Raw genomic sequence first — 57,671 nt, 5'->3', positions numbered from 1 at the left:
TAAATTGCCGCCGTTAGCCACCAGCACCTGACCGTCGGCATCGAGAAAACGCACACCGAGCGCCTGCGCCATGCCCATACCGCCGTCGACCGTCGCGCTACCACCAATGCCGAGAATAATATGGCGAATATCGTTATCCAGCGCATGGCGAATTAACTCCCCCGTACCAAAACTGGAGGCCAGCAACGGATTACGCTTTTCAGGCTCGACCAGCATCAGGCCACTTGCCGCCGCCATCTCAATCACCGCCGTTTTCCCGTCGCCGGTAAGGCCATAAAAAGCATTCACTGTTTCCCCCATCGGCCCACAGACTTCAAGCGTCACGATTTTGCCGCCCGTCGCGGCGACCATCGCCTCCACCGTCCCTTCGCCGCCATCCGCTATCGGCAGACAGATATAGTGCGCATCGGGAAAGAGGGTCGAAAACCCGGCTTTAATTGCCTGACAACATTTTTCTGCACTTAAGCTCTCTTTAAACGAGTCTGGTGCAATGACAATTTTCATTATCAATCCTTTTTCAACAAATTATTCGATGCGTTCCCACGGAATAAGATTATCCATAAGAACAGCCAGTAAAATTCCGACCAGTAAGCCGTTACTGAGCAGAGGACGAAGCGTTAATGGAAGGTCTTGCAGATACACAGGCGGTAATGCCATTAAAAATATGCCGACAAATAACGGCAATGCGAGTCGATAAATATTGCGAGCGGTAAACGTGATTTGCTGGCTAAACACCAGCGCGGAAAAGAGTAAAGGCAGATAAGAAACCAGCATGACCGCGCTACTGACTGGTAAGGGGATACTGCAAAACAGTCGCGTGAGTGCCGGAACCAGTGCCACCAGCAGGCAAATAACGCTGCCATAAATAAACGAACGCCGCGTGTAATCGCCAGTCTGGGTTAATAAACCAATGGATGAAACAAACGGTGAAAATGGAATTACCGCCAGCGGCACGGTTATCAGCGTCATAAATCCGGTCGCCACAAAGCTGCGACGATAACGCGTATTCCCCGCGCCCTGTTGCGGATAAAAAACATCCGTGCCACGAATCGCACCGTAGGTATTGCTGATATTTACCAGACCTGTAATCACCGCCGTCAGAATAATCCCCGGCGACAAAGCACCGCCACTGCCGAGCGGGAACCACTGCCAGTGCAACTCACCGGAGAGCGAATGCGAAGAAGGAAAGCAAAAGTACCACAACAACCAGCCGGTTATCGTACCAACCAGTAAGCCGTAACGGGCAAAACGTTGCGGCAGGAAGATAATCATCGCCAGTACCAGGCACATCACCGCCACCGAGAGCGCGAACGGCGGTAACTGAATTTTAAAATTCGGGTCGGCTATGCCAAACGGCAGGCCGAGCATACCTTTGAAAAAGATAGTGGTCAGCTGCGCGCCCAGCATCAACATAAACAAGACCATCACAGACGGCGTAAATAACCGCGCCAGGCGATGATCTAATCCGCTAAAACCAATCAACATCGTCAGCACGCCAGAGAGCGCAATTCCCACCGCCAGACTGGTAGCGATATCGTTGATCGGGGTCCCGCGCGATGCTTCGCCAAGGGTGATAGTAAGGATGGTTCCCCACCACAGGCCGCCCGGACCTTCCATAATAGCGCGACGATGGCCGCAGAACGCCTGAGCGAAACAGGCCAGCGCGGTAGCAAGAAAAGCATATTGCGTGAGCGTAAGCAGGCTACTTTGCGGCAACTGAAAAGCCGAAAGTAGCGTAGGAGGAACCACAACCGTGTTACAAAAAATAAAGAAAAACCACTGAAATCCTGATAACAGGCTTTCACGGCTCACTGCAAAATTGAACATAAACACACCTTAACCGGAGAATGCCCGCCGCAAGGACGGGCATTGCAGGGGCCAGATTACTGCTGATGTTTAAGGATAAATTGACCTTTCGGCGCAACAGGGAAACCCTGTTCGATGTCGTAAATCACATCACCACGTAAGAGGGTTTTCGTGATACGCGCGCCAATGGTACGGCCAACATACGGGCTGACTTTGTGGCGATATTCCAGATCGTCATTGGTAAGAACATAGCTGCTATTCGGCTGAATGAAGACGAAGTCGGCATCTTTTCCTGGGGCGATACGGCCTTTTTGCTGCAGACCGAAAATATCTGCTGCGTTAGTCGCCATTAATTTGCCGAACATCGGCAGAGACATACCGCGTTTCTGTACCGCTTCATCGAACATCACGTCCATGCAGCTTTGCAGACCGGCGATACCGCCCCATGCTTTCATGATGTTGCCTGCTTTCATTTCCGGTGGGCATGGAGAGTGGTCGGAAACCAGGCAGTCGATTTCACCGTTAAACAGTTTTTCCCACATGCCTTTCTGGTTTTCCAGATCGCGGATCGGTGGTGAACACTTCGCCAGAGTACCGATTTCTTCGAACTGATCGGTATCCAGTACAAAGTAATGCGGGCAGGATTCACAGGTAACGTCCTGGCCTTCCTGACGCGCACGAGTCACCTCTTCAACACCTTCCGGGCTGCTGATGTGGCAAACGTGCAGACGGCAACCGGCGACTTTCGCCAGGTACAGTACGCGGCGAATCGCTTCCACTTCGGTAAACACCGGACGCGAAGCCACATAGTCATGAGCGGTTACGCGACCTTCGCGCTTCGCTTCTTCGCCCAGTTCGTCACAGATCAGCGCATTTTCGCAGTGCACCAGCACTGGCTGACCCAGTTCGCCCAGCTTCTGTGCGCCTTTGAAAAACTGCCAGTCGTTTACGTCACGGAAGTCGTTGTCGATACCGCGATCGCCACAGGTTGCAACGAAGCATTTGAAGCCGACAACGCCCACTTCATCCAGCTCATGCAGACGGTCGATGTTGTAAGACACCAGGCCACCGAGTTGCGCCGCATCGATAGTCAGCTTGCCTTTAGCGGCATCAAACTTCAGTTCAATCGATGCGCGGTCAACCGTTGCAGGCAGCTGGTTGAGCGGCATTTCGATCATGGTGGTGATACCACCTTTTGCCGCTGCGCGAGTACCCGTTTCATAACCTTCCCAGTGGCTACGACCCGGTTCAGAAATATGGGTGTGCGCATCAACCATGCCTGGCGAAACCACCAGACCAGACGCATCCATAACTTCTATTGCATCGCCCAGATCCTGACCGATAGCAGCAATTTTTCCGCCTTTAACGGCGATATCTACAACGCGAGCTTCGTTTTCTAAAATAACGGTGCCGTTTTTAATGATTAAATCAAAAGACATAACAAACTCCTTGTAAAATACAGATTGGATTTTTAACTCAATGTTCAATATCGGGATTAATTAACCTGTGACTTTTTGTTCTCCTGTTTTTTCTGCTGCAGTACGTTTCTTTAATAAGGCGTAGGCCGCAAAGGCGACAATAACGCCGACAAACCATGAAACGCGTGATAAAGGCTCCATGAACGGAATAAATTTACCACCGAGAGATAAAATAACGGCGACCAAAGTTACTGAGAACGCGGTAAGGTTAAAGCCGTTATCGTAATATTTGAAATCCCCTGCTGCGGTATACAGTTCATCAAGATTAATTTGTCCGCGCATCACCACAAAATAATGCGCCATCATCACACCAATTACTGGACCCAGCATTCCGCCGATAATATCGAGGAACAGATAAATGCTGTCCTGATTTTCCATTAATTTCCACGGACAGATCAGCAAACTGATAATACTGGCAATCAGTACGCCGTTTTTATAGGTCAGTTTCGTCGGTGCAATAGCGGCTATCTGATAACCAGCCGGAATAATATTACCGGTGGCGTTAGTGGAGATAGTCGTCATCAGAATAACCAGTACCGCAAAGAACGAGGCAAACAGGCTATCCCAACGCTGAACAATATCCAGCACGTTCCAGGTGTCAGCGCCGTAGTGAATACTGGCTCCGGCAATAATACATACCCCGGCGACCGCAAACAGAATATAGGCCACAACTAAACCCAGCGTTTGCCCCAGCGCCTGCTCACGAAACGAGTGGGCGTTTTGCGTAAAGTCGGATGCGCTCACCGCCGGTGCCGCCCAGACCGCAACTACCGCGTTAATCACCACCAGGAACAGGAAGCCACCGTTTTCTGCTTTCTGAATACCGCTCGGAATGTAGTCAAAGATTGGACCGATCCCGACCAGCGAAATCGCCCAAATCGCCATACCGCCGAAGACAACATAGATACACGGGTTAAGAATGGCGGTGAATTTATTTAAAACTTTGCCACCACCGAAACCGATTCCGACGTTCACCAGCCAGAAGAGTAAGAAAGTGATTAAGCCCGGTAGAGAAAGCCCTAACAGGGTAAAATCACCACCGAGAGTTAAAAATCCCGGCCAGATTTTGCCAATCAGGATCAAGCAGGCCAGCGATCCTGCGTAACATTGCAGGCCAAACCACATAATGGCAGCAATCCCGCCTCTTAATAATCCGGGAAACAGTGCACCACGTACGCCATAAGAAGCACGCAGGATCATGGCAAATGGTACGCCGTATTTACTGCCCGCAGCACCGTTTAATACCATTACCGCGGCAATGAAAAAGGCGCTGAGGATAATTGCCAGCATAATACTAAAGGTAGACAAGCCGAGAATAAAAAAGCCGCCGACCATCACATAATTGGGAACGTTATGAACCGAACCCATCCATAAGGTAAAATAGTTAAATGTTTTCCAGGTCCGCTGGCTTTGCGTTTTCGGCAATAGATCTTCGCTATAGCCGCGTTGCTGGAATAGTTTTCTCTGATGTTCCATAAATCCCTCTTAATTTCACGTATCGAATAACGTCTTTTTAATCTAGCTATGAGGAACAAATAAAATAAAAATATTATTTTTAATACTGAAGCAACATCTTTGGCTGCTTTCTTTTTTTAATATTGCTGGCCGATTCATTTTCTGATATCGGCCATTTTTATTGCGGGTATCAGGCCAGTTTATGGTTAGCCATTAATTCCAGCGCCTGCACTAACGCAGAGTGATCCAACTGGCTGCCACCGTTTGCCGCACAGGTATTAAATAACTCCTGGCAGGTCGCGGTGTTTGGCAGGTTCAGCGCCAGTGCTTTCGCACTTTGCAGTGCCAGGTTGAGATCTTTCTGGTGCAGCGCAATTTTAAAACCTGGATTAAAGGTGCGTTTAATCATGCGCTCACCGTGAACTTCCAGAATACGTGAGGAAGCAAAGCCGCCCATCAGCGCCTGCCGCACCCGTACCGGATCCGCTCCGGCTTTTGAAGCAAACAGCAGGGCTTCAGAAACCGCTTCAATATTGAGCGCCACGATAATCTGATTTGCCACTTTGCAGGTCTGGCCGTCGCCGTTACCGCCCACGAGGGTGATATTTTTACCGAGCAATTCAAACAGCGGTTTAACACGTTCAAATACCGCTTCGTCGCCGCCAACCATAATCGACAACGTCCCTTCACGCGCGCCGATTTCACCGCCGGAGACGGGCGCATCGAGATAATCGCCGCCCAGTTCATTCACCTGACGAGCGAAACGTTTAGTTTCGATCGGGGAAATGGAGCTCATATCAACAATGGTTTTGCCCTGGAGCGACGTTTTTGCACAACCATTTTCACCAAACAGAACTTCTTCAACCTGTGGCGTATCCGGCACCATAATAAAAATGATGTCCGATGCTTCCGTTACCTGGCGCGCAGTTTCAACACTGACGGCACCCAGCGACAGTAATTCATCAGCAACCGGACCAATGGTTGTGACATGCAGTTGATGACCGGCACGCGCCAGATTAATGGCCATCGGTGTACCCATAATGCCTAAGCCAATAAATCCCAGTTTCATAATTAACCTCTTTTAAATTTCGCTTTTCCTGAATTCAGACAACACGATCCCCTGCCAACTTAGCGGCCTAAAAAAGCATTGCCTGAACAGCGTTACGTTTTAACGGTACGGATCCATCCAGCGTAAACCGGCTTCCGTGGTGGTTTGGGGTTTATATTCACACCCAACCCAACCGTTGTAGTCAGAATTTTCAATTACCGTAAAGAGATACTCATAATTAATTTCTCCGGTTCCCGGTTCGCCGCGATGCGGATTATCGGCAATTTGCAGGTGACCAATTTTATCGGCCCATTGAGTCATAGTGTTGGTTAATTCACCTTCCATCCGCTGCATATGATAAATGTCATACTGAATTTTCAAATTGCAGCAACCAACATCATCAATCAGTTTCAGCGCCTGCCGAGTTCCGGTGAGATGGAAACCAGGAATATCAAAATGGTTGATAGGTTCAATCAGTAATAAAATATCTTCTTTCATCAGCATATTCGCGGCATAACGCAGGTTTTCTACAAGCGTTGCGTGAATCTGTTCACTGCTGAAACCAGCCGGCGTTTTACCGACCAGACAGTTAATTTTTTTATTACCCAGCGCACGAGCATAACGAATCGCTGCTGCTACGCCATCCCGAAACTCTTCTTCACGGCCAGGAATACAAGCAATACCGCGCTCGCCCGCCGCCCAGTCACCCGCCGGTAAATTGTGCAGAGTATGTTCGAGTTTATTACTCGCCAGCACCTGTTTTAATTCTTCAATGTCGTAGTCATAAGGAAACATAAATTCAACGCCGCGAAAACCACACTGCGCTGCTTTCTCAAAACGGGCGAGAAAATCATATTCACCAAATAACATCGATAAATTCGCAGAGAAACGTAACATTATTTATCTCCCTTATTCATAGTGCATGAAGCAGGTTTCAGTCGGTGCGTCCGCTGCGTTATCGGCGATATCTTCAAATTCCATGACGTTATCCAGTTCGCTGCCCATCGAAATATTGGTCACACGCTCGAGAATAACTTCCACGACTACCGGTACCCGATATTGCGCCATTAAGGCTTTCGCCTGTTCAAAGGCCGGTGCAATATCTTCCGGTTTGAAGACCCGAATAGCTTTACAACCTAAACCTTCCGCTACTTTTACGTGGTCGACGCCGTAACCGTTCACTTCGCTGGAGTTAATATTTTCGAACGCGAGCTGTACGCAGTAATCCATATCAAACGCGCGTTGCGACTGACGAATCAGACCCAGATAGGCGTTATTCACCAGCACATGGATGTACGGAATGTTGAACTGCGCGCCAACGGCTAATTCTTCAATCAGGAACTGGAAGTCGAAGTCACCGGAAATCGCCACCACATTGCGCTCTGGATCAGCGGCACACACGCCCAGCGCCGCCGGAATGGTCCAGCCCAACGGGCCTGCCTGCCCACAGTTGATCCAGTGGCGGTCTTTAAAGACATGCAGCATTTGTGCCGCAGCGATTTGTGACAGACCAATGGTGGTGACATAGCAAACATCGCGACCAAAGGCTTTGTTCATCTCTTCATACACGCGCTGCGGTTTCACCGGCACATTGTCGAAGTGGGTTTTGCGCAGCAAAGTGCGTTTGCGCTGCTGGCAGTCGGCGACCCATTCTTTACGACACGGCAGACGACCCGCTTTTTGCATCTCCTGCGCCACTTCAACCAGTAAAGTCAGGGCAGCTTTAGCATCAGAGACAATCCCCAGATCCGGGCACAGCACGCGGCCAATTTGCGTCGGCTCAATATCGATATGGACGATTTTGCGCCCTTCGGTGTATTTCTCTACCGAACCGGTATGACGGTTGGCGAAACGGTTACCGATACCAAACACCATGTCGGACGCCAGCAACGTTGCGTTACCGTAACGATGCGCGGTTTGCAGACCCACCATCCCGGCCATCAGTTCGTGGTCGTCCGGGATACAGCCCCAGCCCATCAGCGTTGGGATCACCGGAACGCTGGTCAGTTCAGCGAACTGTTGTAACAGTGCAGCTGCGTCAGCATTGATGACCCCGCCCCCGGCAACAATCACCGGACGTTCAGCCTGGATTAACATTTCGACCGCTTTTTCAATCTGCATACGGCTGGCAGCAGGTTTATAGACCGGCAGCGGTTCGTACATGTCAGGATCAAACTCGATTTCCGCCACCTGAACGTCGAACGGTAAATCCACCAGTACCGGACCCGGACGACCAGAACGCATCAGGTGAAATGCCTGTTGCAGCACGCGAGGCACCAGCGCCGCTTCACGAACTGTAACCGCCATTTTGCTGACCGGTTTAGCAATTGCTTCAATATCTACGGCCTGAAAATCTTCTTTATGCAGACGGGCGCGCGGTGCCTGGCCGGTAATGCACAGAATAGGAATGGAATCAGCAGAAGCGGAATAGAGCGCGGTGATCATGTCCGTGCCCGCAGGACCGGAAGTCCCCAGACATACGCCGATATTCCCTGCCGTTGCGCGGGTATAACCTTCCGCCATGTGCGAAGCACCTTCCACATGACGCGCCAGAATGTGACGAATACCGCCGTGCTTACGCATCGCTGAGTAAAACGGATTGATTGCAGCTCCCGGAACGCCGAAGGCGGTGGTGATACCTTCTTTCTCCAGCACATACATTGCCGCGTCAACGGCTCTCATTTTTGCCATTTTATTCCTACCTCTATTAATTGGAAAAATTTTCCAACTTTCAAATTTTGTCAAAAAAACCCGCTCCGCAGAGCGGGATGCGACAGACACTATGGATGTGCTTTCAGTCCCAACGCCGTGCTGATATCGCGGGCGGTGTCTCTGACCAGCTCACCCTGACTGACAAAACGATCTTCTGTCAGTCTTGATGAAGGCCCGGAGATGGAGATAGCGGCAACAACGCTACCTACATCATCGTAAATTGCTGAAGCTATGCAATTCAGACCTACAACATGCTCTTCTTTATCTACGGTATAGCCCAGTTCACGCGCTTGTTCCAGGTCCTTCAGCAAGGTGGGCATATCCACAAGCGTAGTTGGCGTAAACTGCTGCAAACCGGTTTGCAGAATGATGCTCATCAACTCCTCTTCCGCCAGCGGATAAAGCAGCGCTTTGCCCGCACCGGAAGCATGCAGCGGCAGACGACTGCCCAGCGGCGCACACATCCTGACCATCGATTTACATTCTAACTGACCAATTAATACTGCTTCATTGCCGTTACGAATCGCGACATTGACCGTTTCGCCGGAAAGTAACATCAGGCGGCGCATAAATGGCCCAGCGACGGAGAGGACATCGCGGTTATGGATGTACGCCGCACCGACGTTAAAGACACCTAATCCTATATGCCACCAGCCTAACTGACTGTCCTGATAGACAAAATCCGCTGCCTGTAAAACCTTCAGCAAGCGAAAGGTCGTGGAGAGCGGCAAATCCAGATTGAGAGAAATATCGCTAACCGACGAACTTCCCCCACTTTTTTCCAGATATTGCAGAATCGCAATTCCCCGCTCTAACGCCTGTGCGCCCTTTTGTGCCACAGGCTCCGCCTGTCCTGGCCTGCCGCGCCGTCTAACTTCCGTCATACCTACGTTAACTCCGACCTACAAGTGAGCATAAACAATGAACAATTAGTTTATCTTATGCAAGTCGGTTGCAGGCGTCACGCAAAACAGAGTTCCTGTTCAGGAATACTTTCAACATCACAGTTGTCACTGCCGCCGCGATCGATGGTCAGAAAATCGGTGACGCGCTGCCAGGCGAAAAGTGGGTGATGCCAGACGTTACGATGATAATTCACTCCCTGTTCACCGTTGGTGATAAACGCCCGCAGCGTTGACAGGTCTGGTTTGTCGTCACCTAACGCCACGACCACCACAAACACTTCACCTTTCATCGGGATAAAGGCCTGAGTGCCCAGCGGATGACGTTCGAGTTCGTGAATGGTCAGCGGCAGATTCGCCGGTTGCGCGCGGTTAATGCTGATAAGCGTACGGTCTTGCTCAAGAATCTCAACCAGCGCCAAATCGTGGTAACGCTCCACCAGGCCATTGTTAATATGGAAAAAATCCCGTTGCTGCGTTTCGATTACGTCGCCATAAGCACTAAAGGCTTCCTGACTTAACGGTAATACCTGAAGTTTCATCTTTTTGTCCTTGTAACATAATTCCGTTCAACCACCGCCGACCGGACAATGTGGTTCAATAACAGGCAATCTAAAACCTTAAGAGAACAACATCAATACAAAAGTAGGAATATTTTTCCAAAACTAAATTTAGTCCACAAATCACACAGGGTTATCATGTAAAAATACTGATATATCAGAGGATAAGAAAATCACGCAACTTGCGGATTTAAAAGGGGATACCTGAAGATGTTCGATCCAGAAACCTTGCGGACTTTCATTGCGGTTGCTGAAACAGGAAGTTTTTCAAAAGCGGCAGAACGATTATGTAAAACCACGGCGACGATCAGTTATCGCATTAAACTTCTGGAAGAGAATACCGGAGTGGCGCTGTTTTTCCGCACGACTCGCAGCGTGACGTTGACAGCGGCTGGCGAGCATCTACTTTCTCAGGCCAGAGACTGGCTGAGCTGGCTGGAAAGTATGCCCAGCGAGCTGCAACAGGTGAATGATGGCGTGGAACGCCAGGTGAATATTGTCATCAACAACCTGCTCTACAACCCCCAGGCCGTCGCCCAGCTGCTGGCGTGGCTGAATGAACGTTACCCCTTTACCCAGTTTCACATCTCCCGACAAATCTATATGGGCGTCTGGGACTCGCTATTGTACGAAGGTTTTTCACTGGCTATCGGCGTCACGGGGACAGAAGCTCTGGCAAATACTTTTAGCCTTGATCCCTTAGGTTCGGTGCAATGGCGCTTTGTCATGGCGGCGGATCACCCGCTGGCGAACGTTGAAGAGCCACTCACAGAAGCGCAGTTACGGCGCTTTCCGGCGGTTAATATTGAAGACAGCGCCCGCACCTTAACCAAGCGCGTCGCCTGGCGTTTGCCGGGGCAAAAAGAGATTATTGTTCCCGATATGGAAACGAAAATCGCCGCCCATCTGGCGGGCGTTGGCATTGGTTTTTTGCCAAAATCACTTTGCCAGTCAATGATCGATAATCAACAACTGGTCAGCCGGGTAATCCCAACGATGCGCCCTCCTTCGCCATTGAGTCTGGCATGGCGCAAATTTGGCAGTGGCAAAGCGGTAGAAGATATTGTGACCTTGTTTACTCAGCGCAGGCCGGAAATCAGCGGATTTTTAGAAATTTTCGGCAACCCACGCAGTTAAAAATCAAGTTTCCTTGCGCGTTGGCGCGTAAAATAGCGCGCAAGCTGATTTGAGGTTCACTTTTAACTATGCAAGAGAGACACACGGAACAGGACTATCGTGCCCTGCTGATTGCTGATACGCCCATTATTGATGTTCGCGCCCCCATCGAGTTTGAGCAAGGCGCAATGCCCGCCGCTATCAACCTGCCGTTAATGAATAACGATGAACGCGCCGCCGTTGGCACCTGCTATAAACAACAAGGGTCTGACGCGGCGCTGGCGCTGGGGCATAAACTGGTGGCGGGTGAAATTCGTCAGCTGCGCATGGACGCCTGGCGGGCAGCGTGTCTGCAAAATCCGCAAGGTATTCTCTGCTGCGCCCGTGGCGGTCAACGTTCGCACATTGTGCAACGCTGGCTGCATGAAGCGGGGATTGATTATCCGCTAGTGGAAGGCGGTTATAAGGCACTGCGCCAGGCCGCGATTCAGGCAACTATTGAACTGTCACACAAACCGATAGTGCTGATTGGCGGTTGTACCGGCAGCGGCAAAACGCTGTTAGTGCAACAACAGCCGAACGGTGTTGATCTGGAAGGGCTGGCGCGTCACCGCGGTTCGGCGTTTGGTCGCACGTTACAACCACAACTTAGCCAGGCGAGTTTTGAAAACCTGCTGGCTGCCGAAATGCTAAAAACCGACGCCCGTCAGGCGCTGCGCCTGTGGGTTCTGGAAGACGAAAGCCGGATGATCGGTTCGAATCACCTGCCGGAATGCCTGCGCGAACGCATGACGCAGGCGGCGATTGCGGTGGTAGAAGATCCGTTTGAGATCCGTCTTGAACGCCTGAACGAAGAGTATTTCTTGCGTATGCATCATGATTTTACCCATGCGTACGGCGACGAACAGGGCTGGCAGGAGTATTGCGAATACCTGCATCACGGACTTTCGGCGATTAAGCGTCGGCTGGGGCTACAACGCTATAACGAACTGGCTGCAGGGCTGGATGCGGCGCTGACAACGCAACTCGCAACCGGTAGCACCGACGGTCATCTGGCCTGGCTGGTGCCGTTACTTGAAGAATATTACGACCCGATGTATCGCTATCAGCTTGAGAAAAAAGCGGAAAAAGTTGTCTTTCGCGGTGAGTGGGCGGAAGTGGCGGAGTGGGTGAAGTCGCGGTAATGGGCGATATTCTGAAACGGCGATTGTCGTGAGAACAGAATGGTTGCACCAGAATACAGATATAAAAAAACCGACATGACAGTCGGTTTTTTTATTTTTTCCGCCCAAGACTTGGTGGTTCCGGGCAGAAATGAAACAGTCCTCATCTAGCAAGTGAATTATAAGTCAGGATGCCTACATATTCAAACAGCTATGTTGGCGATACAATCCCGACGCTAGTAGTGATACTGCCTCAAGGGATTACCGCAGTGCGGAAAAGTACTTTTAAGTCCTGGTCAGGATACAGGTGGTGCTGATTCTGGTGCTCTAATTTGGAGAGAGGCAGTCCTCATCTAGCACATGAAGAAAATCATAGTTACAGGCAACGTAAGGGTAAGCTGTGATTGTCTTTCTCCCTTAAGGGAGCAACGGATGAAAACTTTTCTCGATAAAGTTCTCATCGTTCTTAAGGCGCTAATCGCGCTGCTGGAACTGATCCGTCAGTTTATTGAATAACTGAGGAAACGTAGCTAAGGCCGAAGGTTTACCACCTTCGGCCTTTAAAAAAACCGACATGACAGTTGGTTTCAGATTTATTGCCAAAATGCACACTGTTCATGCCGGATGCGGCGTGAACGCCTTATCCGGCCTACGGTTAAGTGCAGTTTTGTAGGCCTGATAAGACGCGCCAGCGTCGCATCAGGCAATCTAACACCTGTCATCACCCCGCAAACTGCCTGAACAGCGCCTTCCCTTTTACCAGTCGCGCGCCCAGCCAGCCGCCGCAAAGCGACAGCAGCAGCGCACCGCTGCACGGTAGCACAATCCACAATCGCCAGTCTGGCTCCCACGGGAAATCAAACACTTTCGCCTGCAACACTGCCAGTGCCGTTTCCGCACCAATTGCGGCCACCAGGCCGGATACAAACCCGAGCATGGCGAACTCACACCACAATGTCGTGCGCAGCAGTTTTTTGCCCGCACCGAGAGTGCGCCACACCACCAGCTCCTGATGACGCTGACGCATTCCCACCTGCACCTGTGCCAGCAACAGCAACATACCGCAGGCGGTGACCAGCACCACCATCACTTCCAGCGCCCGACTTACCTGCTCCAGCACCTGACCGACCTGTTTTAAAATCGCGCCAATGTCTAACAGGCTAATGGTCGGGAACTGGCGGTTGAGTTGCGTCAACATGCCGTTGCCATTCTCCCAGCGGAAACTGGTAAGCCAGCTCTGCGGTTGCCCGTCTAATGCCCCTTCCGGGAAAATAAAATAGAAATTAGGCCGCAGACTTTCCCAGTCCACTTTGCGCAGGCTGGTCACTTTAGCGCGGAACTCCTGGGTATCGCCCATAAAAGTCACGGTATCGCCGAGGGCAACGTTTAAGCGTTTCGCCAGCCCCTCTTCCATCGATACTTCATCGGCTTTTGGCGGCCAGTTACCGGCGACAATTGGATTATGATCGGGCCGCGTATTTTGCCAGGTGAGATTGAGTTCGCGATTGAGCGCCTCATCTTCATTGTCTTCTGTCGGCTTATCGTTAATCGCCGTCAACCGCGCCCGCACTACCGGATAAAACGATTCCGGGACTATTTGATGTTCCGCGAGGAACGCTTTTAGCGGCGTAACCTGTTCTGTGGCGATGTTGATTAAAAAGTAGTTCGGGCTTTCTGGCGGTAGCTGCTGTTGCCAGCGGTCGAGCAGATCGCCACGCAACACCAGCAACAGTGCCAGCAGCATAAAGGAGAGCGAAAATGCCGAAAGCTGGCTTAACGTTGACCACGGCTGACGTAACAGGCGGCTGACCGCCAGGCGCAGAGGTAGCGATTTCAGCGTCATGCGGCGAAGTACATTCAGCAGCATCCAGCCCAGGACACCGCACAGCAAAGCCAGTACTACCGCGCCCGCCAGCACCGCCCAGAGCAGCATACTGCCGCCCATTAATCCGGCGAGCAGCAGCACAACCACCACACTGACAATCGGCAGATAAAACTTCAGCGGCCAGACGTTCGCGACCACATCATTACGCAATACGCGTAAAGGCTGTGTTGCCAGCAACAAGCGGTACGGTCGTAGCCCCACCAGCAGCGAGATGACCGTCATGGTGCCAAGCGCCCACAGCCATGGCCAGAGGCTGGCAGGCGGTAGTGCGGCAGGCAGCACGGGTTTGAGCAGTACCATCAACACGTTTTCGAACAACAGGCCTATCGCCCCGCCGGTAACGGCTGAAAGTACCAGCACCATCAACCACTGACCGACAATTAACTTACGCAATTGCGCTCGCCCTGCTCCCAGCGTTTTGAGGATCGCCACCAGATCATAGCGACTGCGACAGTAATGATTCATCGCCACCGCCACCGCTGCCACTGCCAGCAGCAAGGTCAGAAGCGCCGAAAGCAGCAGGAACTGTTGCGAGCGTTCCATTGAGCGCCCCAGCGCGCCTTCGTCCTGTTCCAGACCGTACCAGCGTTGTTCGGGTTTAAGCTGGGGTAACAACCATTTCTCATAGCCGTCGAGCTGGTTCTCGCTGCCGCCGAATTTATAGCGCCAGGTGACCCGACTCCCCGGCTGCACGGCTCCGGTTTTATCAACATCCGCCAGATTCATCATCAGGCGTGGGGCTATCTGGAAAGGATTAAAACCGGAATCCGGTTCCTGAATCACTTCTCCGGCAATCCGCAAGGTGGCATCGCCCACGTCAATGGTGTCGCCCGTTTTCAGGTTAAGCAGTGCCATCAGGCGTGGGGCCAGCAATACGCTGCCCGCCTGCGGTTTCAGGCCCGGGGGATTGGTTTGCAGATCGCCATACATCGGGTAGATATCATCCACCGCTTTGACGTTCGCCAGCTGCGGTGTGTCGCCTGCAAATGTCATGGTGGCGAAAGTCAGCTGCTTGCCGACTTTCAGGCCGCGCTTTTGCGCTTCCTCCAGCCACGCTTGCGGCACTTCGCGCGAACTGCGCAACGCCCGATCGCCCGCCATAAACTCACGGCTTTGCTGGCTTAAGCCCTTCTCCATGCGATCGCTGATATTGCCCAGCGCCAGCACGCAGGCCACCGCCAGGCTTAGCGCCAGCCAGACAATTAACAGCGACGGCGAGCGCCATTCGCGCCAGAACCAACGTGCAATCATGCTTCCTCCTGCAACTGCCCGTTAACCAGTCGTAAGCAGCGATCGCAGCGTGCCGCCAGTTGCAGGTCGTGAGTCACCATAATCAACGTGGTGCCATGCTCACGGTTGAGGGAAAACAGCAGGTCGGCAATTTTATCGCCCGTCTGGCGGTCAAGGTTACCGGTGGGTTCGTCGGCAAACAGCACATCAGGCCGACCATTAAAAGCTCGCGCCAGCGCCACACGTTGCTGTTCACCGCCGGAAAGCTGTGCCGGAAGATGATCAAGACGTTTACCCAGCCCTAACTGTTCGAGCAACGCTTTCGCTCCGTTACGACTTTCTGCGCTACTCTCACCACGCAGCAGCGCCGGAAGCTCGACGTTTTCCAGCGCGTTAAGGGTAGGAATTAACATAAATGACTGAAAAACAAAACCTACATGCTTCGCGCGTAACTTTGCCCGCGCTTCTTCGTCCATATTATGTAGCGGTTGTCCCACCAGATTTACTTCGCCACTGCTGCCGTCATCCAGTCCGGCGAGGATCGCCAGCAACGTTGACTTACCCGATCCCGACTCGCCCACCAGCGCGATGGTTTCTCCGCGTTTGACAACCAGCTCAACTCCGGTGAGGATGGAGAGTTCATGCTCCCCCTGACCGACGGACTTCTTAAGATGATGAACTTCAACAATGTTTTCCGCTGGCATTTGCCCTTCCTGTTCCTGGTCCTGTTAACCTTCCGTGCCGCCGCAGCGGACACGTTATTGATTCTGGGTGATAGCCTGAGCGCCGGGTATCGAATGTCTGCCAGCGCGGCCTGGCCTGCCTTGTTGAATGATAAGTGGCAGAGTAAAACGTCGGTAGTTAATGCCAGCATCAGCGGCGACACCTCGCAACAAGGACTGGCGCGCCTTCCGGCTCTGCTGAAACAGCATCAGCCGCGCTGGGTGCTGGTTGAACTGGGCGGCAATGACGGTTTGCGTGGTTTTCAGCCACAACAAACCGAGCAAACGCTGCGCCAGATTTTGCAGGATGTCAAAGCCGCCAACGCTGAACCATTGTTAATGCAAATACGTCTGCCTGCAAACTATGGTCGCCGTTATAATGAAGCCTTTAGCGCCATTTACCCCAAACTCGCCAAAGAGTTTGATGTTCCGCTGCTGCCCTTTTTTATGGAAGAGGTCTACCTCAAGCCACAATGGATGCAGGATGACGGTATTCATCCCAACCGCGACGCCCAGCCGTTTATTGCCGACTGGATGGCGAAGCAGTTGCAGCCTTTAGTAAATCATGACTCATAAAGCAACGGAGATCCTGACAGGTAAAGTTATGCAAAAATCGGTCTTAATTACCGGATGTTCCAGTGGAATTGGCCTGGAAAGCGCGCTCGAATTAAAACTCCAGGGTTTTCATGTGCTGGCAGGTTGCCGGAAACCGGATGATGTTGAGCGCATGAACAGCATGGGATTTACCGGCGTGTTGATCGATCTGGATTCGCCAGAAAATGTTGATCGCGCAGCCGACGAAGTGATCGCTCTGACCGATAATTGTCTGTATGGGATCTTTAACAATGCCGGATTCGGCATGTATGGCCCCCTTTCCACCATCAGCCGTGCGCAGATGGAACAGCAGTTTTCCGCCAACTTTTTCGGCGCACACCAGCTCACCATGCGCCTGTTACCCGCGATGTTGCCGCACGGTGAAGGGCGTATTGTGATGACCTCATCGGTGATGGGATTAATCTCCACACCGGGTCGCGGCGCTTACGCGGCCAGTAAATATGCGCTGGAGGCGTGGTCAGACGCGCTGCGCATGGAGCTGCGCCACAGCGGAATTAAAGTCAGCCTGATTGAACCCGGTCCCATTCGTACTCGCTTCACCGACAACGTCAACCAGACGCAAAGTGATAAACCGGTCGAAAACCCCGGCATCGCCGCTCGCTTTACGTTGGGGCCGGAAGCAGTGGTCGACAAAGTACGCCATGCTTTTATTAGCGAGAAGCCGAAGATGCGCTATCCGGTAACGCTGGTGACCTGGGCAGTAATGGTGCTTAAGCGCCTGCTGCCGGGGCGCGTGATGGACAAAATATTGCAGGGGTGAGTTGAAGCCCGCGCTTAAGCCCCCATGTCAAAGAAAATATCGACAACAGAGAGCGACTCCATGTCCGTAGAAAATATTGTCAACATTAACGAATCTAACCTGCAACAGGTTCTTGAACAGTCGATGACCACACCGGTGCTGTTCTATTTTTGGTCTGAACGTAGCCAGCACTGTTTGCAGTTAACCCCAATTCTGGAAAGCCTCGCGGCTCAGTACAACGGGCAATTTATTCTGGCGAAGCTGGACTGCGACGCGGAGCAGATGATTGCCGCCCAGTTTGGTCTGCGCGCGATTCCGACCGTATATCTGTTCCAGAACGGGCAACCAGTAGACGGCTTCCAGGGGCCGCAACCGGAAGAGGCGATCCGCGCCCTGCTGGATAAAGTGCTGCCGCGCGAAGAAGAACTGAAAGCGCAGCAGGCGATGCAACTGATGCAGGAAGGTAATTACACCGATGCCCTGCCATTGCTGAAAGACGCCTGGCAACTGTCGAACCAGAACGGGGAGATCGGCCTGCTGCTGGCAGAAACGCTGATTGCGCTGAACCGTTCTGAAGATGCAGAAGCCGTGCTGAAAACCATTCCTTTGCAGGATCAGGACACCCGCTACCAGGGGCTGGTGGCGCAAATTGAACTGCTGAAGCAGGCGGCAGATACACCGGAAATTCAACAGTTGCAACAGCAGGTGGCGGAGAATCCAGAAGATGCCGCACTGGCGACGCAACTGGCACTGCAACTGCATCAGGTTGGGCGCAATGAAGAGGCACTGGAGTTGCTGTTTGGGCATCTGCGTAAAGATCTCACCGCAGCAGACGGTCAGACACGTAAAACGTTCCAGGAGATCCTTGCTGCGCTGGGGACCGGTGATGCACTGGCGTCGAAGTATCGCCGCCAGCTGTATGCGTTGTTGTATTGATATTTCGTTGAACAGCAGATGAACCACAACGCCGGATGCGAGGCTGCACATCCGGCATCGCATTATTTCTTCGTCAATTGCGTCACCACCAACTGGTGGCGCGAATTATAAAACTTACGATAGGTTAAATAGCAGGCAATAATGGTCGACAAGCTGGCGGTTGAGAGCAGCATAAAGGTCACCATAATCTGATATTTAATCGCCTTCACCGGATCAATCCCGGCAAATATCAGCCCGGACATCATTCCCGGTAAACTCACTAAGCCAACCGTTTTTGCTGAATCGACCGTCGGAATTAAAGCCGCGCGAATACTGTCGCGAATCAATATCGCTGAAGCCTGTTTCGGCGTCGCGCCAAGACTCAGTTTCTCCTGAATCTGTTGTTGTTCGCTAATCACCCGTTGCCCTAAATTGTTGTAACACAACCCCACCGCTACCATGGCGTTACCGGCTATCATCCCGGCGATAGGGATCACCTGCATCGGGATAAATTCAATCGACCCAGAGAGGATCAGTACCGCCAGGGTAATTCCCGCTCCGACCGTAATGGCAATAAACGATGAGATAAAAGCTTTAGCAATATATTTACTGCGTTTTTGCGCATTCCACGCCGCATTAAAGCAGATAAATAACACCATCAATAATGTCAGGCTGGCATCATCCACGCTGAAAATATACTTCAGCACATAGCCGACAATAATCAGCTGAATTATCGCGCGCCCAACGCTCCAGAGAATATCTTTCTCCAGCGCCAGTTTTTCTTTATGGCTAATTAAGATTGCCACCACCACCAGCATTAATGCCAGTGCCAATGATTCGTTAGTAATATTATGCGAGTTCATAGCGTGCTTCCTGCATTTCTCGGGCATGCGGTTGCAGTGTAATCACTTTATCCGCATGATTAATTTCGTCTTTATCGTGTGTCACCCACAGCACGGCAATATTTTGCTCGCGCACATAACGGTGGATCATCTCATTAACGTTATGTTTATTACTTTCATCCAGTGCACTGGTGATTTCATCCAGCAATAATACCTTTGGCATAAATTGCAGGTTACGAATCAATGAGATGCGTTGTTTTTCACCACCAGATAGCTCGGCGATATTCTTTGTCAAAATGCTGTCCGGCAAAGCGAAGCGTTCGAGAAAATCGAGAAAAATGGCTGGGTCAGGCTGCTGGTTACGGATCTGCCAGGGAAAGATCAGATTATCGTATACCGTATCGCCAAACAGCGTCGGCGTCTGGGCGCAGTAAGATACTTGCTGGCGGTAGATTTCTGGCTTGAGTGTACTGACATCCTCACCTTCAAACAGCAACGTTCCGCTGGTTGGGCTGATTAATGAAGCAACAATTTTCAGCAGCGTACTTTTGCCACAACCGGAAGGGCCGGTAATTAACTTAAATTCGCCAGCACGTAGCGAAAAATTGATGTTATTAAGAATCTTCGTATCACCCGCCAGATATCCTACGTTTTGTAGCTGAAGCAAAGGACTATTTTCCTGCATCGCTGTTCCCTTTTTCTGATTTTTACTAAAAACAGTTTATCCTTCGCAGGAATAAGGGGGAACTCTCTTTCAGTAATCAGGTATAATTTGTTTAATCAAGCAGCAATTTTGCTGATTATGGACGGTACAACAGGAGGTTTTTCCGATGCTTATCTTTATCCCGATTCTCATTTTTGTCGCGCTGGTCATTGTTGGCGCGGGCGTCAAAATCGTGCCGCAGGGCTATCAGTGGACAGTAGAACGTTTTGGTCGCTATACCAAAACGTTACAGCCAGGGCTAAGTCTGGTGGTGCCGTTTATGGATCGCATTGGTCGCAAGATCAATATGATGGAGCAAGTGCTCGATATCCCTTCCCAGGAAGTTATCTCGAAAGATAACGCCAACGTTACCATCGACGCCGTGTGCTTTATTCAGGTGATTGATGCCCCGCGCGCGGCTTATGAAGTCAGCAATCTGGAGCTGGCGATCATCAACCTGACCATGACTAACATCCGTACCGTACTGGGTTCAATGGAACTTGACGAAATGCTCTCCCAGCGCGATAGCATCAACTCACGTTTGCTACGTATTGTCGATGAGGCTACCAACCCGTGGGGGATTAAAGTCACCCGTATTGAAATTCGCGACGTGCGCCCACCGGCAGAGCTTATCTCTTCAATGAACGCGCAGATGAAAGCTGAACGTACCAAACGCGCTTACATCCTTGAAGCGGAAGGGATCCGTCAGGCGGAAATCCTCAAAGCCGAAGGTGAAAAACAGTCGCAAATCCTGAAAGCGGAAGGTGAGCGTCAGTCGGCATTTTTACAGGCTGAAGCGCGTGAACGTTCCGCCGAAGCAGAAGCCCGTGCCACTAAAATGGTGTCGGAAGCCATCGCCTCTGGTGATATTCAGGCAGTGAACTACTTCGTCGCACAGAAATACACCGAAGCGTTACAGCAGATCGGTTCATCCAGTAACAGCAAAGTAGTGATGATGCCATTAGAGGCCAGCAGCCTGATGGGGTCGATTGCCGGGATTGCCGAGCTGGTGAAAGACAGCGCCAACAAACGGACTCAGCCATGATGGAGTTAATGGTCGTTCATCCACATATTTTCTGGCTCAGTCTCGGCGGGTTGCTGCTGGCTGCCGAAATGCTGGGCGGTAATGGTTATCTGTTGTGGAGCGGCGTGGCAGCGGTGATTACCGGCCTGGTGGTCTGGTTGCTGCCGCTGGGCTGGGAGTGGCAAGGGGTGATGTTTGCCGTCCTGACGCTGCTCGCCGCCTGGCTGTGGTGGAAATGGTTGTCGCGGCGGGTGCGCGAACAAAAGCACAGCGACAGTCATTTAAACCAGCGCGGGCAGCAGCTTATTGGCCGACGTTTTGTGCTGGAATCTCCGCTGGTCAACGGGCGCGGTCATATGCGCGTCGGTGACAGTTCATGGCCTGTCAGCGCCAGCGAGGATCTCGGCGCAGGTACGCATGTTGAGGTGATTGCGATAGAAGGGATAACGCTGATTATCCGTGCGGTCATCGCCTGATGCGACGCTGGCGCGTCTTATCATGCCTACAAAATATGCCCGAATCGTAGGCCAGATAAGGCGCTTGCGCCGCATCCGGCATATAGCCGAGTAGAGGCAAAATTACTCTTCCCGGCCTTTACCCATACTTTTTTGGTCTTCATCCGGATAATGTTTTTTTAGATATTCCAGGACGTTTTTATTGACCTTGTGTTGCGTATACACCCACCCTTTCCAGTAATCAGGCTGGTCCAGGTAAACTTCTGGCGGAATGGTGAAATCAGAAAGCGTTAACCATTCGGCTAATAGATCGGGGTTTCGTTTCTGGATTAACTGCAACAGCATAATCAGTGACATAGCTGAGGCAGGAGCCGTACTATCGCCACTTAAATATTTCCACACTGTTGACCGGTTCGAACGAAAAAGGATCGGTAGCAATGCCCGGTCCAGATTCATTTCATTAAAAATCTTCTCAAATTCATTCATTTAAATTTTCCTGCCTGGCGTAAACCTCTTAAAAATTGAGATTTATCAAAGAAACGCATTTTAGCACACATCAGGAACTGCTTCACGTTTAGTCCAGAAACAGAATTTATTTCGCTTATCAAAACAAGTCTTTACTCTTTTTTACATTAAAAGAGCACGAAATGTTTTCCTTTTTAATTTATAAAAGAAACATTTTTTGTTTCTTATTTGTGGTGTTTACGCTTACACCAGACAAAAATGTGCTTTACATCACACAAATGGCGGCGTAGATTTCGATTAAATTGCAACGTAGTTTATTTCTTAAAACAATATTATTTGTTTCTTATAGAAACATTAATGCGACTTATTTTGAACAAGAGAAAATGAATGAAAACTGTAAACGTAGCTTTACTGGCACTCATAATTTCAGCAACATCCAGCCCTGTTGTTTTAGCTGGTGATACCATTGAAGCGGCGGCAACAGAGCTTTCAGCCATTAACTCTGGCATGTCGCAATCGGAGATTGAGCAGAAGATTACCCGCTTTTTAGAACGCACCGACAACAGCCCCGCTGCATATACCTATTTGACTGAACATCACTACATCCCTTCTGAAACACCTGATACCACTCAGACTCCCCCTGTCCAGACAGATCCTGACGCAGGACAAAAAACCGTTGCCGCTACAGGTGATGTACAGACAACCGCCCGTTATCAGAGCATGATCAACGCCCGACAGTCTGCGGTAACTGATGCCCAGCAAACGCAAATTACAGAGCAACAGGCGCAGATCGTAGCCACACAAAAAACGCTCGCCGCGACTGGAGATACGCAAAATACTGCGCATTATCAGGAGATGATTAATGCCAGACTGGCGGCTCAAAATGAGGCTAATCAGCGCACTACCACGGAACAAGGGCAGAAAATGAATGCACTGACAACCGATGTGGCAGCACAACAGCAAAAAGAAAGGGCTCAATACGATAAACAAATGCAAAGTCTGGCGCAGAAGTCTGTCCAGGCACATGAGCAAATTGAAAGTCTGAGACAAGATTCCGCACAAACGCAGCAACAGTTAACCAACACCCAAAAACGGGTCGCAGATAACAGCCAACAAATTAACACGCTCAATAACCATTTCGATTCTCTGAAAAACGAAGTTGAGGACAATCGTAAAGAAGCCAATGCGGGAACTGCATCTGCCATCGCTATCGCTTCACAACCACAGGTGAAAACCGGTGACTTTATGATGGTGTCTGCAGGAGCGGGAACGTTCAACGGTGAATCTGCGGTGTCTGTCGGAACATCATTTAATGCTGGAATTCATACAGTAATTAAAGCGGGAGTCTCTGCGGATACACAATCTGATTTCGGCGCGGGTGTCGGCGTGGGGTATTCGTTCTAATTTTAATAGCAATTTCTTATTCGCAATTTTCCGTACATTATTTAAGGTTAACAATGATGAATAGCTCCATTAAATCGTTTTCCCTGCTGGCGGTTATATTACTGGCTGGCTGTAGTTCACCCACTTCCCGCATCGCAGATTGCCAAGCGCAGGGAGTCAGTCATGACACCTGTTATCTCGCAGAACAACAGCGTCAGGCGGCTATTTTAAGTGCATCAGAAGCACAGGCATTTAAAAATGCAGAAGCCGCACAACATGCCCAGGCCGCTAAAAAATCTATTTATAAAGGATTTGGCGTCACCTTCAGAATGAGCAGTAAGAACTTTGCTTATCTCAATGATTCATTATGTGCCATAGATGAAGATAATGCCGATGCCACGGTTTATCAGTCGGGTCTGTATAACGTCATTGTTTATCATCACACAGGAAAAGTAGCCTTAATGAAAGAAGGCCAGTTTGTGGGTTATTTAAAATGAAACTCACGCTTATACATATTATGATTATTGGCGCTTTTATCTTTGCATTCTTGCAAGTGGTATTATTAGCCTCCCTGGTTCACGCTGTGAATGTTAACAACGAAATCCAGGAAGGCTTATTTCAGTCGGGGCGCATTATGGTAGAAAGTTTGCAGCATATTCTGTCTGTGCAACCGGGGATTAACGGGTAAGAGCACCGCTTCCATTTATAGAGCAATAGTCACCCGCGTAATTTTCTGGCACAGTTCAGGGAACTGAAATTTTGGCTAAGGAGTAGCCATGCTTTTTCCCTGTCGAAAACCTGAAGTACGTCTGCTGAAAAATACCGCTGCGGGCGTCATTTTTTCGGTGAAGTCAGGTAAAGGATTTCTGCGTCAATGTGTGATTTACGATCCGCACCCTTATGGGCTTATCCGTTCGCTCTGCTGGCAGGATGTCCCGTTAATACGTTTCTGGTCCGAGGCTGGCTGCCCCACCTGTGCGGAATTTGTCTACAGCGGTTTTGCGGATGATGAACAGGGAGCCGCCCGGTTTTTGTCTGCTCTCGAAAACTGGAATCGCCCGTGGTCTGGCATGACGGACGCTTTTGCCGCGCTGACACCGCTGTTCTCATGCATGGCTGATGGCTATTATCTGCTCGAAGATCGTGAAATTTACCCGACGGATGGCAACGGGCATTTCTTTTGGGCGGCAACGGACCATAGCGCCAGTAATCCGGCGACCGTTGCCGTCTGGGATCCTGAATATTGCTATTTCAGTGACACCGCCCCCTGTTTTCTTCTACCCGGCCAGCCGCCATCACATTTTAATCCTGAGCGTGCGACGTTTTATCGCGATAAACCGGACGCCCGCGCTCTGGCCTGGTATCTCCCTGATTCCTATCTCTGCGTTCTGCTCGACGGGCACCATAAGGCCACTGCTGCCGCACTGGAAGGGCGACCGCTCAAAACACTGGTACTCAGCACGGCAACCCGTTTTAATGATGAGCAACAAACACTGGTATTTCCGGGCGGAGAATGTCTGCACAAAACAGAGCTACTGTGCCACGTTCCCAAACTCACTGAGTGGAAAACATTACCGCCCGGCGCATGGGAGAGTTTCAGCCCTGATAAGCACATCAGCCCATCCGAAACCTGGTCTGAAGAGTTGCAGCAGAGCGTCAGTCGGTACCCTTCACTGGATCAAGCCTGGCAAATTGTTGAGGCCGGGAATTTGAGCGAAACTCGTATTAAGAGCATGATCCAACAAGGTTTGGGGGAGGATGAAAAGGCTGATGTAATTTTGCAGGCACTGTTTTCCACACACTCGCCGCTTTTTATTGACTTTGCCCGATTCGTTATCAGCTATCCGGCATACGCCAGTTATCGCCCCCTCACCTTCCGGTTGATGGCGCAAAACCGAACGCCGCAAGCAGATGCTTTTTTTCTGGATTTTGCCATCAATGATGACGGCGAACGTCCGGAGTTGACGAAAATAATGGACGACTATTTTCGCAAGCGTTAATCACCCCGCCCGATGATGACAGCAGCCGGAGAGATTTTCGATAATCGGGCAGTCGGCGCTGTCATCACCGGGGCAGGCATTCGCCAGCGCCAGTAACTGGTTGCGCATGGATTGCAGCTCCTCAATGTGTCGTTCGATCTCCGCCACCTTCTCCAACGTGCGCCGTTTGACGTCGGCGCTATGCCGCTGCGGGTCGTTAAACAGATTCACCAGTTCGCCGCTCTCTTCCAGGTTAAAGCCCACCTGACGCGCCTGGCGCAGTAAGGTCAGTTCGTTGAGATGCTGCTGCGTGTAGGTTCGATAACCGTTTTCGCTGCGCATCGGCGGCGTCACCAGCCCCTTTTCTTCATAGAAGCGAATGGCTTTGCTGGTCAGGCCGGTAATTTTTGCTACATCGCTAATGTTCATCGTTCGCGCAACGCCTCCTGTGCTTTGTTAAAGGGTTTCAACAGATAATCCAGCACGCTTTTTTTGCCGGTGCGGATATCGACCGTCGCCACCATGCCGGGAAATATCGGAAACTGCTGTTTATGTTTATTTTCCAGATGGTTGCTGAAAGTGCGAATGTACACCCGATAGTAATAAACATCGCGCCGCACTTCATCCTGCACGGTGTCCGGTGAAATCACCGCCACTTCCCCTGGCAGGCCGCCGTAGATGGAATAATCGTAAGCGGTTATTTTCACCAGCGATTTTTGCCCCGGATGGATAAACGCCACATCGCGGGGGGAGATTTTTGCCTCGATCAGCAGTTGCTCATCCAGCGGCACGATGGTCATCAGTTTACCACCGGGGGCGATGACGCCGCCAACCGTGGTGACGTCAATGTCCTGAACAATGCCTCGCACCGGCGCAGTAAAGTTGAGCCGCGTGAGAGAATCTTCCCGCCCGCGGATCACCGAACGCTGGGTTTCCACTTCCGCATTGGCTTTCGCTAACTCTTCGCGCGCCTGAACGTAGTATTGCGTGCGCACGTCGCTAAGTTTGTTTTCCAGTTCATTGGCCTGACGTTGCAGGCGCAGCACTTCGACGCTGCTCGCCGCCCCCTGTTTTACCAGCGGCTGGGTCATCGCCAGTTCGCGGTTGACCAGGCTAATCCCCTGCGTCAGCCCGGTGGTGGCTTTGTTCAGCCCATCGCGGCGAGTGTTATATAACGCCGTTTCCGACTCGATAAGTTCGGGGAATTTATTCAGTTCGTCAGGGAAGACCAGCGGTTTATTGCTCACTTCCGCCCGCAGCCGCGCCGAGGTTGCCAGCGCCGCGTACAGCCGCGACATCGCTTCCTGGACGTCGGATTCCGTTTTGGTGCGGTTAAGCTGTGCCAGCGGCTGCCCCTGTTCGACAATATCGCCAACCTTCACGTCGAGATGATACAAAATCCCGCCTTCCAGAGACTGCACCACCTGTTCGCGTCCAGAAGGTTCTACCGTGCCGCTGCCGGTGGTGACTTCATCAAGCTGGAAGTACCACGCCCAGCCGAGAAAACAGAGCAGCATCACAGCGGTAACGCGCACCGCCAGCGCCGAACGTGGCAGGCGGGGTTCAGTCAGGCCACGGTTGTATTGCAGTTGTCCGTTCATGCGGCAGACCCCTTATTCTTCTCCTGCAACACCACGCGTCGCGTCGTGGGTTCGCCCTGTTCACGCAAAATGGTCTCTTTCGCGCCGTCCATCACAATGCGCCCCTGATCCATCACAATTATCCTGTCCACCAGTTGCAGCATTGCCGTGCGGTGAGTAGCGATGACCAGCGTGCGATGGCCAATCCACTGTTTTAGTTGTTCAATTAAATACGCTTCCGCCATTTCATCCAGCGAGGCACTGGGTTCATCGAGCAGCACGATATTGGGTTGAGAGATGAGGAGCCGCGCCAGCAGCAGCGTTTGTCGCTGACCACCAGAGAGGCCAAATCCCCCTTCCTGAATCATGTAGTTGAGGCCGTTTTTCTGCTTCTGCACAAAGGGCAGCGCCCCGCTGAGGGTTAATGCGCGTTCGATATCTTCATCGCTGGCTTCTGGCATCCCCATGGTGAGGTTTTCCCGCAGCGAACCGAAGAACAGTCGCCCGGTCTGGCTGAGCAGCCCCATGTCGCGGCGCAGATCCGCCGGATCAAGCTGCCCGATGCTGATGTTATCCAGCAACACCTGCCCTTGCTGGGCGATACGCATTCCGGCGAGCATTTGCAGTAGCGTGGATTTACCCGCTCCGTTGCGCCCGAGAATGGCGATTTTCTCTCCGGCCTGAATGTTGAGTTTGCCGATCGCCACATCGGCAATCTTCTCTTCTTCGTCGTAATAAAACACCGCGTTGCTAAACTGATAATTACCGTGCAGTACCGCTTTATGCACCAGTTTGCCGTGCTCCGGCTGATCCACCGGGCGCTTCATCAGTTCATCAAGGCCATTACGCGCCACTTTCGCCTGCTGCCAGCGCGAAAGCACGCCGGATATCTGCGACAGCGGCGCGATGGTGCGCGAAGCCAGAATCGTCGTCCCCACCAGCGCGCCGGTGGTCATGTCGCCGTTCATCACCATGAAGCAGCCCACCAACAGCACCACCACATAGACGATGGATTGCACTTCCTGCGTCCAGGTGAGCAGCAGCCCGGTGAGAAAACGTTGCTTCATACTGATGGACGAGGCCACGTCGTTGGTGTGATTCCACTGATTCTGGAAACGCTGTTCAGCACGCAGCAGTTTAATGTCTTCAATCGACTGCACGGCCTCGACAAGCGTAGCGTTGCGCACTGCCGATTCGCGCACCCCTTCGTTCGCCAGCCGCGCCAGCGGGCGTTGCACCAGCAGGCCGGGGATCACCAGCAACGGCAGCGCCAGCAAAACAACCAGCACCAGCCAGCCGCCGATCATCCACAGAATAAAAACAAACAGCAGGAAGAATGGCAGATCCGCTACCGCGCCAATGGTGGTGGAGGTGATCAGCTCCCGCACCGATTCCAGTTCGCGGATCTGTGAGATAAACGATCCGGTGGATTTCGATCGCACGTTATTTTTCAGCCGCAATGCGTGACCAAAAACGCGATCCGAAATCCGTAGATCCGCCCGCTTGCCGATCACATCCGAAAGATGTGTGCGCACCATACGCATACAGAACTCAAACAGGATCGCCATCATCACCCCGGCAAACAGCACCCATAGCGTCGGGTACGATTGCGCCGGAACCACCCGGTCGTAAACCTGCATCGAGAAAATCATCGCCGCCAGCGCCAGCACGTTCGCCACCAGTGAGGCCAGCATAATATCGCCGTAACGCCGCCAGTCTTTTAGCGAAAGATTCCAGAACCAGTTCGCCTGATACGGGCGAATGTAGTCATCCACCCGCGCATCGGGAATGGCGCTGAGCGGGCGCAGCAGCGCCAGTTCGACGATTTTATCTTCAATATCCGCAACATTTAGCGTGGTTTCCAGCCCTTCGTCACCGCTGAACTGAACGCTGATATTGTCGTGGTTATCGCGGCGAGTGATCACGCCAATCTGTTGATTATCAAACACCGCAATCAGCGGCAGCCGCCACGGGTTAAGCGAGTCGGCGGAAAATTCCACCAGCCGTAGCCCCATCCCCAACTGCCGCGCCATATCAGTGAGTAACTCCTCCCGTTTGCTGTCGCGCTCCCAGTTGACGGTCGCGCGCACATTCTCCTGGGAAAAATCGAGGCGGTAATAGCGCGCCACGGCGATCATCGCCTCCAGCCAGGCTTCCACGGACTGGGCATTTTTTTTCATTCTCTACACCACCATCAACTGATGATTCGCCAGTAAGGTGGCGAGGTCGGTATGCACGCCCGTCAGCGTGACCACGTTAGTTGTCGCAAAGCCGCCGCCCGTGCCGTCACGGTCGATCTGCACGATGGTGTCGCTGCCGCTCTGGGTGACTTTGACAAAATCACCGATGTTTCCGGCCTGGGCATCCAGCGTTGCCACACCGTTGACATAGCTGGCTTTGCCGTTTCCGGTGTAGCCGCTGCCCTGTAACAGTTCACGAATATCAATGCGATCGGTGTCGGCGGTGCCTTCCCAGGTGCCTACCGTAAAGCCATTCGCCACGTCCGAACCGTTGCCGCCGGTGGCGTCACTGGCGCTGAGCAGTTTATAGAGCAAGGTGTCATGGCCGCCGTTGCCGATGTTGAGCGTGTCGTTGCCGCCGCGCCCTTCCAGTTGGTTATCGCCGCTGCTGCCGGTCAGAGTGTCATTAAAATTCGAGCCGGAAATCCCTTCGATATTGGTAAATGTCGAGGTATTAAAACCGGTGGCCTGTGCGGTGGTAACGCTTAAGTTAGCGGTGACGCCCACCGTTGAGAGACGGAAATCGACCACGTCCATGCCGCCGTTCGCCAGCCAGGTTCCTGTGCCGGAACTGTACACCCAGCCGCCGGAACCGTCGTAGGTGTCGGTGCCTGCGGTGGCGAAGAAGGTGTCGTTATAGCCAGTGCCGACAAACTTGCCGTTGTTGCTCGCCGTACCCGCTTCAGCACTGAGGTCGTAAGCGTGAGTAGCATCGGTGGCCTGTAAGCCGCCCCAGCTGGTATTCACCGTCTGGTCGATATTGCTGGCGGTAGTGCCGGTGGATTTGATCAGCACCGCGTTGTAGGTTTCTCCCGCGTTAAGTCCGTAGAAGTTGACCAGCGCCGAGGTGTCGTTAACGCCCATTCCCGACTGCGGGTTGATGATTTGTGTCGCCACCAGCACACCCGCCGAGTTGTACAGCTTCACGGTATTGCCGTAATAGATGTTAATACCGTTGGGATCGGTGATACGCAGGTGCAGCGAGGTGCCGTAGCTCACCGTGTTAGTGTTACGGATCAGGAACACGCTGCCCGACTGTTTGGTTACCAGCACATCCACCGCGCCGTCCCAGTCGTAGTCCATTGCCGCCACGCCGCTGGTGGTGCCGCTCTGGCTGCCACCGAGTGCCGATTGTGTCCAGTTACTGGCGCTGCTGACGTTAGTATAAAGATACGACTGTCCGGTCTGGGCGATACGGGCGATGTCCATTAACCCGTCATGATCCCAGTCGACGGCCAGGCTGAATTGACTGGCGTAGGTGGTTGCCGTCGCGCCGACCGCCACCGGGCTACCCAGCACGCCGTTGGTGTTGAATAACAGCGAGCCGTAGTTAGCTCTTCCCTGGCTGGCGGGCAGGAAGAGATCCATATCGCCGTCACCATCGAAATCGGCCCATGTCATGGAAACGGATGTCGAGTTCCCCCCCGAGCCGGGACTACTGAGGAAAGTATTGACGGTGTTTTGTCCCCAGACGAAGGTGCCATTGCCCTGACTTATCAACGATGAGAGGGTGAAGTTGTTGTTCAGGTTGAAAGTGTGCTGAACCAGATCAATTCTGCCGTCATTATTGAGATCGACACCGGAACCTTCGTTGAGTGACAGATAACCGGTTACCGCCCCACCGACCGTAGCACTCCCCCCGTTATTAGCGGTGGTGGAGTTGCCTGTCAGGGTGCCGGCGTTGTTCCACAGGAAGGTATTAGAGTCCGGTCCACCGGCGTCGCCAATCCAGAAATCAAGATAACCGTCGCCCTCTTTATCGAACGCCACAATCGAGCCATACCACGTCAGGGTGCCAACGTTCACCTGGATGGCGCTGGAAAACGTACCATCGCCGTTATTGGTAAAGCCGTTGATATACCCCGTGCCGTAGTCATCGCGAGTAATAAACAGATCGCCCGTACCGTTACGGTTGTAATCGGCGATGGAGCTGGTGGCATAGTTGTTGCCACTTTGCACCAGCGTCAGGGCGGTTTTCGACCAGGTGAGCGGATCGGTGGATTGCATAATTTGCTGGTTGGCCAGCACTGTCCACATCCCGTGTGTGTCGAGGCCGTAGGTCAGCCCCCATGCGGTGGATTTGCTGGCGGTGGTCCAGGTCGGTGTGTAATCAATCGCTGCGTTAACCGTTACCGTGCCAGTGCTGACGTTGGCAGTGTTGCCGTTACCCGCCGAGCTTTTCACCTGCGCGGTGACGTTATAGGCGGTCGCAGACGCCGCCAGCGCGTCGGTATCCGGCAGTTGCACATACCAGGTGTTGTGCGCCGGATCGACCACCACCGCACCGCCCGGCTGCGAGGTGTAGGTTTTGCCGTTGATCACCACTTCAACATACTGCCCGCTGGCGAGTGCCGCGGTGAGTACGCCGCTGATAATCGGCGTGGTATCGCGCGTAGTTTGATTGGTGATTTGCGCAAGCGTCGTCGGAATTGAGGTATCGACCGTCAGAACAAAATCGCTGGAGGAGGTGATATTCCCCGCCAGATCCACCACACGCGCACTGTAGGTATAGGCACCGCTGACCAGACCACTGTCGCTGTAAGTCCAGTTCAGCGCGCCGACCATCGTTACCGCACCTAACAGCAGACCGTTACGGTAGAGGTAAACTACTTCACCGCTGGCAAGCGGCGCAGAGAGCACGCCAATGAGCAACGGCGTGGTGTCGTCGGTGGCCTGCGAATTGCTAAACGTCCCCTGCCGCTGCCCGACATCATCGGTATACGACACAATGGTCGGCGTGGCGGTGGGGTTAATCGTATCGACCACCACCGTTTTCGATACCACCGGGCCTGTATTTCCCGCCAGATCCAGCACCCGTACCTGATAAACGTAGCTGCCGTCGGTCAGCGTGCGGCTGTCAGTGTAAGTCCACTGCGTACCGTTGGTGGTGAGCGTGGTCCAGGTCGCGCCGCCATCGAGGCTAATCTGCGCCACTTCGCCGCTGGCAAGCCCCGCCCCCAGCGAACCGGTCAGCGTGAGCGTGGTATCGCTGGTGATAAAGTCGGTGGCCGAACTCCCCGTATCGGTGCTGATGCTGGCGATGGTGAGCACCTGCGCCGGGTTAACGGTGTCAATCTGCGCCGACTGGCTGCCGGTTGCGCCAACGTTGCCCGCTAAATCAACCACCCGCACCTGCCAGGTGGTGGTGCCGTTGGTCAGCGTACGCCCGTCCACATATGTCCAGTTCAGACCGTCTGCGGCAACGGTCACGTTCACCCAGGTTGCGCCGTTGTCGGTACTGATTTGCGCGAACTCATTAGCGCCGAGCGCCGCGCCCAGCACGCCGCGCACGGTAAGCGTGGTGTCGCTGGTAATAAAATCGCTGCTGCTGGCTCCGGTGTCATCGCTGATACCGGTAATAGTGATGCTTTTCGCCGCTTCCGGGCTGATGGTGTCAACCACCACGTTTTGCGTCGCGGTCTGCCCGACATTCCCCGCCAGATCCACCACCCGCACCGTGTAGTTCCAGGTGCCGTCGGTGAGCGTGCGACTATCGGCATAGCTCCAGCTGGTGCCAATAACGGTTAACGTAGTCCAGGTGACACCGCCGTCGAGGCTGATTTGCGCCCGTTCATCTGCCGCCAGCGCCGCGCCGAGCGTCCCGCGCACGGTCAGCGTAGTGTCACGGGTCACAAAATCGCTGCTGCTTAACCCGGTGTCATCGCTGATGCCCGCAATGACGATGGTTTTGCTCGCCAGCGGCGCGGTGGTGTCCACGGTGACTATCTGGCTGGCGGTCGCGCCGATATTTCCGGCGGTGTCGATCACCCGTACCTGATAGTTGTAGTTACCGTCGGTCAGCGTGCGCCCGTCAAGATAAGTCCAGGTTAATCCATTTACCGCCAGATTCTGCCAGGTGGTGCCGCCATCGATACTGATTTGCGCAAACTCACCAGCAGAGAGCGCCGCGCCGAGCGTACCACTCACCGCAAGCGTCGTGTCGCTGGTGACAAAATCATTAGTAATCAGACCTGTATCGGTGGTGATCGTGCTAATGGCGATGGTTTTCACCGCGGGATCTGGCGCAGTAGTGTCGATCACCACATTCTGGCTATCAGTCGCCCCGACGTTGCCCGCCGCATCAATCACCCGCACCTGATAGAGATAGTTACCATCGGTCAGCGTGCGGCTATCGTTATAGCGCCAGGTCGTGCCAGTAACGGTAAGCGTGCTCCAGGTTACACCGCCGTCGATACTGATTTGCACCGTCTCGTTACTGGCAAGCGCGGCGGTGAGTGAGCCGTTGACCACCACCGGGCTGACGCTGGTGATAAAGTCGCTGGCGCTAAGGCCAGTGTCGGCTTGCAGGGAATCAATATTAATGCCCATCGCCGGGGCGCTGAGATCGACGGTAATGGTGTGATTGCTGCTACCGATGTTGCCAATGGCATTGCTCACCGAAGCGTTAATCACATAGGCATTGCCGTCCGCCAGCGCGGTGACATCGGCGCTGCCGAGGGTGTAGCTCCAGCTACCACCGGTCTGCACCGTAGTGGTGTAGGTTTTACCGTTTAAGGTCAGAGTCAGCGTCTGCCCGACTGGGGCGGTGGTGGTGCCGCTGATCACCAAAGACGCGCCGTGTTCCGCCGCGTTCACTACATCATCGCCCGCAAAGGTGTTGATGGTGACGGTTGGCACGTCGCCATTGAGGGTCACGCCACGGCTGGCGCTGCCGGGGTTTCCGGCCTGATCGCTGACCGTCGCGCTGATGGTGTAGCTGCCGTCGCTTAATCCGGAAAACTGCTGCGCCGGAATAAATACCGACCAGCTTCCGCCGCTGCCAACCGTTGCGGTCCAGGTTTGCCCGTTAAAGGTAACAGTGACCGTCTGACCCACTTCGGCGGTGGTGGTGCCGCTGATGGTCTGCCCGGCAAGCTGCTCGGCGTTGTTGATAATATCGTCACCCGCAACGGTGGCGATGGTGACCGTCGGCGCAACGGTGTCAACAGTCAGGGCGTGCGTGGTTTGACCGGGGTTACCGGCGCGATCGTTCACGCTGGCGGTAATGGTCTGCGCGCCTTGCCCGAGTGCTGCCAGATCCGCCGCAGGCACGTTCAGCGCCCAGGTGCCATTGGCGGCAACCGTAGCGGTATAGGTTTTGCCGCCAAAGGTGACAGTGACCGTCTGCCCCACTTCCGCGCTGGTCGAGCCGTTAAGGGTTAACGGCTGCTGCTGTTCGGCGGCGTTGAGTCGGTCATCCGTCGAAACGGTATTAATGTTGATAACCGGTGCGGTGAGATCCACCGCCACGCTGCGCGAGGCCGTGGCGCTGTTTCCTGCGCTGTCCTGGGCGGAGGCGCTAACCGTGTAGCTGGTGCCATCCGCCAGTGCTGCAACGTCCGCCGCAGGCACGTTCACACTCCAGCTCCCGTTGTTCTGAATGGTAGCGCTGTAGCCTTTGCCGTTAAGCAACACGGTCACCACCGTGCCTGCGGCAAAGTTCGTTCCGGTGCCGCTCAGGGTCAGCGCACTGCCTGCTTCGGCGGCGTTAATAATATTATCGCCACTGATGGTGCTGACTGAGAGCGACACCACCGCCGTATTGACCTGCACGTTGTGCGTCTGCGTGCTGCTGTTGCCTGCGCTGTCGGTGATGGTGGCGCTGATGGTCACCGTGCCATCTGCAAGGCCGGAAACCACGTTGGCTGGCACGCCAACGCTCCAGTTGCCGCTGGCATCGGTGCTGGTGACATACTGCTGCCCGGCGATGGTCACCACCAGGCGGTCACCCGCCACCGCGCCCGTGGCGGTGCCGCTGATAATCTGCGCCTGAGCGTGTTCGACGTTATTAATCACATCATCACCCGCCACGGTGTTGAAGCTGATGACGGGCGCGGTGGTATCGACGGTGACGCCTTTGCTGGCGCTGCCAGGGTTACCCGCCAGATCGCTGACCGTGGCAGTCAGGGTGTAGCCGTTATTGGCAAGTGCGGTTAAGTCACTGGCAGGCAGCGTTAAGCTCCAGCTGCCGTCTGCCTGCACCGTGGTCTGGTAGTTAGTGCCGTTTAGCGTGACGGTGAGCGTTTGCCCGGTTTCCGCCGTGCTGGTGCCGGAAACCGTCACGCCCGCCGCCGCTTCGCTGGCGTTGATGATGTTATCGCTGGCAATGGTGTTGATGGTCACCGTTGGCGCGGCGCTATCGACGCTGTATTCATGCGTTGCCGTGGCGCTGTTGCCGTTGACGTTAGTCACCCGCACCTGGGCGCTGGCATCGCCGTCACGCAAAGCCGCCAAATCCGCAGTCGGAACGGTGGTGCTCCAGCTACCGTTTGCCGCCACCGTGGTGGTGTAGGTTTTGCCGCCAAAGGTAATAGTAACGGTTTGCCCCGCTTCGACGCCGGACGTGCTGCCGGAAAGCGTTAGCGCCGCGCCTTTTTCGGCGGCGTTAATCACATCATCAGGGGTAATAGCGTTAATGCTGATGGCAACGGTAGTGAGATCAACGGTCAGCGGATGGGTAATGCTGGTTTGCGTTCCGGCACTGTTCGCCCCGCTAACGGTAATATTCAGCGTTCCCGCAGGCCAGTTACTGACATCCGCCGCCGGAACGCCGACGCTCCAGCTGCCGTTCGCCAACACCGTGGCGGCATAAGTTTGGTTATTTATCACCACGGTCAGCGCCGTGCCTGCCGTAAAGCCGGAGCTGCTCCCGGTGATCACCTGTGCCTGACCGTGTTCGATGATATTGACCACATCATCGCCTGCGACGGTATCCACCCGCAGACCAGGCAGACTGGCATCGATGGTGATATCGCGCGTGCCGCTGCCGGTGTTGCCAACGGCGTTGGTTACCGAGGCATTAACGGTTAATTCACCGTTACCCAGCGCCAGCCAGTCAGCGGCAGGCACGCTCACATTCCAGCTTAAATCAGCCTGCACGGTGGCGGTGTAAGTTTTACCGCCCAGTTCAACGGTGACGGTGCTGCCCGCCGCCGCCCCGGTTACCTGGCCGCTGATGGTTTGTGCGCTACCCGCTTCGGCGGCATTGATAATGTCGTCCGTCGCCACCGGATTAATGGTGACGCCTGGCAGCGCGGTATTGACCTGCACATTATGGCTGGCAGTACTGCTGTTGCCCTGGGCGTTGGTGACGCTCGCCGTCACGCTGTAGGTGGCTTCGCCCAGCGCACTGACCGCCGAGGCGGGCACGGTGACGCTCCAGTTGCCGGAGGCATCGGTGGTGGCGCTGTAGTTTTGTCCATTCAGCGTGACGGTGATCGCCGTGCCCGCAGGCTGATCGCTGGTGCCGGAAAGCGCCAGATTCGATCCTTTTTCCGTCGCGTTGATCACGTCATCGCCCGCGATGGTGTTGATGCTAATCGCTGGCGCGGTGAGGTTAACGGTGACGGTTCGGCTGGCCTCGTCGCTGTTGCCCGCCCGATCGCTGACGCTGGCGGTGATGGTCTGTGCGCCGCTACTGAGTGCCGCAACATCCGCTGCTGGAACGCCAACGCTCCAGTTGCCGGAGGCATCCAGCGTCGTGGTATACGTTTTGCCATTGAGCACAACGCTCACCACATCGCCCGCTTCCCCGCCCGTGCTGGTACCGGAGATCACCAGCGCCTGGGCGTGTTCGGCGTCGTTAAGGATGTCATCGCCCGCCACGGTGTTAATGGTGAGAACCGGCGCGGTGGTGTCTATCGCCAGATTATGGCTGGCGCTGCCGGGGTTGCCCGCTTTGTCGTTGACCGTGGCGCTGACGGTGTAATTGCTTGCGGTGAGCGCGACCAGGGCTGAAGTGGGAACGCTGACGCTCCAGCTACCGTCCTCCTGTACATTACCGGTGTAAGTTGCGCCGTTAAGGGTGACGGTGACCGTCTGCCCGGTTTCGGCGGTGCTGGTGCCGCTGATGGTGAGCGGGTTTCCCGCCTCCGTGGCGTTAAGGATGTCATCGCTGGCGATGGTGTTAATGGTGAGCGTCGGCGCGCTGGCGTCAACGCTGTACGCATGGGTCGCCGAGGCACTGTTGCCGCTCGCGCTGCTGACACTGGCCTGCACGTTCGCCGCGCCGTCTGGCAAGGTTGCCAGATCTGCCGCCGGAACCGTTACGCTCCAGCTTCCGTTGGCGGCGACGCTGGCGGTGTAGGTTTTGCCGCCAAAAGTGACGGTAACGGTTTGCCCACTTTCAATTCCGCTGGTGCTGCCAGAAAGGGTCAGATTGGTGCCTTTTTCGGCGGCGTTAATCACGTCGTCGCTGGCAACGGTGTTGATGCTGATTGCCACCGCCGTTAAATCGACGGTGAACGGATGGCTGACGCTGACCGGGTTTCCGGCGCTGCTCTGGCCTGTTACGTCAACGGCTAACGGCCCCGCAGGCCAGGCGCTGACGTTTGCCGCCGGAATGCCGACGCTCCAGCTCCCGTCTGCCTGTACCGTGGCAGAATAAGCCACACTGTTGATGGTAACCGTCAGCACAGCACCTGCATTCAGGCCACTACTGCCACCAGTGATCACCAGTGCCTGACCATGCTCGATGCTGTTGACGATATCATCGCCCGCCACGGTATCCACGCGCAGCCCCGGCAAGTTGGCATCAATGGTGATATCCCGCGTGCCGCTACCGGTGTTGCCATTCGCGTTGGTGACCGAGGCGGTAATGGTCAAATCACCATTTCCCAGCGCCTGGAGATCGGCTGCCGGAACGGTGACGCTCCAGCTTAAGTTGCCCTGTACCGTGGTGGTGTAAGTGTTGCCGCCCAGCGTCACAGTAACCGTATCGCCAGCGGCGGCGCGGGTCACCCCCCCGCTGATGGTTTGATCGGCCCCGGCTTCGGCGGCGTTGATAATATCGTCGTCCGCCACGGTATTGATGGTGACGCCTGGCAGGCCGCTGTCGACCAGCAAATTCGCCTGGCTGCTGGCAGTGTTACCCACCGTACTGGTGGCACTGGCGCTGACGGTATAGTTGGCCTGGCCTAGAGCCGCCAGATCGCTGACCGGAACGGTTAAGGTCCAGTTGCCCGCCGCGTCGGTGGTGGCGCTGTAGTTATGACCGTTGAGCGTGACGGTAACCTGTGCGCCTGTCGCCAGCCCCGTACTGCTACCGCTGATGGTCAACGGCTGGCCTTTTTCATCGGCATTCAGGACGTTATCGCCGCTGATGGCGTTAAAGGTAATTGACGGCAGCCCGGTATTGACCGCCACCTGATGCGTGGCGTTGCCGCTGTTTCCGGCGGCGTCGGTGACGCTGGCGTTAATGGTCACCGTGCCGTTCGCCAGCGCCGAGACGACGCTCGACGGTACGCCGACGCTCCAGTTACCGCTGGCGTCCAGCACGGTGGTAAAGGTGTTTGTGCCGATAGTCACCGTCACGGTGCTACCGGTTGCCGCACCCGTGGCGGAGCCGCTGATGATCTGCGCCTGGGCGTGTTCCGTCGCGTTGATTACATCATCGCCCGCCACCGTGTTGATGGTGACGACCGGAACGGATGTATCCACCGTCAGGTTATGGTTAGCGGAGGCCGGGTTTCCGGCTTTGTCGCTCACCGCCGCGCTGACGGTGTAGTTGCTGGCGGTCAGGGCGCTTAACGCTGAAGGCGGCACGCTGACGCTCCAGCTACCGTCTGTTTGCACCGTGCCGGTATAATTTGCGCCATTGAGCGTGACGGTCACCGTCTGCCCGGCTTCCGCCGTGCTGCTGCCGGTGATGGTCAGCGCCGTACCCGCTTCGGCGGCGTTAAGAATATCGTCACCCGCAATAGCGTTAATGGTCACCGTTGGCGCGCTGGCATCGACGCTGTAAGCGTGGGTAGTGGTGGCACTGTTGCCGTTAACGTTGCTGACGCTGGCCTGTGCGCTGGCATCACCATCACGCAGGGCTGCCATATCCGCCGCCGGAACCGTGGTGCTCCAGGAACCATTCGCCGCGACACTTGCAATATAGGTTTTACCGCCAAAGGTCACGGTGACCGTTTGCCCGGCCTCCACGCCAGAGGTGCTGCCGGAGAGCGTTAATGCCGCGCCTTTTTCAGCGGCGTTAATCACATCATCGGCGGTAATGGCGTTGATGCTGACCGCCACCGCCGAGAGATCGACTGTCACCGGATGCGTAACGCTCACCGGGTTTCCGGCTGTAGTGCTGCCGCTCGCCGTAATCGTCACCGCCCCCGCAGGCCAGGCGCTGACATCCACCGCCGGAACGCCGACGCTCCAGGTGCCATCCGCCAGCACTGCCGCAACATAGGTTTGCCCGTTAATGGTCAGCGTGACATTGCTACCCACCGCCAGCCCAGAGCTGCTGCCGGTAATCACCAGCGCCTGACTGTGCTCGATAATGTTGACCACATCATCGCCCGCCACGGTATCGACCCGCAGACCGGGGAGATTCGCGTCTATGGTGATTTCGCGCGTGCCGTTACCGGTATTGCCTACGCTGTTCGTTACCGAAGCCGAAATGGTCAGCTCTCCGTTGCCCAACGCCTGTAACGCCGAAGCCGGAACATCGACACTCCAGCTTAAGTCTGCCTGTACCGTAGCGGTGTAAGTCGCCCCACCGAGCGTCACGGTCACCGTATCGCCCGCCGCGGCCCTCGTGACCAGCCCGCTGATAGTTTGAGTTGCCCCCGCTTCGGCGGCGTTAATAATATCGTCCGTTGCCACAACGTTAATGGTGACGCCCGGTAGCGCGGTATTAACCTGCACGTTATGGCTGGCGGAACCGCTATTGCCATCAACATCGGTTGCGGCGGCAGTCACCGTATAAGTCGCTTCACCGAGCGTACCAACCGCAGACGCCGGAACAGTCACGCTCCAGTTCCCGGAAGCATCGGCAGTGGTGGTGTAATTTTGCCCGTTGAGCGTAACAGTTACCTGCGTGCCCGCAGGCTGGTTGCTGGTGCCGGAAATCGACAGATCCGCGACTTTCTCCGTGGCGTTGATGATGTCATCGACGGCGATGGTGTTAATGGCGAGTATCGGTGTACCGAGCGCCACGCTGACAGTGTGCGAGGCCGTGCCGCTGTTGCCTGCGGAGTCGGTAACCGTGGCGGTAATGGTCACATCGCCCTGGGCCAGCGCGGAAATCACGCTGGCAGGCACGCCGATGCTCCAGTTGCCGTTGGCGTCCAGCACGGTGGTGTAGGTGGTCGTGCCAATCGTCACGGAAACCGTGTTACCCGTCGTCGCGCCCGTTGCCGAGCCGCTGATAATCTGCGCCTGAGCATGTTCCGTGGCGTTAATGATGTCATCGCCCGCTACCGTGTTAATGGTGACGACCGGAGCGGCAAGATCCACCGTCAGGTTATGCGTTGCCGAGGTTGGGTTGCCCGCTTTGTCGCTGACCGCCGCGCTCACCGTATAGGGGCTGGCGGTAAGGTCGGCTAAATCGCCAGTTGGTACGCTGACGCTCCAGCTCCCGTCTGCCTGCACGTTGCCGCTGTAATTGATGCCGTTTAGCGTCACGGTCACTGTCTGCTCGGCTTCTGCGGTGCTGGTGCCGCTGATGGTCAGCGCCGATCCCGCTTCGGCGGCATTAAGAATATCGTCGCTGGCGATGGTGTTGATAGTAACGGAGGGCGCGGTGGCATCGACGCTATAAACATGCGTAGCCTGGGCGTTGTTACCCGCGACGTTGCTGACGCTGGCCTGGATGTTTGCTGCGCCATCCGGCAAGGTTGCGAGATCGGCTGCTGGGATCGTCAGCCCCCAGGTATTATCCGCGGCAACCGTGGTGGTGTAGCTTTTGCCACCGAAAATAACGGTAATAGTCTGCCCCGCTTCCACGCCGGAGGTGGTGCCGGAAAGCTGCAAATCAGTGCCTTTCTCGGCGGCGTTTATCACATCGTCAGTGGAAAGGGTGTTGATGGTAATCGCCACGGCCGCAAGATCGACGGTGACCGGATGAGTAATGCTGGTTGTGGTTCCTGCGGTATTGGTGCCAGAGACGGCAATATTGACCGTCCCCGCAGGCCAGTTAGCCACGTCCGCTGCCGGAACGCCGACGCTCCAGGTGCCATCGGCGAGTACCGTTGCGCCGTAGGTGACGCTATTGATAACCACCGTCAACGCCGCGCCCGCCGCCAGTCCGGTACTACTGCCGGTGACCACCAGTGCCTGAGTGTGCTCAATGCTGTTAATCACATCATCGCCTGCCACGGTATCGACTCGCAGGCCTGGCAGATTGGCGTCTATCACGATGTCGTGCGTTGCGGTGCCAGTATTATTTGCAGAATTAGTCACCGAGGCGCTGATGGTCAGTTCACCGTTACCCAGCGCCTGCAAATCTGCCGCAGGCACGCTGACGCTCCAGCTTAAATCTGGCTGCACGGTGGCAATGTATTGATTACCGCCGAGCGTGACAGTGACCGAATCTCCTGCTGCTGCCGTCCCCGTAACCTGTCCGCTGAGGGTCTGGTTAACGGCGATTTCAGCGGCGTTGATAATGTCATCGCCCGCCACGGTATTAATAATCACCCCAGGCAGGAGTGATTCGACATTTACCGTATGGGTGGTACTGCCGCTGTTTCCCGCGCTGTCGGTGGCGCTGGCGCTAATCGAATAAACCGCCTCGCCCAGTGCGCCGACCGCCGAAGCCGGCACGGTAACGCTCCAGTTGCCGGAGCCGTCGGTGGTGGCGCTGTACGCCAGGCCGTTCAACATCACGGTGACCGTGGTGCCGGTCGCCAGACCGCTGGAGCCGCCGCTGATGGTCAGATCCTGGGTTTTCTCCGCATTATTAATGATGTCATCGCCGGAGACGGTGTTAATGGTCAGCGTCGGGCCGCTAAGATCAACGGTCACATCGTGAGTCGTGCTGTCGCTGTTGCCCGCGCGATCGCTCAGGCTGGCGGTGATGGTCTGGCTGCCGGTCGCCAGCGCCGTGACATCCGCCGCTGGAATACCCACACTCCAGTTACCGGAGGCGTCCAGCGTGGTGGTGTAGTTTTTACCGTTCAGCGTGACGGTCACCACATCGCCTGCCGCCGCGCCCGTACTGGTTCCGCTCACCACCAGCGCCTGCCCGTGTTCGATGGCGTTGATAATGTCATCGCCCGCGACGGTGTTAATGGTGAGATCCGGCGCAGTAACGTCCACCGCCAGCGCGTGGTCTGTGCTTACCAGGTTACCCGCTTTGTCGCTCACCGTGGCGGTCACGGTATAACTGCTGGCGGTTAATCCGCTTAAATCTGTCGCCGGAACGTTCACACTCCAGGTGCCATCGGCCTGGACGGTAGTCTGGTACGTGTTGTTATTGAGCGTGACAGTCAGCGTCTGCCCGGCCAGCGCCGTGGTGGTGCCGCTGATGGTTATCCCCGCGCCCGCTTCACTCACGTTGAGAATATCGTCGCTGGCGATGGTGTTGATGGTCACAAGCGGCGCGGTGGCATCGACGCTGTACGCGCGATCGACCTGGGCGCTGTTGCCGTTAATGTTGCTGACACTCGCCTGCACGTTGCCCGCGCCGTCCGGCAACGCAGCGAGATCGGCAGGCGGCACATTCACCGTCCAGCTACCGTTGGCTTCCACAGTGGTGGTGTAATTTTTGCCGCCAAAGGTGACGGTCACCGTCTGCCCGGCTTCTACACCGCTGGTACTGCCGCTCACCACCAGCGTTTCGCCTTTTTCGACGGCATTGATCACATCATCGCCGGAGAGAGTGTTAATGGTTATGGCGACCGCCGCCAGATCGACGGTAACCGGATGGGTAATGGTGGAGGTTGTTCCGGCGCTGTTGGTGCCGCTTACCGTGATATCCACCGTACCCGCAGGCCAGTTGCTGACGTCTGCCGCCGGAACGCCGAGGTTCCATGTACCGTCAGCTAACACCGTGGCAGCGTAAGTGACGTTGTTGATAACAACCGTTAATGCGGTTCCCACCGTTAATCCGCTGCTGCTCCCGGTGATCACCAGCGCCTGACTGTGCTCAATGCTGTTAATAACGTCATCGCCCGCCACGGTATCGACACGCAGGCCAGGCAGATTGGCGTCGATCGTGATATCGCGCGAGCCGCTGCCCGTGTTGCCAACGCCATTGGTGACCGAGGCGTTAACTGTCAGAGAACCGTTACCCAGCGCCTGAATATCCGCCGCCGGAACGCTAACGCTCCAGCTTAAATTAGCCTGCACCGTGGCGGTGTAGGTGTTGCCGCCCAGCGTGACGGTGACCGTATCGCCCGCCGCCGCGCCCGTCACCTGCCCGCTGATGGTTTGCGCACTGCCCGCTTCGGCGGCATTAATAATGTCATCGGTTGCCACTGCGTTAATGGTAACGCCAGGTAAGGCGCTGTTGACCAGCACATTATGGCTGGCGGAATTACTGTTGCCCGCGCTATCGGTGACGTTCGCGGTTACTGTGTAGTTAGCTTCACCCAACGCGCTAACCGCTGACGCTGGCACCGTGGCGCTCCAGTTGCCACTGCTATCGGTGGTAGAGGTGTAATTTTGTCCGTTCAGCGTCACTGTAATGGTGGTGCCTGCGGGCTGATTACTGGTGCCAGTAATTTGCAGATCCGCGCCTTTTTCTGTGGCGTTAATCACGTCATCGCTGGCGATAGTGTTGATACCAATGGTTGGCGAGGTGAGATTCACGGTGAGCGTGCGGCTGGCATCATCGCTGTTGCCTGCCGCATCGGTAATAACCGCAGTGATGGTTTGCGGGCCGCTGCCCAGCGCAGTGACGTCTGCTGCCGGAACTCCGACGCTCCAGTTGCCGGAGGCGTCCAGCGTGGTAGTGTAGGTTTTACTGTTTAACGTGATGGTAATGACATCGCCCGCTTCCCCGCCAGTGCTGGAACCGGAGATCACAAGCGCCTGTCCGTGTTCGGCGGCGTTAATGATGTCATCGCCGGAGACGGTGTTAATGGTTAAAACTGGCACGGTGAGATCCACCGCCAGGCCGTGAGTGGCGGTCGCCGGGTTACCCGCTTTGTCGCTTACCGAGGCGCTGACCGTGTACGGGCTGGCGGTCAGTTTGCTGAGATCTGTTGTCGGCACGCTGACGCTCCAGCTACCGCCCGCCTGAACGGTGCCGATGTAAGCCACACCATTAAGCGTGACGGTTACCGTTTGCCCCGCTTCGGCGGTGCTGGTGCCGCTGATGGTTAACGGATTGCCCGCCTCAGCGGCGTTAAGAATATCGTCTGTGGCAATAGTGTTAATGGCAAGCGTCGGTGCCGTGGCATCGACGCTATAGGCGTGGGTTGCCGAAGCCGTGTTCCCGTTAATATTGCTGACACTGGCCTGTACCGTGGCGTCGCCGTCACGTAACGCGCTGAGATCGGCGGCGGGTACGGTGGTTGTCCAGCTGCCATCGCCCGCTACGGTAGCGGTATAGGTTTTGCCGCCAAAGGTGACGGTGACGGTTTGCCCCGCTTCCACGCCGGAAGTGCTGCCGGAAAGGGTTAAATCGGCCCCTTTTTCAGCGGCGTTAATCACATCGTCGCCGGAAACGGTGTTAATGGAGATCGCCACCGCCGCCAGATCGACGGTGACCGGATGGGTGATGGTGACCGGGTTTCCTGCGCTACTGGCGCCTGAAACCGTGATATCCACCGTCCCCGCAGGCCAGTTGCCCACATCTGCTGCCGGAACACCAAGGCTCCATGTGCCATCAGCTAATACTGTCGCAGCGTAAGTGACCGTGTTAATCACCACCGTCAGCGCCGCGCCCACCGCCAGCCCGCTGCTGCTACCGGTTATCACCAGTGCCTGACCGTGCTCGATGCTGTTAACCACATCATCGCCCGCCACGGTATCAACGCGCAGACCTGGCAGATTGGCATCTATCACAATATCGCGCGCACCGCTGCCGGTATTACCCACGCCGTTAGTTACCGAGGCATTAACTGTCAGTTCGCCATTACCGATAGCCTGAATATCCGCCGCCGGAACATCCACGCTCCAGCTTAAATTCCCCTGCACGGTAGCGGTGTAGGTTTTCCCGCCAAGCGTTACGGTAACCGTATCGCCCGCCGCCGCACCCGTCACCTGGCCGCTGATAGTCTGCGCCACGCCCGATTCGGCAGCGTTAATAATATCGTCAGTCGCTACCGGATTAATGGTGACGCCAGGCAGCGCGGTATTCACCTGCACGTTATGGCTGGCGGAATTGCTGTTGCCCGCGCTGTCGGTGACGTTCGCCGTCACCGTGTAACTGGCTTCGCCCAGCGCACCGACGGCAGAGGCTGGCACCGTGGTGCTCCAGTTGCCTGCGGCGTCCGTCGTGGCGGAGTAATTTTGCCCGTTCAGCGTCACCGTAATTGTGGTGCCTGTTGGCTGATTACTGGTGCCGGAAATTTGCAGATCCGCGCCTTTTTCCGTGGCATTAATCACGTCATCGCTGGCAATGGGGTTGATGCCAATGGTCGGCGCGGTAAGGTTAACGGTGACCGTGTGCGTCTCGTTGTCGCTGTTGCCAGCCACATCGGTAACGGTCGCCGTCACGGTTTGCGTGCCGCTGCCCAGCGCAGAGACATCCGCAGCCGGAACGCCGACGCTCCAGTTGCCGGAAGCATCCAGCGTCGTGGTGTAGGTTTTACTGTTTAGCGTGACGGTGACGACATCGCCCGCTTCTCCGCCGGTGCTGGAACCGGAAATCACCAGCGCCTGCCCGTGTTCGGCGGCGTTAATAATATCATCGCCCGCAATGGTGTTAATGGTCAGTACCGGAACGGTGAGATCCACCGCCAGATTATGCGTGGTGCTCGCCGGGTTGCCCGCTTTGTCATTGACCGTGGCGGTCAGGGTGTGGCTGCCATCCGTCAATGCCTCAAGGTCTGCCGCCGGAATATTAATACTCCAGCTGCCGTCGGCCTGTACCGTTGCCTGATAGGTCTGCACAGTTGGGCTGTTAAGCGTTACCGTAACAATCTGCCCCGCTTCAGCGGTGGTGCTGCCGCTCACCGTCACGCCAGTATCAGCTTCGCTGGCGTTAACGATATTGTCGCTGGCGACGGTATTGATAATGATGGTTGGCGCGCTGCTATCGACGCTGTAGTTATGCACCGCCGAGGCGCTATTGCCATTGATATTGCTGACGCTGGCCTGCGCGGAGGCGCTGCCCTGAGGTAATGCTGCCAGATCGGCGGCAGGAACGGTGGCAGTCCAGCTACCATCGCTCGCCACGCTGGCGGTGTAATTTTTCCCGCCAAAGTTGACGGTGACGGTTTGTCCTGGCTCTACATTAGTGGTGGTGCCGGAAAGGGTTAAATCAGCGCCTTTTTCTGCGGCGTTAATCACGTCGTCCGTGGCGATGGTGTTGATTGTGATCGCCGCCGGCGTGAGATCCACCGTTACCGGATGCGTAATGCTTATCGGATTTCCGGCGCTACTTTCCCCGGATACAGCAATAGACACCGTCCCCGCAGGCCAGGCGCTAACCTGCGCCGCCGTGACGCCCACGCTCCAGCTACCATCGGCCTGCACCGCAGTGGTGTATTCCACATTATTAATCGTAACTGTAAGCGGGGTGCCTTCAGCCAGCCCTGAGCTGCTGCCGCTGACCACCAGCGCCTGCCCGTGTTCGATGATATTGACCACATCATCACCCGCCACCGTATCGACCCGCAGACCGGGCAGATTGGCGTCAATGGTGATGTCCCGTGTGCCGCTGCCGGTGTTGCCGTTTTGATTGGTGACCGAGGCGCTCACCGTTAAATCACCATTACCCAGCGCCTGAATATCTGCCGCCGGAACGCTCACGCTCCAGCTTAAACCGGCCTGCACGGTGGTGCTGTAAGTATTACCGCCCAGCGTAACGGTTACCGTGTCGCCAACGGCGGCTCCAGTCACCTGCCCGCTGATGGTTTGCGCAACGCCCGCTTCGGCGGCGTTAATAATATCGTCGGTTGCCACCGGGTTAATGGTCACGCCGGGCAGCGCGCTGTCGACCAGCACGTTATGGCTGGCGGTGGCGCTGTTGCCGATATCGCTGGTCACCGCCGCCGTTACCGTATAGTTGGCCTGGCCCAGTGCGGTTACCGCCGATGCCGGAACGGTGACGCTCCAGTTGCCGGAGGCGTCGGTTGTAGTGGTGTAATTTTGCCCGTTCAGCGTCACGGTGATGGTGGTATTAACAGGCTGATCGCTGGTGCCGGTAATTTGAACATCGGCCCCTTTTTCGCTGGCGTTGATCACATCATCGGCCGCGATAGTGTTAATGCCAATCACCGGCGCGGCGGTATCAACCGTGACGGTCAGTGACTGGCTACCCGTATTTCCGGCGCGATCAGTCACTGAAACGTTGATCGGATAACTGCCGTCCACCAGTCCGCTGACAACGGAGGCCGGAACGCCCAGACTCCAGTTGCCGGAAGCATCCACCACTGTGGTGTAATCCACATCATTCAGCGTAACGGTGACAATATCGCCCGCCTGCGCGCCGGTGACCGTGCCGCTGATGATTTGCGCCTGAGTGTGTTCCGGCGTGTTAATGACGTTATCGGTTGCCACCGGATTAATGGTCACCACCGGCGGCGTGGCATCGACCAGCGCCACCCGTGAGACGCTGGTCGGGTTACCAGCGATATCGTTCACGCTGGCGGTCACCGTGGCGTTGCCGTCAGCCAGTGCGCCAACGTTGGCGGCGGGAACGGTCACGCTCCAGGTGCCATCTGACTGCACGACGCCCTGATAGGTCTGCCCATTCAGCGTAACGGTCACCGTCTGCCCCGGCTGAGCGTCAGTGGTGCCCGTAATTTGCAGATCCTGCCCGCTTTCGGCGGCGTTGATGATGTTATCAGCCGTCAGCGAGTCAATGCTTAAGGCCGGGGCCTGGCTGTCGACGGTAATGGTGCGGGAGGTGTCGCCTGTGTTACCGCTGATATTAGTGACGGTCGCAGTGATTTCCGCCGCACCGTCTGCCAGGCTGCTCACCGCGCTGGCGGGGATGGTCAGGCTCCAGCCACCACCTGCCTGAACGGTGGTGGTAAAGGTTTGTCCGGCGAATTTCACTACCACGGTTTGCCCGGTTTCCACCAGTTGCGTGGTGCCGGTCAGCGTTAACGGCGCGCCTTTTTCTGCGGCATTGATAATGTCATCGCCGGAGACGGTATTGATGGTGATAAGCACCGCGCCCGGATTAACGTCCACGTTGCGATCGATAGAAACCGGGTTCCCGGCGGGGTCCGCTGCGCTGGCATTAACTACTATCGTACCCGGCGTCAGCGCCTGTAGATCTGCCGCAGGCACGCCCACCTGCCAGTTGCCGCTGCTGTCGGTCACCCCCAGGTAGCTTTTGCCACCGAGCAAAACGGTGACCACACTTTCGACGGGCAGATTAGTACTACTACCGGTGATGATCAGGTTTTGCTGTTGCTCAACGGCATTGATCACATCATCGCCCGCGATGGTGTCAATGCGCAGCCCCGGCAGCCCGGCGCTGATGGTGATATCAAGCGCACTGCTGCCGGTGTTGCCATGCACGTTGGTGACAGAGGCGTTAATGGTTAACGCACCATCGCCCAGCGCCTGTAAATCTGCCGACGGAACGCTCACGCTCCAGGTGAGATTACTGCCCACCGTCGCCGTGTAAGTATTGCCGCCCAGTTCAATAGTGACCGTATCGCCCTGCGCGGCGCCCACGACGACGCCACTCAGGGTTTGATCTGCTCCCGCTTCGGCGTTGTTGACAATGTTGTCGCCCGCAAAGGTGTTGATGATCACCTGCGGCAGCACCGTATCGACCAGCAAATTGCTCTGCGCGGTGCCAGTGTTGCCGGTCACATCGGTGGCGCTGGCAGTGACGGTGTAATTGGTGTTCGCAAGATTAACAACATCACTCACCGGAACGCTCAGCGACCAGACGCCGCCGCTGACCTGAGCGCTATACGTGACATTATTCAACGTCACGCTAACTGTACCGCCATCGGGCAAATTGCTGGTGCCGCTTAACGTTAGCGGCTGCTGAGACTCCAACGCATTCAGTACGTTATCTCCGCTGATCGCATCTATCGCGACTTGCGGCGCGACGCCCGCCAGGGTGATGTTATGAGTCGCTGTACCGGTATTTCCGGCGGCATCGGTCACCGTGACGATAATATCGTTAGGGCCACGCGCTAAAGTGCGGGTTACCGCCGGGTCCAGTGCCACATTCCAGCTGCCATCTGCCAGCACGATGCCCGTCAGGACATGAGTGCCCAATTTCACCGTTACCGTATCGCCTGGAGAAGCACCGCTGACTTGTCCGGAGATGATCTGCGCGACGGCCTGCTCGGCATTATTAAGAATATCGTCGCCCGCCACGGTGTTAACGCTGACCACGGGTGCTGAGGTGTCTACCGTGAAATTCGCGCTGTTGCTGGTGGTGTTCCCTGCCCGATCGCTGACACTGGCATTGACAGCGTAGTTCCCCTCCGCCAGTGCCTGGACCTCCGTGGCAGGCAGCGTCACTTGCCAGGTTCCGTCGCTACCGACGGTTGCTGAATGGTTTTTCCCGTTGACGGTCAGGGTTACTGTTTGCCCCGCTTCTGCATTCGAAGTGCCGCTCAGTACCAGCGCGGCGTTATGTTCCGCAGCACTGACGATGTTGTCCTGAGCGATAGTGTTGATGGCAAGCGTTGGCGGTTGGGTATCGACCGTTAGCAGCTGCGCGCCAGTGACGGTATTGCCTGTGGCGTCTTTCCCGCTGACCAGCACTGCCTGATTCCCTTCGCCTAATGTCTGGGCGTCGGCGGTCGGCACCTGCACGCTCCACGCGCCGTTAGCGCCTACGCTGGTGGTGTAGGTTTTGCCGTTTAGCGTGACGGTGAGTTCTGTTCCCTGTGCCAGATGGCTACTGGTGCCAGAAAGCGTAAACCCGGCGGCCTGTTCGCTGGCGTTAATGATGTTATCGCCTGCGGTGGTGGCAACCTGTACGACAGCCTGACTATTGTCGATGGTTAACGTTATCGACCCAGCGTTAGTAATGGTGCTGCCGACGATTTGCACCACTGACCAGGTATGTTCGCCCGCGCTTTGTGCGGGTAAATCGACGCTCCAGCGCCCGTTACTGTCTACCTGAGTACTGGCAATAGTATTGCCGTTACTGTCTTTAATCTGAATAGTCGCCCCCGCCTGTCCGCTGCCGCTAAAGGTTGGCGTAGTGTCATCGGTGATATCGTTGGCGGAAAGAATACCGCGTTGATCGCCCTGATTATCGGTTACCAAAAACGATGGAGTGGCATTGCCGGGTTCGGCTGGCGGTGGGTTGTTAACCACTTCAGTTTTTGAGTCATCATCACCACCGCTTGCCAGTAAAGCGCCAAGCGCGCCACCACCTACCGCGGCACCCGCTAACCATCCCCACGGGAAGGCACTGGTCTGAGCGACGGTATCAAGATACGGCGCAATGCTTTCAATTGCGGTAGTCTGAGCGGTCAGCTCCACGGGCGCTAAGCCACCGGCGGCGGTATCGGCAAAGGTGACATGTGTCAGCTGTTGACCATCGGCAAACACCAGTTGAGATTGTTCGCTGGTATTTGCCGCTTGCAGGAAATAACCGTTGCAGCGGATCACCGTGCCGTCTTGCATATAGATCAGCAGGTCATTTCCTTCACGGACGTAACGCGCAACGGCAGATGCCTGAGCATGAACCTGCACTACAGAGGGCTCATAAATGACAACCGTAACGTCGCCAGGATTAATCAGCGCTTGTTTGACGGATGTTTTTCGCGAAATAACATCAATAATCAGGCTCATAATGGCATTCCTGATAAATGGCGCATATCCTTAGCGAGTCCATTTATCTAAATAAGACAAAGGTAATCACTTAACAACGATGCATACCTGATATTAATAATGGCAGGATTATTTCAAGTCGGGTAAGTCGTTGTATAAGCCCTGTTTAATTCCCGCTAATGGAATAAGGTTATTAACCGCAGCGGCATAATTCACTGCGGCGACCCAGCCATCATAATTGGCATTTATTTCAGCCGATTGCGCCTGAAAGACATCTTGCTCGACGGTTAATAGATCATTCAGGCTGCGTTTGCCCAATTTATATTCATTTTGGTACACATCTCGCGTTTTGTGCGCACTTTCGGATTGTGCTAAACCGGCTTCTTCGCGACCCCGTGCGCCGGTCCAGTTCGCATATGCCACAGACGCTCGTTGCAGCACATCCAGTTTTGCCTGTTCGACCTGCGAGGCAGAGATTTTTTGTTGCCCTTCGGCCTGTTGCACCTGGGCAGAAACCGCGCCGCCCTGATACAGCGGCGCGTTAACGTTTAGTTGTAACTGGTCGTCCCAGTACGAGCGGTCGCTGGTCTGGTAGCGCGTTTTGCCGCCCTGAATACTGAGCGTCGGCCAGTATTGCGATTTGGTTTTCTCCACGCCGTACTGGGCAGACTGGCGTAAGTTTTCTGCCGCAAGCACCAGCGGGATGGACTGGTAATCAATATTTTTCAACGATACCGGCTGCTCGGCTAATTCAGCAGGTGGCGCGGCTATCGCCTCCGGTTGGACGCCAGTGAGCACCGCCAGTTGCGCTTTGGCGCTCGCCATCTGCGCCTGATATTGCTCCAGCGTCGAGCGCATTCCCGCTATACGCGTCTGGGCCTGCAATTCATCTGACGATGAGTTCAGACCAGCGTTAGCGCGCAGCGCCGCCATGTTGTAGACGTTTTCCAGCGAGTGGATATTGCGTTGAGCCGCATCGCACAACGCCTGATAACGACTGACCTCCATATAGGCAGTCGCCGTTTTTTCGGCAACATCGGTTAAAGTTGCCATCAATTTAAAGCGGTAGCTGTCACGAGCGGCGGTTTGCAGTTTGATATCGTTATCTGTTTTACCGAAGTCATACACCAGCTGTGTCAGGGTTATGCCATACGAAACGTTGTTATCAAGCCTGCCGCTGGAGTCCGTTTGCCGTGACGGCCCCGCGTTGCCGGTTAATCCAACGTGCGGATACCAGGCACTTTTGGCTTCATCAATTTGCGCTTCGCCAATACCTATCTGCGCCGCCTGTTGAGTGACGTCGGGATTTCGCGCAAAGGCGCGTAATATACTTTCCTGTAAAGATAATCGGGCAACTGGCGTTACCGCTGGGGCGTTCGCCCATTGTGGCAGCGGTGCAGCAATTGTAGCTTCTCCCATCACCATAAAACTTATTAAAAAAATAAGTCCATTATTTTTACGGTTTTTAAACTGGAATCGCGCCATAGATAAGTCACTTCCTTCCAGGTCATTATTTTAACTAGTTTTTATAACCAGTCTCATTTTATTAAGAAGGGTAATAACTTGTGCACCTCTTTTGTCGAACATTGAGATTGGAAAAGAAATGCAGTTAAAAAGCTTATACGTTATTTATTTAGAATACACTACGACTTTTAGATTACCATCATACGCATTAAGAATAATCCACAGCAATAAGTGATTAGCATCACAGATTTATCGCGTATATATCATTTTTTTGTGACTTATTTATTAAAGGAATAAGAAAAGAAATTTGAATTAAAGACAAAGGCGCAGTACAGAAAGTACTGCGCGCAGAGAGGTTTTATACGGCTTTATTGCGCTTCATGACCATTGCCACAATAAGGCTGAGTAAGAGTGCGCCAATAATCCATATCAGCGCACGACTGCCCTGGGACCACAGGCTGTAGATAAAGCCAACGATCACCAACAACATAACCAACGTACCAACGATAAGAATCGGCAACGAGGCGTGAATATCATGACGCAGGCGCATCGCCACCACAAACACCGCCAGGTAGCAGATCAAAAAGGTGGCACTGGCAACGCTGGCGAGTGAGCCTAAATTTAGCGCCGCCGTCATCAGCATAATCAACACCACGACGATGATGTTGCCCCAGGTACTCTGCCGCCACAGAGATTTATTCATTAGCTTCGGCAGTTCGCGTTCGCTTCCCATGTTGTCCATGATGTTAAACACGGCGAACAGGTTCGCGTTGATGGCTGACGCCGTCGCCAGTAAAGCACCGATGACAACGATCACATAACCCACATGCCCGAGCAGCGGAGAAGCGGCCTGCGCTACGGCGGTATCGGCATATTTTTCTAACTCTAATGCCGATACATCGCTAAGCAGTACCAGCGCCAGCGCGATGTAAAGCAGTGTGGTAACGCCAATCGCCACCAGAAACGCCCGTGGCATAATGACCGCCGGATCTTTCACTTTATCCGCCGCGTTCGCCATCATGCCAAAGCCCGCATAGGCAAGGAAGGTTATCCCGATACAGGAGAAGAACGCACCGGAGCTGGGAGGCGCAGAGACGGAAATATGCGCCGGTTGTAGCGACCAGACACCGGCAATAATCAGCAATAACAGGATCATCATTTTAATGCCGACGAGGATCACTTCCAGCCGTCCTACCGCATGGTTGCTTAAAGAGTTGAATAGCGTCATCACCGCAATGATCCCCAACGCGTAGAGCAGAATAAGGTGCTCCTCCTGGCTGCCTTCATGCAAAAACTGCACGGCATAAGCGCCAAAAGCACGGGCGACCATGGCGATGCTCACCGCCAGCGTCAACAGGTACAGTAACGAGAGCGCCAGCGAAAAGACGCCGTTGCCTAATCCGCGACGAAAGAAGTCGATAATACCGCCATTGCTGGGATAGCTCGCCCCCAGACGCGCATAGGCATAACCAGAAAACATCGCCACAATACCACCAAAAGCAAAGGCGACCCAGGTCGAGGCTTCCATAAGCAACGCAGCCTGCCCCAGCAGCGCGAAGATCCCCGCCCCCACCATTGCCCCAATGCCGATGGAAACGACGTTCCATAGACCGAGGGGTTTGTTACCGTTATTACCTTCCGTGTTCATCATGATCAGCCCTTAAACACGTTATAGCCGAGTTGCTTAGCGACCGATGCCACCATTTTTTGACCGCGAACACTGTTGCCTTCTTCGTCCAGTGGTGGTGAAAACGCGGCAATTCCCATAACGCCAGGAACGACCGCCAGAATACCGCCACCTACACCGCTTTTGCCCGGTAAACCAACGCGATACGCCCAGTCACCGGAGCGACCATACAGCCCTTCCATCATCATTTCGGCCAGAATGTACGGCACATTGTCGGCCTGAAGAACGCGTTTATGCGTCAGCGGATTCACTCCGCCCGCCGCCAGCGTCGCGCCAAGCGTTGCCAGTTCAATAGTATTGATGAGCGTGGAGCACTGACGGGTGTACACGTCACAGGCTTCCATTGCATCACAATAGAGATATCCGGCGGAGTACAGCAGCCAGGCAATGGCCCGGTTATGGAAGTTGGTCGTTTGTTCCGACTGGTTGACTTCATCAGAGAGCGCTACCTGCTCACCAGCCAGTTGTTGTTGGATATGTAAAATTCGCTGCCAGCGTTGTTCGGCATTTTCAGCGTTAATCAGGCTGGTGGTGGCAATAGCGCCAGCATTTACCAGTGGCGAAAGCGGTTTGCCGCCATGCAACTCTAAGGCGATAACCGAGTTAAAGGGCAATCCGGTCGGGTCAGCGCCAACTTTGTCCTGTACCGCCTGCGGGCCGACATCTTCTAACGCGAGGGCTAACGTACAGACTTTTGAGATGGATTCCAGCGCAAAGCGGTAATCACTGTCACCCGCGCTAAAGACTTTACCATCGCAGGTCACGATAGCCACTGCCGCCAGTTGACTGGGCACATTCGCCAGAAAGGGAATGTAATCGGCATTTTGTCCGCCGTTAAGTGAGTGAAATTGGGTGTAAGCCTGATCCACTGCCTGCTGTAATGTGTTTGCATCTAACATCTTTTGTTAACTCCTTTTTATAGATGCGGGAGGGGATTCCTCACCCCGGTGCCGATTTTCAGGCATCCTGATTTAACTTAGCACCCGCGACTTAACTACAGGAAAACAAAGAGATAAATGTCTAATCCTGATGCAAATTGAGCCGATTTTTTAATCTTTACGGACTTTTACCCGCCTGGTTTATTAATTTCTTGACCTTCCCCTTGCTGGAAGGTTTAACCTTTAACACAGTCAGTCAACACTGTTTTAAAGGAGTACGTTATGTCACAAACTATCGACCTGACCCTGGACGGCCTGTCCTGCGGTCACTGCGTTAAACGCGTGAAAGAAAGTCTCGAACAGCGCCCGGACGTTGAGCAGGCGGATGTGTCTATCACTGAAGCACACGTTACCGGTACTGCCAGTGCAGAACAGCTGATCGAAACCATCAAACAAGCGGGTTATGACGCATCTGTAAGCCACCCAAAGGCTAAACCGCTGGCGGAGTCATCAATCCCGTCGGAAGCACTGACAGCGGTTTCTGAGGCGCTTCCGGCAGCAAACGCCGATGACGATGACAGCCAGCAGTTGCTGCTGAGCGGCATGAGCTGCGCCAGCTGTGTTACCCGCGTACAAAATGCGCTGCAAAGCGTACCGGGCGTCACTCAGGCACGGGTAAACCTGGCGGAGCGTACTGCGCTGGTGATGGGCAGTGCCTCCCCACAAGATTTAGTGCAGGCGGTGGAAAAAGCGGGCTACGGCGCGGAAGCGATTGAAGATGACGCTAAACGCCGCGAGCGCCAGCAGGAAACCGCCGTCGCTACCATGAAGCGCTTCCGCTGGCAGGCAATTGTCGCTCTGGCGGTAGGTATCCCGGTGATGGTCTGGGGGATGATCGGCGATAACATGATGGTCACCGCCGACAACCGCAGTCTGTGGTTAGTTATCGGCCTGATAACGCTGGCGGTAATGGTTTTCGCCGGCGGGCATTTTTACCGTAGCGCATGGAAAAGCCTGCTGAACGGTGCGGCGACAATGGATACGCTCGTGGCGCTGGGTACTGGCGTGGCGTGGCTCTATTCAATGAGCGTCAACCTGTGGCCGCAGTGGTTCCCGATGGAAGCGCGACATCTTTATTACGAAGCCAGTGCGATGATTATCGGTCTGATTAATCTCGGTCATATGCTGGAAGCGCGCGCACGTCAGCGTTCTTCAAAGGCGCTGGAGAAATTACTCGATTTAACCCCGCCGACGGCGCGCCTGGTCACTGACGAAGGTGAAAAAAGCGTGCCGCTGGCAGATGTTCAGCCTGGTATGTTACTACGCCTGACGACCGGCGATCGTGTACCGGTAGATGGTGAAATTACCCAGGGCGAAGCGTGGCTGGATGAAGCAATGCTGACGGGCGAACCTATCCCACAGCAAAAAGGCGAAGGCGATAGCGTTCATGCCGGTACCGTGGTGCAGGACGGTAGCGTGCTGTTTCGTGCCAGTGCGGTTGGCAGCCATACTACGCTGTCACGGATCATTCGTATGGTGCGCCAGGCCCAGAGCAGTAAACCGGAAATCGGCCAGTTGGCGGATAAAATCTCTGCCGTATTTGTGCCGGTAGTGGTGGTGATTGCGCTGGTCAGTGCGGCAATCTGGTACTTCTTTGGTCCGGCACCGCAAATTGTTTATACCCTGGTGATTGCCACTACGGTACTGATTATCGCCTGCCCGTGTGCGCTGGGGCTGGCAACGCCAATGTCGATTATTTCCGGCGTCGGGCGTGCGGCTGAATTTGGCGTGCTGGTGCGGGACGCCGACGCGCTGCAGCGCGCCAGTACGCTCGATACCGTAGTATTCGATAAAACCGGGACGCTGACGGAAGGTAAACCGCAGGTTGTCGCGGTGAAAACATTTGCTGATGTTGACGAAGCGCAGGCGCTGCGTCTGGCGGCGGCACTGGAACAAGGTTCCAGCCATCCGCTGGCACGGGCGATCCTCGATAAAGCAGGCGATATGCAGCTGCCGCAGGTCAACAGCTTCCGTACATTGCGTGGGCTGGGCGTGAGCGGTGAAGCAGAAGGTCATGCGTTATTGCTGGGTAATCAGGCGTTGTTAAATGACCAGCAAGTCGATACTAAAGCGATTGAAGCAGATATTTCAGCTCAGGCATCGCAAGGGGCAACGCCTGTGCTGCTGGCGGTTGACGGGAAAGCGGTGGCCTTGCTGGCTGTACGCGATCCATTGCGTAGTGATAGCGTGGCGGCGCTGCAACGTCTGCATAAAGCGGGATATCGTCTGGTGATGCTAACCGGGGATAACCCCACCACCGCCAATGCGATCGCCAAAGAAGCAGGGATTGATGAGGTGATAGCCGGCGTGCTGCCAGACGGTAAAGCCGAAGCGATCAAACGTCTGCAAAGTGAAGGACGTCAGGTGGCAATGGTGGGCGACGGCATTAACGACGCGCCAGCGCTGGCTCAGGCGGATGTCGGTATTGCTATGGGTGGCGGCAGTGATGTTGCCATTGAAACCGCGGCGATTACCCTGATGCGCCATAGCCTGATGGGTGTTGCGGATGCGCTCGCAATTTCCCGCGCAACGCTGCGCAACATGAAGCAGAACCTGCTCGGTGCGTTTATCTACAACAGCATTGGTATTCCGGTCGCCGCCGGTATTTTGTGGCCGTTCACGGGAACACTGCTTAACCCGGTAGTAGCCGGGGCAGCAATGGCACTCTCGTCGATTACCGTAGTGAGTAACGCCAACCGGTTGCTGCGGTTTAAACCGAAAGAGTGATTGGTATTTACTTAATGCGTTTGTGAGATCCAGTTCTTGTTGCGCTCCTTTTATGAGTCATGCCATATAAAGTGACTGGCGCAAGGAGCGCGCAGGGGGCGGCCAATCGCCGCCGCCCCCTGCACCCCCGGGCTCTGGCGAACAAAATCGCCGCTTCGCGGTACCCTCGGCTTATCCCTTGCGGCTACCGGGTCGGGCGCGAGGTAACATATATGGACGCTCCCGGAATGCAATGCTTTCTTCAGTT

General features: G+C 55.0%; 34 protein-coding genes (1 of these 34 running past the window's edge). 13 read left to right on the top strand and 21 right to left on the bottom strand.

Annotated elements, in window-relative coordinates; translation table 11 throughout:
- The 9 genes from glxK to allA form a co-directional block, all read right to left on the bottom strand.
- On the bottom strand, positions 1–504 hold the 5' portion of the coding sequence (gene glxK / locus ATB02_RS17670) for a glycerate 3-kinase (RefSeq protein WP_105271984.1). The gene continues 642 nt to the left of window position 1, outside the view; only the first 504 of its 1,146 coding nucleotides appear in the window; it begins with the start codon at positions 502–504; its stop codon lies off the left edge, out of view.
- 21 nt (positions 505–525) lie between these two features.
- A complete protein-coding gene (locus ATB02_RS17665; RefSeq protein WP_105271983.1) occupies positions 526–1,827 on the bottom strand; it encodes a uracil/xanthine transporter in 1,302 nt (433 codons plus the stop codon).
- 56 nt (positions 1,828–1,883) lie between these two features.
- Positions 1,884–3,245, bottom strand: a complete 1,362-nt coding sequence (allB, locus tag ATB02_RS17660) for an allantoinase AllB (RefSeq protein WP_088541939.1) — start codon at positions 3,243–3,245, stop codon at positions 1,884–1,886.
- Positions 3,246–3,305: 60 nt separating this feature from the next.
- Positions 3,306–4,760, bottom strand: a complete 1,455-nt coding sequence (locus ATB02_RS17655; protein ID WP_000401151.1) for an allantoin transporter — start codon at positions 4,758–4,760, stop codon at positions 3,306–3,308.
- Between the two features lie 169 nt (positions 4,761–4,929).
- Positions 4,930–5,808, bottom strand: a complete 879-nt coding sequence (glxR, locus tag ATB02_RS17650) for a 2-hydroxy-3-oxopropionate reductase (protein ID WP_105271982.1) — start codon at positions 5,806–5,808, stop codon at positions 4,930–4,932.
- Between the two features lie 99 nt (positions 5,809–5,907).
- A complete protein-coding gene (gene hyi, locus ATB02_RS17645) occupies positions 5,908–6,684 on the bottom strand; it encodes a hydroxypyruvate isomerase (RefSeq protein ID WP_000943560.1) in 777 nt (258 codons plus the stop codon).
- Between the two features lie 12 nt (positions 6,685–6,696).
- Positions 6,697–8,478: a glyoxylate carboligase gene (gene gcl, locus ATB02_RS17640; RefSeq protein WP_001342079.1), complete on the bottom strand. Its 1,782-nt coding sequence runs from the start codon at positions 8,476–8,478 to the stop codon at positions 6,697–6,699.
- Between the two features lie 89 nt (positions 8,479–8,567).
- Complete coding sequence (gene allR / locus ATB02_RS17635; protein ID WP_000141275.1) at positions 8,568–9,383, bottom strand: HTH-type transcriptional repressor AllR; 816 nt, start codon at positions 9,381–9,383, stop codon at positions 8,568–8,570.
- Positions 9,384–9,460: 77 nt separating this feature from the next.
- Positions 9,461–9,943, bottom strand: a complete 483-nt coding sequence (gene allA, locus ATB02_RS17630; protein WP_000776388.1) for an ureidoglycolate lyase — start codon at positions 9,941–9,943, stop codon at positions 9,461–9,463.
- A 228-nt stretch (positions 9,944–10,171) separates the two neighbouring features.
- Between allA and allS the strand changes: the two genes are divergently transcribed.
- The 3 genes from allS to dinQ all read left to right on the top strand — a co-directional run bounded on the left by allS (position 10,172) and on the right by dinQ (position 12,756).
- Positions 10,172–11,098, top strand: a complete 927-nt coding sequence (allS, locus tag ATB02_RS17625; protein ID WP_000460145.1) for an HTH-type transcriptional activator AllS — start codon at positions 10,172–10,174, stop codon at positions 11,096–11,098.
- Between the two features lie 68 nt (positions 11,099–11,166).
- The gene (mnmH, locus tag ATB02_RS17620) at positions 11,167–12,261 is read left to right on the top strand and encodes a tRNA 2-selenouridine(34) synthase MnmH (RefSeq protein WP_105271981.1); all 1,095 of its coding nucleotides are present in this window, start codon (positions 11,167–11,169) and stop codon (positions 12,259–12,261) included.
- A gap of 339 nt (positions 12,262–12,600) precedes the next feature.
- Positions 12,601–12,756 carry a damage-inducible type I toxin DinQ gene (gene dinQ / locus ATB02_RS27090; RefSeq protein WP_001308457.1) on the top strand — a complete coding sequence of 52 codons (156 nt, stop codon included), beginning with the start codon at positions 12,601–12,603 and terminating at the stop codon, positions 12,754–12,756.
- 205 nt (positions 12,757–12,961) lie between these two features.
- On the opposite strand, the gene ybbP is transcribed toward dinQ, so the two are convergent.
- Positions 12,962–15,376 (bottom strand): putative ABC transporter permease subunit YbbP, encoded by a 2,415-nt coding sequence (gene ybbP, locus ATB02_RS17615; RefSeq protein WP_105271980.1) that lies wholly within the window; start codon positions 15,374–15,376, stop codon positions 12,962–12,964.
- Positions 15,373–16,059, bottom strand: coding sequence for a putative ABC transporter ATP-binding protein YbbA (gene ybbA, locus ATB02_RS17610; protein WP_032237096.1), 687 nt, complete (start codon positions 16,057–16,059; stop codon positions 15,373–15,375). Before ybbA ends, ybbP begins: the two co-directional genes overlap by 4 nt.
- Here ybbA and tesA point away from each other — a divergent pair.
- Genes tesA through cnoX form a run of 3 tightly spaced genes read left to right on the top strand, consistent with a single transcriptional unit; the run spans position 16,030 to position 18,367 of the window.
- Positions 16,030–16,653 carry a multifunctional acyl-CoA thioesterase I/protease I/lysophospholipase L1 gene (gene tesA / locus ATB02_RS17605; RefSeq protein ID WP_001295836.1) on the top strand — a complete coding sequence of 208 codons (624 nt, stop codon included), beginning with the start codon at positions 16,030–16,032 and terminating at the stop codon, positions 16,651–16,653. The two genes, ybbA and tesA, sit on opposite strands and share 30 nt — an antisense overlap.
- Entirely contained in the window at positions 16,643–17,452 is an 810-nt protein-coding gene (gene ybbO / locus ATB02_RS17600) for an NADP(+)-dependent aldehyde reductase (protein WP_105271979.1), read from the top strand. Before tesA ends, ybbO begins: the two co-directional genes overlap by 11 nt.
- Before the next feature lie 60 nt (positions 17,453–17,512).
- The gene (gene cnoX / locus ATB02_RS17595; RefSeq protein WP_001295322.1) at positions 17,513–18,367 is read left to right on the top strand and encodes a chaperedoxin; all 855 of its coding nucleotides are present in this window, start codon (positions 17,513–17,515) and stop codon (positions 18,365–18,367) included.
- Between the two features lie 62 nt (positions 18,368–18,429).
- Here the strand turns inward: cnoX and fetB are convergent, their stop codons facing one another.
- Positions 18,430–19,209, bottom strand: coding sequence for an iron efflux ABC transporter permease subunit FetB (gene fetB / locus ATB02_RS17590; protein ID WP_001353389.1), 780 nt, complete (start codon positions 19,207–19,209; stop codon positions 18,430–18,432).
- Positions 19,196–19,873, bottom strand: a complete 678-nt coding sequence (gene fetA / locus ATB02_RS17585) for an iron efflux ABC transporter ATP-binding subunit FetA (protein WP_001157552.1) — start codon at positions 19,871–19,873, stop codon at positions 19,196–19,198. Before fetA ends, fetB begins: the two co-directional genes overlap by 14 nt.
- Positions 19,874–20,018: 145 nt before the next feature.
- Between fetA and ATB02_RS17580 the strand changes: the two genes are divergently transcribed.
- Both ATB02_RS17580 and ATB02_RS17575 read left to right on the top strand, forming a co-directional pair.
- Complete coding sequence (locus ATB02_RS17580; RefSeq protein ID WP_000904502.1) at positions 20,019–20,936, top strand: SPFH domain-containing protein; 918 nt, start codon at positions 20,019–20,021, stop codon at positions 20,934–20,936.
- On the top strand, positions 20,933–21,391 hold the full coding sequence (locus ATB02_RS17575; RefSeq protein WP_000970318.1) for an NfeD family protein: 459 nt from the start codon (positions 20,933–20,935) through the stop codon (positions 21,389–21,391). Before ATB02_RS17580 ends, ATB02_RS17575 begins: the two co-directional genes overlap by 4 nt.
- A 102-nt stretch (positions 21,392–21,493) precedes the next feature.
- Here the strand turns inward: ATB02_RS17575 and ATB02_RS17570 are convergent, their stop codons facing one another.
- Complete coding sequence (locus tag ATB02_RS17570; RefSeq protein ID WP_001001644.1) at positions 21,494–21,856, bottom strand: hypothetical protein; 363 nt, start codon at positions 21,854–21,856, stop codon at positions 21,494–21,496.
- Positions 21,857–22,222: 366 nt separating this feature from the next.
- Here ATB02_RS17570 and ATB02_RS17565 point away from each other — a divergent pair, with 366 nt between their 5' ends.
- The 4 genes from ATB02_RS17565 to ATB02_RS17550 all read left to right on the top strand — a co-directional run bounded on the left by ATB02_RS17565 (position 22,223) and on the right by ATB02_RS17550 (position 25,218).
- Positions 22,223–23,239, top strand: coding sequence for a YadA family autotransporter adhesin (locus tag ATB02_RS17565; RefSeq protein ID WP_000859811.1), 1,017 nt, complete (start codon positions 22,223–22,225; stop codon positions 23,237–23,239).
- A 53-nt stretch (positions 23,240–23,292) separates the two neighbouring features.
- A complete protein-coding gene (locus ATB02_RS17560) occupies positions 23,293–23,715 on the top strand; it encodes a hypothetical protein (RefSeq protein WP_001353390.1) in 423 nt (140 codons plus the stop codon).
- Positions 23,712–23,906: a hypothetical protein gene (locus ATB02_RS26725; protein WP_000779039.1), complete on the top strand. Its 195-nt coding sequence runs from the start codon at positions 23,712–23,714 to the stop codon at positions 23,904–23,906. The genes ATB02_RS17560 and ATB02_RS26725 overlap by 4 nt, the downstream gene beginning before the upstream one ends.
- Positions 23,907–23,994: 88 nt before the next feature.
- Positions 23,995–25,218, top strand: a complete 1,224-nt coding sequence (locus tag ATB02_RS17550; RefSeq protein ID WP_105271978.1) for a hypothetical protein — start codon at positions 23,995–23,997, stop codon at positions 25,216–25,218.
- On the opposite strand, the gene cueR is transcribed toward ATB02_RS17550, so the two are convergent.
- The 7 genes from cueR to glsA form a co-directional block, all read right to left on the bottom strand.
- On the bottom strand, positions 25,219–25,626 hold the full coding sequence (gene cueR / locus ATB02_RS17545) for a Cu(I)-responsive transcriptional regulator (RefSeq protein ID WP_001026752.1): 408 nt from the start codon (positions 25,624–25,626) through the stop codon (positions 25,219–25,221).
- Positions 25,623–26,798, bottom strand: coding sequence for an HlyD family type I secretion periplasmic adaptor subunit (locus tag ATB02_RS17540; RefSeq protein ID WP_001014326.1), 1,176 nt, complete (start codon positions 26,796–26,798; stop codon positions 25,623–25,625). Before ATB02_RS17540 ends, cueR begins: the two co-directional genes overlap by 4 nt.
- On the bottom strand, positions 26,795–28,957 hold the full coding sequence (locus ATB02_RS17535; protein WP_000739046.1) for a type I secretion system permease/ATPase: 2,163 nt from the start codon (positions 28,955–28,957) through the stop codon (positions 26,795–26,797). Before ATB02_RS17535 ends, ATB02_RS17540 begins: the two co-directional genes overlap by 4 nt.
- A 3-nt stretch (positions 28,958–28,960) precedes the next feature.
- Positions 28,961–50,629 (bottom strand): BapA-related adhesin SiiEA, encoded by a 21,669-nt coding sequence (siiEA, locus tag ATB02_RS17530; protein ID WP_105271977.1) that lies wholly within the window; start codon positions 50,627–50,629, stop codon positions 28,961–28,963.
- Between the two features lie 108 nt (positions 50,630–50,737).
- Positions 50,738–52,093, bottom strand: a complete 1,356-nt coding sequence (locus ATB02_RS17525) for a TolC family outer membrane protein (RefSeq protein ID WP_105271976.1) — start codon at positions 52,091–52,093, stop codon at positions 50,738–50,740.
- Positions 52,094–52,430: 337 nt separating this feature from the next.
- Complete coding sequence (locus ATB02_RS17520; RefSeq protein ID WP_000982158.1) at positions 52,431–53,723, bottom strand: APC family permease; 1,293 nt, start codon at positions 53,721–53,723, stop codon at positions 52,431–52,433.
- Between the two features lie 2 nt (positions 53,724–53,725).
- Entirely contained in the window at positions 53,726–54,658 is a 933-nt protein-coding gene (gene glsA / locus ATB02_RS17515; protein ID WP_105271975.1) for a glutaminase A, read from the bottom strand.
- Positions 54,659–54,919: 261 nt separating this feature from the next.
- Here glsA and copA point away from each other — a divergent pair, with 261 nt between their 5' ends.
- Positions 54,920–57,424, top strand: coding sequence for a copper-exporting P-type ATPase CopA (gene copA / locus ATB02_RS17510; RefSeq protein WP_105271974.1), 2,505 nt, complete (start codon positions 54,920–54,922; stop codon positions 57,422–57,424).
- The last annotated feature ends 247 nt before the right edge of the window (positions 57,425–57,671 follow it).

The organism is Escherichia sp. MOD1-EC5189 (genome assembly GCF_002966045.1).
Lineage (GTDB): Bacteria > Pseudomonadota > Gammaproteobacteria > Enterobacterales > Enterobacteriaceae > Escherichia > Escherichia coli_F.
The sequence above is the reverse complement of the archived record's forward strand: the minus strand, read 5'-3'. Positions and strand labels throughout refer to the sequence as shown.

Bases quoted from the DNA above. Each gene is read 5' to 3' on its own strand.
- fetA (WP_001157552.1), bottom strand. From the start codon at position 19,873: ATGCAGGAAAATAGTCCTTTGCTTCAGCTACAAAACGTAGGATATCTG.
- allA (WP_000776388.1), bottom strand. From the start codon at position 9,943: ATGAAACTTCAGGTATTACCGTTAAGTCAGGAAGCCTTTAGTGCTTAT.
- ATB02_RS17665 (WP_105271983.1), bottom strand. From the start codon at position 1,827: ATGTTCAATTTTGCAGTGAGCCGTGAAAGCCTGTTATCAGGATTTCAG.
- ATB02_RS17525 (WP_105271976.1), bottom strand. From the start codon at position 52,093: ATGGCGCGATTCCAGTTTAAAAACCGTAAAAATAATGGACTTATTTTT.
- cnoX (WP_001295322.1), top strand. From the start codon at position 17,513: ATGTCCGTAGAAAATATTGTCAACATTAACGAATCTAACCTGCAACAG.
- fetB (WP_001353389.1), bottom strand. From the start codon at position 19,209: ATGAACTCGCATAATATTACTAACGAATCATTGGCACTGGCATTAATG.
- ybbP (WP_105271980.1), bottom strand. From the start codon at position 15,376: ATGATTGCACGTTGGTTCTGGCGCGAATGGCGCTCGCCGTCGCTGTTA.
- ATB02_RS17580 (WP_000904502.1), top strand. From the start codon at position 20,019: ATGCTTATCTTTATCCCGATTCTCATTTTTGTCGCGCTGGTCATTGTT.
- mnmH (WP_105271981.1), top strand. From the start codon at position 11,167: ATGCAAGAGAGACACACGGAACAGGACTATCGTGCCCTGCTGATTGCT.
- ybbA (WP_032237096.1), bottom strand. From the start codon at position 16,059: ATGCCAGCGGAAAACATTGTTGAAGTTCATCATCTTAAGAAGTCCGTC.
- cueR (WP_001026752.1), bottom strand. From the start codon at position 25,626: ATGAACATTAGCGATGTAGCAAAAATTACCGGCCTGACCAGCAAAGCC.
- dinQ (WP_001308457.1), top strand. From the start codon at position 12,601: ATGAAGAAAATCATAGTTACAGGCAACGTAAGGGTAAGCTGTGATTGT.
- ATB02_RS17655 (WP_000401151.1), bottom strand. From the start codon at position 4,760: ATGGAACATCAGAGAAAACTATTCCAGCAACGCGGCTATAGCGAAGAT.
- glsA (WP_105271975.1), bottom strand. From the start codon at position 54,658: ATGTTAGATGCAAACACATTACAGCAGGCAGTGGATCAGGCTTACACC.
- ATB02_RS17565 (WP_000859811.1), top strand. From the start codon at position 22,223: ATGAAAACTGTAAACGTAGCTTTACTGGCACTCATAATTTCAGCAACA.
- allS (WP_000460145.1), top strand. From the start codon at position 10,172: ATGTTCGATCCAGAAACCTTGCGGACTTTCATTGCGGTTGCTGAAACA.
- ybbO (WP_105271979.1), top strand. From the start codon at position 16,643: ATGACTCATAAAGCAACGGAGATCCTGACAGGTAAAGTTATGCAAAAA.
- ATB02_RS17570 (WP_001001644.1), bottom strand. From the start codon at position 21,856: ATGAATGAATTTGAGAAGATTTTTAATGAAATGAATCTGGACCGGGCA.
- siiEA (WP_105271977.1), bottom strand. From the start codon at position 50,629: ATGAGCCTGATTATTGATGTTATTTCGCGAAAAACATCCGTCAAACAA.
- hyi (WP_000943560.1), bottom strand. From the start codon at position 6,684: ATGTTACGTTTCTCTGCGAATTTATCGATGTTATTTGGTGAATATGAT.
- ATB02_RS26725 (WP_000779039.1), top strand. From the start codon at position 23,712: ATGAAACTCACGCTTATACATATTATGATTATTGGCGCTTTTATCTTT.
- gcl (WP_001342079.1), bottom strand. From the start codon at position 8,478: ATGGCAAAAATGAGAGCCGTTGACGCGGCAATGTATGTGCTGGAGAAA.
- tesA (WP_001295836.1), top strand. From the start codon at position 16,030: ATGAACTTCAACAATGTTTTCCGCTGGCATTTGCCCTTCCTGTTCCTG.
- ATB02_RS17520 (WP_000982158.1), bottom strand. From the start codon at position 53,723: ATGATGAACACGGAAGGTAATAACGGTAACAAACCCCTCGGTCTATGG.
- allB (WP_088541939.1), bottom strand. From the start codon at position 3,245: ATGTCTTTTGATTTAATCATTAAAAACGGCACCGTTATTTTAGAAAAC.
- ATB02_RS17535 (WP_000739046.1), bottom strand. From the start codon at position 28,957: ATGAAAAAAAATGCCCAGTCCGTGGAAGCCTGGCTGGAGGCGATGATC.
- ATB02_RS17575 (WP_000970318.1), top strand. From the start codon at position 20,933: ATGATGGAGTTAATGGTCGTTCATCCACATATTTTCTGGCTCAGTCTC.
- allR (WP_000141275.1), bottom strand. From the start codon at position 9,383: ATGACGGAAGTTAGACGGCGCGGCAGGCCAGGACAGGCGGAGCCTGTG.
- ATB02_RS17560 (WP_001353390.1), top strand. From the start codon at position 23,293: ATGATGAATAGCTCCATTAAATCGTTTTCCCTGCTGGCGGTTATATTA.
- ATB02_RS17550 (WP_105271978.1), top strand. From the start codon at position 23,995: ATGCTTTTTCCCTGTCGAAAACCTGAAGTACGTCTGCTGAAAAATACC.
- glxR (WP_105271982.1), bottom strand. From the start codon at position 5,808: ATGAAACTGGGATTTATTGGCTTAGGCATTATGGGTACACCGATGGCC.
- copA (WP_105271974.1), top strand. From the start codon at position 54,920: ATGTCACAAACTATCGACCTGACCCTGGACGGCCTGTCCTGCGGTCAC.
- ATB02_RS17540 (WP_001014326.1), bottom strand. From the start codon at position 26,798: ATGAACGGACAACTGCAATACAACCGTGGCCTGACTGAACCCCGCCTG.